This window comes from Crenobacter oryzisoli, from assembly GCF_030385785.1.
Lineage (GTDB): Bacteria > Pseudomonadota > Gammaproteobacteria > Burkholderiales > Chromobacteriaceae > Crenobacter_A > Crenobacter_A oryzisoli.
Genome location: NZ_JAUEDK010000027.1, coordinates 1 through 56,472 on the forward strand (window position 1 = coordinate 1; position 56,472 = coordinate 56,472).

Below are 56,472 nucleotides of genomic sequence, written 5' to 3' on the forward strand. Positions count from 1 at the left end.
CTTATATGGACGCCTCCCGGCTTGGCAAGCGATGTTCGATGCGGGCTTCGAGATCTGGCTGCAGACTTATATCCGGCCTTTATTGCAGACTCGGAGTCTGCTGGCCCTGATGGAATTCGCAGGGGAAGGCCTCATCTCCTTGGAGTCCTCGAAGGACTGGCCATCATTCAGGCTTACTTCCCCACGGTCCGACCTGTTCTGCCATCAAGCGCACATCAACCTGCGCAACCTTTCAGCGATCCACCTCCTAAAGGGTTCGTTAATCTTTTACGCGGCCTTGGCCACGTAGTCCGTTTGATACGTCCGGCCATGGGCCAACAGCGCCCAGATCGTTCGTGCCATCTTGTTGGCCAGCGCTACCACCGCCGCATTGAACGGTCGTCGCGCCAGCAACTGGTCCAGCCAGGGATCGCGCACCTTCTGATGCGTCGCCACTGCCCTGGCGCCATGAATCAGCAGCGTGCGCAGATACACATCACCGCGCTTGCTGATCCCCAGCAACTTCACTCGCCCGCCGGTGCCGCTCTGGCGTGGCACCAGGCCGAGGAAGGCGGCAAACTCGCGCCCAGACTTGAATGTCTTGGCATCCCCAATCATTGCTACCGCCGCTGTTGCGGTGAGCAAGCCGACACCCGGAATGGCCATCAGTCGTTTGGCTGCTTCATCTTCCTTCTTCCACACCGCCAGCTTGTGCTCAAGCTCGGCGATGTCTTGGCCCAATGTCTCAATTCGCTGTAGTTGGCTACGGATCGCTTCGATCACCATCACTGGCAACGTGTCTTCCAGCCGCGCAAGCTCATCAGGAATCCGCTCCAGCGCCTTGTGTCGCCCCTTTGGCAGCTCGGCTCCGAACTCGTACAACAGCCCGTGTAGCTGGTTAGTCTGCATCGTCCGCATCTTCACCAACTGCTCGCGCATCCGGTGCAACATCAGCACGCTTTGCTGGCCTTCGCTCTTGAGCGCGACGAACTTCATCCCTGGCCGCTGCGCCGCTTCCCAGATCGCCTGCGCATCGGCTGCGTCGGTCTTGTTGCTCTTCACGAACGGACGGACGAACTGCCCGGGAATCAGCCTGACCTCATGCCCAAGCTCCTGGAACAGCCGGCCCCAGTAGTGCGCACTGCCGCAGGCCTCCATCGCGATCACCGACGTTTCCCGGTTGGCGAAGAACTCGTTCAGTTGCGCCCGTTTCACTTGCCGGCGGCAGATTTCACCGGTAGCGGTATCCACCCAATGCAGTTGGAAAACCCGCTTTGCCAGGTCCAGACCGAATGTCGTAATCTTCATATCGAGCCCTCCTTACCGTTTGTGGTTGTTGCTACACCACCACTTTGGCACTTTAGATGCCGTCAGGTATTGCGAGGGCTCCTGTCGTTCTGCAGACCGCCGTCGTCACCTTCGGGCAGGAGGGAGGCGTCCATTACATCTCCATGATGGCGACTACCATTCGTAAGTAGCCGGGGGGACACGTTTTGCCAGTCAGGTCCCACACCGGCTGACTATCATGCTTAGAGTAGCTAACAAAAACGGTGGCGGTTCATTTTTCCTCAATAGCTCCCGGTGTGGCGATCCAGGCGGACTTGTGCCGACAGTGCCACGATACCGGAAAGGTTACAGTGCCACAGCCCGGCGTTTTGTTGGCAACTCCCAGCCCGCGAGTAGTCGGGCTGTGCTTTCTGTGTGGAGCAATGCACATGTCCATCAGGCTGTTTTCCCGGCCCGGTCTGGCGCTACGCTGGGGCGGTGTCGTCGCAGGCGTGATGGCCTTGTCGGTGTGGAGCCTGGCTGGGTGGGGTGAAGCCAAGCAGGCGGCCAGCACCAAGCCGCCGCCGGCTGCGGTCGTCACGGTGCGGGTCGCTCGTCAGAACGTGCCGATTTTCCTCGGTGGCGTCGGCACGGTGCTGGCGGAACGGAGCGTCACCGTCAAAGTCCGGGTCGATGGCCAGCTCGACAAGGTGCTGTTCGTCGAGGGCCAGGACGTCAAGGCAGGCCAGCTGCTCGCGCAGATCGACCCGCAGGCACTGCAGGCCCAACTGGCGCAGGCCCTGGCTCAACAGGCACGCGATGAGGCACAACTCTTGAACGCGCGCATCGATCTGCAACGCTACAGTCAGCTGCTCAGTCAGGATTCTGTGTCCCGTCAGACGTACGACACTCAGAAGGCGCTGGTCAATCAGCTTGCCGCCGCGGTCAAGAGCGACGCCGCTCAAGTCAGCTTCGCCCGGGTCCAGCTTGGTTACACCACCATCCGCTCGCCGCTATCCGGCCGCACCGGCGCACGCCTGATCGATCCCGGCAATATCGTTCATGCCACCGACAATACCGGTCTCGTGGTGATCAACCAGATCGATCCGATCATGGTGCAGTTCACCGTGCCCGAGGACTACTTCGGCGCGATCAACCGCGCAATAAGCCCCGGCTTGCCGCCGTTGCCGGTATTCGTTTACTCCCGCACCGATGCTGCCACCCCGCTGGGGCGTGGCGTGCTGACGCTGGTCAACAACCAGATCGACAGCTCGACCGGCACGCTGACGCTCAAGGCCCGCTTCGCCAATCCGGGGCACGAGTTGTGGCCGGGGCAATACGTCAATGTGCGGCTGCGGGTCGGCACCCGCACCCAGGCGCTGACCGTGCCGACCGCAGCGATCCAGCGCGGTCCCGATGGCACCTATGTGTATAAGGTCGACGCGGACGGCAGGGCCCGGTTGCAGCTGGTGCGACTCGGTCCGGTCCAGGCCGGCATGGCCATCGTCGAGCAGGGCCTGGCGGGAGGCGAGCGGGTGGTGCTCGAGGGACAGTACAAGCTCAGGCCCGGCAGCAGCGTGGTCGAAGCGCGTAGCGCCGGCGCAGGGGCAGTGCGGTGAACCTGTCGGCGATCTTCATCCGCCGGCCGATCGGCACTTCGCTGCTGGCGATGGCGATTCTGCTGGTCGGCCTGGCGGTGTGGCCGCTCTTGCCGGTGGCGCCGCTGCCGCAGGTGGACTTCCCGACCATCCAGGTGACGGCCAACCTGCCCGGCGCCAGCCCCGAAACGATGGCGTCCAACGTGGCGACGCCGCTGGAGCGCCAGTTTGCGCTGATCGCCGGACTCTCCCAGATGACCTCGACCAGTGCGCTTGGCTCGACCAGCATCACGCTGCAGTTTGACCTCGACCGCAATATCGATGCCGCTGCGGTGGACATCCAGGCGGCGATCAACGCCGCCGCCGGCCAGCTGCCGACCAATCTGCCCAGCCCTCCGACCTACCGCAAGATCAACCCTGCCGACTCGCCGATTCTGGTGATGTCGGTGTCGTCCCACTCCCATCCGCTGACCGTGGTGAACGACTACGCCGACAACATCCTGGCGCAGCAGATCTCGCAGATCGAGGGGATAGGTCTGGTCACCATCGGCGGCCAGCAAAAGCCCGCGATCCGGGTGCAGATCGACCCGGTCAAGATTGCGGCGCTGGGTCTGAGCCTGGAGGATATCCGCAACCAGATGGTCAATGTGACGGTGAATGCCCCCAAGGGCACCTTCAACGGCATCAAGCAAAGCTACACCGTCTACGATAACGACCAGCTGCTTAGTGCCGCTCCGTGGAATGAGGTGATCCTGGCCTACAGGAACGGTGCGCCGATCCGGGTGCGCGACATCGGCGTGGCGATCGACGGGGCGGAGAACACCACGTTCTCCGGCTATGCGTTCGCCGGCAAGGCAATGACGGTTGAGAACGACGTGCCTAACGGCCGCTCGATTATCCTCGCCGTGCGCAAGCAACCGGGCGCCAACGTGATCGACACGGTGGCGCGCGTGAAAGCGGCCATGCCCAAGCTGCGTGCGGCCATTCCGCCGTCGATCCACGTCAACATCCTTACCGACCGCACCCAGACCATTCGTGCCTCGGTAGAGGATGTTGAGTTCACCTTGGTGCTGACCATCATCCTGGTGGTGCTGGTGATTTTCATCTTCCTGCGTAACCTGCCGGCCACGCTGATCCCGAGCGTCACCGTGCCGCTGGCGCTGTTCGGTACTGCAGCGATCATGTACCTGCTCGGCTTCAGCCTGGACAACCTGTCGCTGATGGCACTGACCATCTCAGTCGGCTTCGTGGTCGACGATGCGATCGTGGTGTTGGAGAACATCTACCGCCACGTCGAGGACGGCATGGAGCCGATGGATGCAGCGCTGCAGGGGGCGGGCGAGATCGGCTTCACCATCGTGTCGATCTCGGTGTCGCTGGTGGCGGTGTTCATTCCCTTACTGTTGATGGGCGGCATCGTCGGCAGGCTATTCCGCGAATTCGCTATCACGGTGACGCTGACCATCGCAGTGTCGGTGTTCGTGTCCCTGACGCTGACGCCGATGATGTGCTCACGCTACCTGAAGCACGACCATACCCGCCGGCACGGCCGACTCTACAACCTGTTCGAACGCGGCTTCGACGCGATGCTCGCCGGCTACAAGCGCGTATTGGAGAAGGTGCTGAAACACCAGCTCACCACGCTGCTGGTGTTTATCGCCACGGTGACGGTCTCGGTGCTGCTCTATGTGGTGATCCCCAAAGGCTTCTTCCCGCAGCAGGACACCGGCTTCGTGTTCGGCTTTGCCGAAACCGGCCAGGACGCCTCGTTCCAGGCCATGGACAAGTACATGCTGCAGATCGCCGACGTGGTGCGGCAGGACCCGGCTGTGCTGAGCTTCGCCGCGGTGGCCGGCAGCACCACCTTCAACACCGGCAATTTCTACATCAACCTTAAGCCCAAGGCCGAGGGCCGCAAGCTCAACGCCGACCAGGTGATCGCGCGACTCAGGCCCAAGCTCGCCAAGCTGCAGGGGGTGAACCTGTTCCTGCAGGCCGGCCAGGACATCAACGTGGGAGGGCGGCTGTCGCGCACCCAGTACCAGTACACGCTAACCGACGCCGACCTTGGCGAGCTGAACGTGTGGGCGCCTCGCGTGCTCGAGCGGCTGCGCAAGCTGCCACAGCTGACCGACCTTGCCACCGACCAGCAGAACACCGCGCCCAGCGCCACGCTGACCATCGATCGCGACCGCGCCGCGAGCTTCGGTATCCAGCCGGCGCTGATCGACGCCACCATCTACGACGCGATCGGTCAGCGCCAGGTCACCCAGTACTTTACCCAGATCAACAGCTACCACGTGGTGATGGAGGTGACGCCAGCGCTGCAGGAAGACCCGGCGTTGTTCGACAAGCTCTATCTGACCTCGCCGTCGAGCGGTCAGCAGATCCCGCTGTCGACCTTCGTCAAGGTGGACACCAGCCAGACCGGCTACCTGTCGATCAACCACCAGAGCCAGTTCCCGGCGGTGACCATCTCGTTCAACCTCGCGCCCGGCGTGTCGCTGGGCGAGGCGGTGGACGCGATCAACCGCGCCCAGGAGCAGATGGGGGTGCCGGTGACGCTGCGAGGCGCCTTTCAGGGCACTGCCCAGGCCTTCCAGGACTCGCTGGCTACCCAGCCCTACCTGATTGCGGCGGCGCTGATCGCGGTGTACATCGTGCTGGGGCTTTTGTACGAGAGCTACATCCACCCGCTGACCATCCTGTCGACGCTGCCGTCGGCCGGGGTCGGCGCATTGCTGATCCTGATGGCGGGTGGCTACGACCTGTCGGTGATCGCGCTGATCGGCATCATCCTCTTGATCGGCATCGTCAAGAAGAACGGCATCATGATGATCGACTTTGCGCTCACTGCCGAGCGCGAGCAGAGCCTGACGCCGGAGCAGTCGATCTACCAGGCCTGCCTGCTGCGTTTCAGGCCGATCATGATGACGACGATGTGCGCCTTGCTCGCCGGCCTGCCGCTGATGCTCGGTACCGGTGCCGGTTCGGAACTGCGCCGGCCGCTCGGCTTCGCGATGGTCGGCGGCCTGTTGCTGTCGCAGGCGCTGACGCTGTTTTCCACGCCGGTGATCTATCTGTATCTCGACCGTCTCAATAACCGGCTGATGCGCTGGCGTCAGCGCGGGACGGTGGAGGCCAACCGCGCCGATTGAGGTGTAACGGGCCGGTTAATAATTAGTGAACCAGCTTGCCTGTTTAGAGCTGCTGACAAAACTCGACGAAGCGGCCTTGGCTAGGCGTGTAGCCGTAGACAGTACCTGTTGTACAGCAAGGCCGCATAACAACGCCAACAGGGTTTTGTTGGCGCTGCTAAATGAATGTCATACTGACAGGCAGGACCTGAGTCGAGCTCGCCATCATGAATGTAGCCGTCGCCCACCCCCGCCTGATCCTCGCCACCGTCTGTGCCATTGCGCTGATGAGCACCGCCGGGGTCGCGATGCCATACCCCATCCTCGCGCCGATCTTCGTCGAACGTGCACCGGACGGCTTCAACCACTTCCTCGCCCTGCCGGCCAAGCTGCTGCTGGGCATTGCGCTGGCTGCCAACCCACTCGGCGTACTGGTTGGCAGCAGCTTCGTCGGTGCGCTGTCCGACCGGCTTGGGCGCCGCCGCGTGCTTCTCGGCACCCTGACGCTGACCTTCATCGGCTACGGCCTGACCGCAGTGGCGCTGTCGTCCAAGTTTTACGTGCTGTTCGTGCTGACCCGCTTCCTGACCGGTCTGACCGAGGGCAATGTGCCGGTGGCACGGGCGATCCTCGCCGATCTGCACCCGGTGGTCGATCGCAGCCGCTCATTCGCGCTGCTCAACGCCATGCTTTATATGGGCTGGCTGGTCGGGCCGATGATCGGGGGCTTTACGCTGCCGCTGGGCGAGTCGGTACCGTTCTGGCTGGCATCGCTCGCGATGCTGCCCTGCCTCGCGATCCTTGCCTGGCTGCTGCCGGAGACCGGGATGGTCGCTGGCGGCGAGCATCGGCCGCTGTGGCAACTGGTGCGGGAGCAGCACTCGTTCCGGCTGCTCGGCCGCGACCCGCTGCTGGCCGCGCTGTTCTGGATGCAGCTCGCGTTCGCGCTCGGGGTCAATGCCTTCTACGACTTCTACCCGGTGTGGTTAGTCGAGTTTGCCGGTTTTAGCAGCGCCGGTATCGCTTTGGTCACCGCCGGGTTGTGCTTGGTGATGAGTAGCGCGGCTGGGCTGGTCGGGCAGGGGCGCGCCGGTGACGCGCTGCAGCGCGCACGCCGTCACGCTGCACTGTTCGCCGGCGGCCTACTGCTGCTGTCACTGACGTCGGGCTGGCCCGGCATCGTGCTGATCGTGGTGATCGGCCTGCCACTGTCGCTGTACAACACGCTGCTGCCAGTGTGGTGCTCGGAGCGCTTCGATGCGTTCGGGCAGGGCAGCGTGATGGGCTTGCTATCGACGATTTTCTGCTGCGCCGCAGTGCTGATATCGCTGTTCGGCAGCGTGCTTGCGCTGTTCGACACCCGGCTGGTGATGCTGCTGGGCGGTACAACCTGCTTGTTGGCGACGTTGCGGCTGGGCAGCCTGCTGCAGCGCGCCCGCCTGGCGGGAGACCCGACATGAGAGCCCGGCCGAACGGCTGGCCCAGTTAGCGGGGGCGCAACGAGGAAGGCGATAGGTCGAGCTGATCGAGGAAGAGGGCGGTTGGAGGCTGGCTGAGAGCCACTGCCCGATCTGTGCAGCGGCGAACCGCTGCCAGAGGCTCTACCGTAGCGAGCTGGTGCTGTTCCGCTGCCGCTTCGGCGAAGAGGCAAACGCAGGATCATCCGAGTGTAGCGGATCGTACACCGGCACTCAGGCGTCGGCGGTCATCGCTTGGCAGACATCCACCCAGCGCCCACCGGTGATCTCGGCGAGCCGAGCTGGGGTCAGCCGTACTGCACTGTGTACTGCGCCGGCCGCCGGCAGCACGTCGTCGAATCCCTGCAACGAGCTGTCCAGGCAGATCGGCAACGCGGTGGCCAGGCCGAACGGGCACACCCCGCCGACCGGGTGGCCAGTCAGTTCGACCACTTCATCGGCCGGCAGCATCTTGGCCTTGCCGCCGAAGGTGTCCTTCATCTTGCGGTTGTCGATGCGCGCATCGCCGCGCGCCACCACCAGCACCACACCCTCACCGATGCGAAACGCCAGCGTCTTGGCGATGCGCCCCGGCTCCACGCCATGCGCTTCGGCGGCAAGGCTGACGGTGGCGGTGCTGGTTTCCAGCTCGATGATGGCGATGTCGGGCGCGGCCACGGCGAGGTGGGCGCGTACGGATTCCAGGCTCATGCTAGGACTCTCTGTCTTGTGATTGTGGCGACATGATAACCCGAGTGAGCGTCTGCGCTGCAGTCTGAGCCTGTCGCCGCACCGCTCCTCCGCAACCTACAAGCGTTCGGCCCCTGGAGGCGAATGACCGGGCGGAGCAGTAGGATGTCGCGGCTCAATCGTACACAGGCAGTGTCAGCGTTTCCTTCACTTCCTCCATCACCACATAGCTGCGCGACTCGTTGGCCGAAGGCAGCTTCAGGAGGATCTCGCCCAGCAGCTTGCGGTACATCGACATGTCGGTGATACGCGCCTTGATCAGGTAGTCGTACTCGCCTGACACAAGATGGCATTCCTGCACCTCGGGCAACTTCTGAATCTCGCGGCGGAACGCGTCGAAGATGTCGCCCGACTTGGCCGACAGCTTGATCTCGACGAACACCAACAAGGTGGCACCGAGCGCTTGCGGGTTCAGTCGCGCGTAATAGCCCTCGATCACACCATCACGCTCCAGTCGGCGCACCCGCTCGGTGCACGGCGTGGTCGACAGGCCGACCTTTTCGGCCAGCTCGGTCATCGACATGCGGCCGTTGCTTTGCAGGTGGCGCAGGATCTTCAGGTCGATCTTGTCGAAGGGGCGGTCAGCGCTGGTTTTGGATTTCATGTTTTCACTGAAATAAGTGTAATTGGCGTGAGATAACAATACTTTACCAGCAAAATTTGGTGAAAAAAACTACTATTTGCTCAATATACTGTTGGAAATCACTGCAGTACATTGCGGTGGCGCAAACATCGGTCAAAACCGGGGTGCGCTAGCCGTCGGCCAAGGGGTCGACAGGCGGGGAAAACAAGGCAATTAGGAGAGCAGGCATGAAGGTAATCGTACTGGGCGGTGGTGTCGTGGGTGTGTCGACCGCATGGTATCTCGCCAAGGCGGGCTGTGAAGTCACCGTGATCGAGCGTCAGGATGGCGTCGCACTGGAAACCAGCTTTGGCAATGCCGGCCAGATCTCTCCGGGCTACGCCGCGCCGTGGGCCGCACCCGGCATCCCGATGAAGGCGGCCAAGTGGCTGTTCCAGAAGCACGCCCCGCTGGCGATACGTCCGGACGGTTCGCTGTACCAGCTGCAGTGGATCGCCAAGATGTTCGCCAACTGCAATCCGAAGGCTTACAACCTCAACAAGGGCCGCATGATGCGCCTTGCCGAGTACAGCCGCGACAAGATTAAAGAACTGCGTGCCGAGACCGGCATCCAGTATGAAGGCCGCCAGGGCGGTACGCTGCAGCTGTTCCGTACCCAGGCCCAGGTAGACAGCATGGGCAAGGACATCGAAGTGCTGCGCGAGTGCGGCGTGGACTTCAATGTGCTCGATCCCGACGGTTGCGCCCGCGTCGAGCCGGCGCTGGCCAAGACCAAGCACAAGCTCACCGGCGGCCTGCAACTGCCGAACGACGAGACCGGCGACTGCAACCTGTTCACCAAGAGCTTGGCCGAGCTGTGCCAGGCCCAGGGGGTGAAGTTCCTATTCGGCCAACGCATCGAGAAGCTGCTCGACGATGGCAAGCGCCTGACCGGCATCATCGCCAACGGTGTCACCTACACCGCCGACCACTACGTGCTGGCGCTGGGCAGCTACTCGCGCGACCTGCTCAAGACCATCGGCATCGACGTGCCGGTATACCCGGTGAAGGGCTACTCGCTGACCGTGCCTATCGTCAACGCCGCCGGCGCCCCGACCTCGACCATCCTCGACGAGACCTACAAGATCGCCATCACCCGCTTCGACGACCGCATCCGCGTCGGCGGCATGGCCGAGCTGTCCGGCTACGACCTGTCGCTGAACCCGCAGCGCCGGGCTACGCTGGAAATGGTGGTGAACGACCTGTACCCGGAAGGCGGCGACGTGAAGGCCGCCAGCTTCTGGACCGGCCTGCGTCCGATGACGCCGGACGGCACGCCGATCATCGGCGGCACCCGCTACAGCAACCTGTCGCTCAACACCGGTCACGGCACGCTGGGCTGGACCATGAGCGCCGGCTCCGGCAAGGTGCTGGCCGACCAGATCGTCGGCCGCAAACCGGAAATCAGCGTCGACGGCCTGTCGATCCAGCGTTACGCTCGTGACGGTGAGAAGCTGGTGGTGCCGTTCGGCCGCCCGGCTTCGGCCAACGCCTAAGGAGTCGTCATGCGTCCGCTCGTTGCCGAAATCCGGCTCGACAATCTGATCCACAACTACAAGCTGTCGCGCAGCCGCCATGGCGGCCGTGCGCTGGCGGTCGTGAAGGCCAATGCCTACGGCCACGGCGCGGCCAAATGCGCACAAGCGCTCGCCGACGTCGCCGACGGCTTCGCGGTGGCCTGCCTCGAAGAGGCGCTGGAATTGCGCGAGGCCGGCATCAAGCGGCCTATCGTGCTGCTCGAGGGCGTGTTTGAAGCGAGCGAACTCGACGAGGTTGCCCGCCATGGCCTGTGGCCGGTGGTGCAGAGCGAGGAACAGCTGCAGATGCTGCTGGCTGCCCGTCCTGCCGCGCCGTTCAATGTCTGGCTGAAGATGGACTCCGGCATGCATCGTGCCGGCTTCTACCCGCACGACTACGCGCGAGCCTACCAGCGCTTGGCCGACAGCGCGAACGTCGGCGACATCGTCAAGATGACCCACTTCGCCCGTGCCGACGAGCCGGAACTGTCGACCACGCAGGCGCAGATCGAGACCTTCGATGCCGCTACCGCCGGCCTGCCCGGCGCGGTCAGCATCGCCAACTCGGCCGGCATCCTGTCGCACCCGCGCGCGCGCCGCGACTGGGGCCGCCCTGGCATCGTGCTGTACGGTGCGTCGCCGCTGCCGGAAGGCAACCACGACGGCGACGGCCTGAAGCCGGTCATGCGCCTCGCGACCAAGGTCTTCTCGGTGCGCGAGCTGCCCGCTGGCGAGACGATCGGTTACGGCGGCACCTGGACTAGCGACCGCCCGACCCGCATTGGCCTGATCGCTTGCGGTTACGCCGACGGCTATCCTCGCCTGGCTTCTACTGGCAGTCCGGTCGCGATCGACGGCCAACGCAGCCGGATCATTGGCCGGGTATCGATGGACATGATCATGGTCGACCTGACCGATCTGCCGGGTGCCGGCATCGGCAGCGAGGTGGAACTGTGGGGCGATGTGGTCAGTGTCAACGAGGTGGCCGCTGCCGCCGGGACGATTTCGTACGAATTGCTGTGCAACGTGAAACGTGCGCACAAGCGGTATGTGTAAGACGTGGTGATGTGAGGAGCTTCATCCCTGTTCGGCCCGACGTGTGACGTCGGGCTTTTTTTCGTTCGGCGACAGCCGAACCAGCAAGGGGGCTCAAAGTGGCGTGGCGATCTCGCCTAGCCGCTGCTTCTCGACCAACTCCAGGAACGCGTCGCCCAGGCGCTGGCTCTCGGCGGTGCTCTGCCGCCACGCAAGGATTCGCTCGGTGTCTCGTCCAGCGAAGCGCTTGAAATCGCCGCGGTCCGGCAGCCTGCCCAGCGGCAGTTTCGCCAGGTATTCGCGCGACGGGAAGACCAGCACGGTGTGGCGCTGATTGGCGGCATCATGCCGGCGCCACGGCAGGAACTTGTCGAACCAGCCCGGCACAATGCGGTCGGTGAAGTGTGGGTATAGCGTGATGCCGTCGCGGCGCGCGAACGGGTAGTCGATGTGATAGTCGGCGAGGCCGCCATCGCGGAACCGCCCCTCGGCTACGCCGGGAAGCGTGACGCCCGCCAGCACCAACGGGATGGCCACCGTGCCCATCAGCGCGGCACGAAGGTTGCCCGAATCAAGGGCCACGCGTTCGGTCGGCAGGCCGTCGTCGGGGACGAAAGCGAGCGTACTCGCCGGATGGTGGCACAGCACCCGGCTGAACGCGAAGCGGGTCAGCCGACGGCTCGCGGCGTTCAGCGAGGCGGCAAGCACCAGACCGCCGAGTTGGGGCAGCCGGCCCTCGCTCGCGAGCAGACCACGGGCGCGCACCAACAGCAGTGTCAGCCGATAATGAGAGTGATCGAGCAGGCGTGCGAAGCCGCCGTCGCCCAATACATCCATCAGCATCGTCTCCGTCTGGCGGGTAATACTGTGCACCGTCGAGCCGGGCGGGTAGGTCTCTACCGTATAGCGCTCGGCCAACCTGGCGAGCGCCGCCGCCGGATCATCCTGCAGTGCACAGGCGAAGCGCCAGGCGCCGATCGACGCCCCAACCAATTCGCGCTCGCGCGGCGCCCCGGCCAGCCAGCCGAAAACCGCTTGGTCGAGCCCGGTGAGGCCGATCGCTTTTGGGCCGCCTGCCGCGCCGGGCAGTGTGGATACCATCGCCGGACTCAGGCCATCGCGGCGCAACGTGGCAAGGGCACCGGGGCCGGCGCGCACGCTCAACACGGGGTGGGGGAGATGGATGGCAGTCATGCTATATGCCAGCAGGGACAAGGGCTGCCGATGGGCGGCCGGAATCCGGTATCATGGCGAAAATCTATCGAGGAGCTGAAAATGATACCTGCAAGCCAATTGGCCGACTATCTTTCCGTACAAGGGTTGGATATCGAACGCGTCGAAGTACAGATTGCCGCGTTGACGCTGTCGGCGGTGCTTGAGGTGCCCAAACCGAACCCGCCGCGCGACCTGTTCCGCTACCGTGTGCCAAAACTGTCCGAGGACGGCGCCTGCTCGCTGATCGAGGAACTGGCCGACGAGCCGTACGACCTGACCCCTCTGTTCGAAGAACACGAAGAAGCGCATGCCCACCTCGTCAATCTGAATGCGCTGATCGACTCGGTCAACCAGCGCATCGGCGCGGACTGGCTGGGTATCTATCGTGCAGTCGGCCATATGGACGACGCGCGTCTGATCAAGCTCGCCTACACCGGCCGTGAGAGCCGTGCCGAGTTTCCGCTGACGCACGCCTTTGCCGAGAAGAGCAACAATAGCCGCGTCGGCCTGACCGGCTGGGGGGTGGTCATCGACGACATTGCCAAATGGCAGGAAATGGGCGGCAGCTACTACGAGTGCGACGACAAGGTGAAGAGCGAGGTCTGCCTGCCGATCTGCACCTCGACCGGCGCGGTGCTCGGCGTCATTGACGCCGAGTCGTCCGAGGTCGGCTTCTTTACGCCGGAAAGACAGGCGTGGCTGGTGGCGCTGGCACTGGTGCTGGCCGAGCCGATGCTGAATCTGCCGCTTGTTGAAGGTCTTTGAATAAGCTTATCGAAAAGTTGAGCTTTTCACTCGGGTAAAAGCCCCTTACCATTTTGTATTCGCTCACCGAACAGAATTCCCATGAACTCACCCGTAGCATCCGACCTGTCCGATTCCACCCACGCCGTCACCTTTGTCGCCAAGTGCAAGCTGCCGACCGAGTGGGGCGAGTTCACCATGCACGGCTTCGAAGAAGTCGCCACCGGCCGTGAACACGTGGCGCTGACGATGGGTGAGGTCGACGACGGCTTGCCGGTGCTCGCGCGCCTGCATTCCGAATGTCTGACCGGTGACGCGCTGTTCTCGCGTCGCTGTGACTGTGGCCCACAGCTGGCCGCGGCGCTTGAAGCAATCTCGCGCGAAGGCCGTGGCGCCTTGCTGTATCTGCGCCAGGAAGGGCGCGGCATCGGTCTGATCAACAAGATTCGCGCCTATCAGCTGCAGGACGGGGGCGCCGACACCGTCGAGGCCAACGAGCAGCTCGGTTTCCCGGCCGATATGCGCGACTTCCGCATCGCCCGCGACATGCTGGCCGAACTGGGCATCGCCCGCGTCCGCCTCTTGACCAACAACCCGCGCAAGATCGCCACCTTGCGTGAGATCGGCATCGAGGTGGTCGAGCGGGTGCGCTTGGTCGTGGGCAAGAACGTCCACAACGAGCGCTATCTCGCCACCAAGGCCGCCAAGCTCGGCCATCTGTTCGGCGACGAGTAAGCGCTATTGCAGGTTTGAGCACGGCCCGGCTGCTAGGCAGCTTGGGCCGTTTTGCTTTTTGGTCGATAACAAGGAAAAGGTCGGTTGAAACCGGCTTGGAGATGCCGACAGAATTAAATATTAATTTAATTCTGTTGTTAGTGTTTTTGGCGAAAACGTGCCCTATACCGAAAGTAAAGGAGCTTCGTCATGAACATCAGTCCTTTGGCGTGGAAGTGGGGGTTGAGCGCCGGCCGCCGGGTTCGCCCGGCGACGCGCGACAGAGCCGCGAGTGGTTACACCGACGCGATCTCGCGGGTGGAGATGACTCCGCATCTGGAGCTGCCACTCGGCTACTATCCGGAAAGCATCCGGCGCGAGATGATGGTTGCCGAGCGCCTGCAGATGCGCCAGCGTCAGCTGGCGCGCGAGCGCTTGCCGCGCCTGCTCGACGAGCTGAACGAGCTTTATGCTGGGGCGGTGGTGATCAGCGAGCGCAAGGTGGTGATCGGTGAGTGCAACCGGCTCAGCACCTATCTGGACGATCTCACGGCGCTGACCGAAGCGTTGCTGATGCACCCGCTCGACCGGCCGCTCGATACGCTCGACGAGGACGAGCCGGCGTGGCGCTACTATCCGTCCGACGACGAGTACTGGTTGCTGGGCCGGGCGATCGAGCTCGGCCGCGAAGTGCAGGGGGTGTTGATGCTGAAATTGCGTGGGCGCGCAGAGATCGAAGCGGTGCTGAAGCTGCCGCTGGCGCAGCTGGCCAATGCGGTAGAGCAGGACCGCCGGCTGCATGGCGCGGAATAAGAGCCGCTAACAAACCCTCCCGGCGTTGTTGCGCTGCCTTGCCGTACTACTTGTACTGTCTGCGGCAGCACGCCTAGCCGGGGCCGCTGCGCTAGGCTCTGTTAGCGGCTCTGAAGCCTGACCGAAAGGCCGGCCGAAAAGCAAAAAACCTCAAGTCGAAGCTTGAGGTTTTTCGTTTTTGGTGGAGGTAAACGGGATCGAACCGATGACCTCTTGCATGCCATGCAAGCGCTCTCCCAGCTGAGCTATACCCCCGAAAACTGGTGTGCGGTGCAGTGCACCGACAGGAAGCGAACTATACCGGCTCCCACGGGTGTCGTCAACAGCGGCAGCATAAATAGTCTCAGCCGGGGTTGTCAGCCTATCGCCTGCTTGTGCATCGGGACCAGCCCTCTCGGTACTGTCCGGTCGGGGGAGGGGCGGGACAGCCGGCAGTCGCAGTACAGCGTGCCGGCGACAAGGTAGACCCGGCTCAACCGGGCGCCGCTGACGAATGTGTTGCCGCATGCTGCGCACACCCACCTGTAGGGGGGCGGTGCTGGTTCTTGTTCGCGTCGTTCCAGCTCGGCGTACAGCTGCTCCAGCGTGGCTTTGCTCAGATTCATGAGCCTCTCCAGCATCGGTGATGAGGCGTCGGACCGCCCCAAAAAAACCGCCCGGCGAGCCGGGCGGAAAGGAGGAATGCTCGATATCACTGGTGAACGTGCGGCGGCGTCAGCGGGGACGTTTGGGCGACGAATTCATAACCCTGCTTGCGCCCCAGGACATTGCGGGCACGCTCCAGATCGATGTCTTTTTCCCAGCGGGCCACCACCACGGTGGCAACGCAGTTGCCGATCAGGTTGGTCAGCGCACGGGCGATGCCCATGAACCAGTCGACCGACAGCACCAGCACCAGGCCGATCACAGGGATAGCCGGGATTGCCGACAGGGTTGCCGCCAGGATCACGATTGCCGAACCAGGGATGCCGTGCGCACCCTTCGAGGTGACCAGCGACACCGCCAGAATGGTCAGCAGGTTGGCCATTGACAGCGGGGTGTTGGTGGCGTGGGCAATAAACACTGCGGCCAGTGTCAGGTAAATCGAGAAACCGTCCAGATTGAACGAGTAGCCGGTCGGGATCACCAGGCCGACGGTCGAGTCCTTGATGCCCAAGTGTTCGAGCTTGCGCATTACCTGCGGCAACACGGCGTCGGACGAGGCGGTGCCGACCACGATGGACAGCTCTTCACGCAGATAGCGCAGGAACTGCACGATGTTGAGGCCCGCCAGCTTCATGATCGAGCCGAGCACGCCCAGAATGAACAGCGCACAGGTCACGTAGAACATCACGACCAGGCCGCCGAGCTGCTGCAGCGAATTCACGCCGTACTTGGCGGTGGTGAACGCGATCGAGCCGAACACGCCGATCGGCGCCAGACGCACGATGATCCCGATCAACTTGAAGAGCACGTGACCGCTCTCGTGGATCAGGCGGATCACCCCGCCTGCCGATTCACGCATCAGGCTCAGTGCGCAGCCGAACAGGATGGCGAAGACCAGTACCTGCAGGATGTCACCGTTGGCGAATGCGCCGAACACCGTGCTCGGAATCAGGTTCATCACGAACGACACGCCGCTTGCATGCTGCAGAGTGTGAGCACGTTCGGTATACGCCGTGAGGGAGCTGGCGTCGAGCGCTTTCGGATCGACGTTCATGCCCACGCCCATGCTGCTGTGAAATGCCAGGACCAGGCCGAGTACCAGCGCCAGCGTGGTGACGATCTCGAAATAGACGACCGCCTTCACACCGACCCGCCCGACCTTCTTCAGGTCGCCGGCGCCGGTGATGCCGCTGACCACCACGCAGAACACGATGGGCGCGATCAGCATCTGGATCAGCTTGATGAAGCCGTCGCCCAGGGGTTTGAGGCTGACGGCCTGCTCGGGCATCAGTACGCCGACGGCGATACCGAGCACGAGGCCGATCATCACCTGCATGAACAACGACTTCTTGGTGAGTTGCAACATGGTTTCTCTTCTCCTGTCGTAGATAGGTATGTTGTTGTTATGAAATGCGGCTCAGGCTTGGCCGGTTGGGGCGTGTTCCCGCCCCTTGACCGGCTGCGACCTAGGCGCCGCGTATCGGAATACCCAGCCTTTCGCCGGCATTAATGATGTGCTGCTGCATCGCGGCACTGGCCGCCGCACTGTCGTGCGCCTTGATCGCACGCAGAATTGTTTCCTTTTCGGCGAGGGCGGCACGCATCTCCTGCGGCCGTGCCAGCATGATGTCGCGTGCGTGGCCGATCGCCTCGCTCGCCTGTTCCATCACTTGCTTGAATACCGGATTGCGCGAAAAGCCGACCAGCTGGCGGTGGAACAGGATGTCGGCCTCGACTGCGGCCGACGTATCGTTCGCATCGAGCGCCTCACGCATGTCGAGCACCGTCAGGCGCAGCTGCATCAGCTCCTCGGCATCGATCGACTGCGCCACCAGCCCGACGACGAAGGGCTCGAGCGCGAGACGCAGCTGGAAGACGTCTTCGGGCCGTGCCTGGGGCACTGCCGCGCTGGCAGCTTCGCCCTGAGGGGCGGCGCTGACCACGAATACCCCCTTGCCGGGGTGTGAGCGCAGAAAGCCCAGTGCTACCAGCACCGAGATTGCCTCGCGCAGCGGCGGACGGCTAATGCCGAGCTGGTCGGCTAGGTCGCGCTGCGAGGGCAGCATGTCGCCGGGCAGCCAGGTGCCCTGCTTGATCGCGTCGAGAATACTGCGGGCGGCCACGTCGCCCAGCTTCGAAGAGGTGAACATTGTTAGTGGGTCTGTGTGTTGAAGTCTGTCTGTAACTTACACCGGTCAAACTGGTATTACCAGTAAGATCGCAAGCAAAGCGATAAACGGAAAAGGGCGACCGTGGCGAAGACGGGTAGGGGCAGTAGTCGATTTGCCTTGAGATTCGCTTACTTGCCGAGGTTAGGGCAGGTACAAAATCGGACGTTACGTTTTTGCAACGGTCATGGCTCGGCACCGTGGCTAGATGATGGTGAGCCATCGTCATCTTCGACGTTAACTGGAGGGCCTCGCGGTGAAGGTGCGAGCGGAACTGGGAAGATCATTGGACGATGAACCGCAAAACGGTCCATCGCAGAGGGAGGTAAAAGTATGCCATGGGCACATGGACGCACCCGGCTTTGAGGCTAGCCCTCCGAAGGCCGGCTCCTGCCGGTGCATCGGGTTGTCGTTCGTTCCGGGCAGCGAACGACACTGGGCGGAGCGCTCTCCTGGTGCTGCACCCGGCAGGATGCCGGTCGCAGCCGCAAAAAGACTTTGAACAGGCTCTTACATGTGCTCGGGTTCCATGCTGAAGCTCACCACGCCATCGAAGCGAGACAGTTCTATGGCCAGCTGGGATAACGAGGCTCCCCGATGCTTGCGGAGGGCAATGGCGGTGAAGTGCCATTCTGGCTGTCCGTCGCGGTAACTGATGGACAGGCTGCTGCTGAGAATATCGTAGCCGCGCTCCAGCGCAACGCGCTGCAGTACCGGTTCTTCCGGCGTAAAGCCTTGCGCGAATCGCAATATCACGCCAATCGCCGGGCGCGACGGCAGCCATTCTTCCAGGCGGGAGAGCAGGAACATCGACACGGCCACGGTCAACGTCAGCATGATGGCCGCAACGTAGAAGCCGAGGCCGACCAGCACGCCGATGACCGAAGAGGTCCAGATCGATGCTGCAGTGGTCAGTCCGCTGATATTGAGGCCATCCCTCATGATGACCCCGGCTCCCAGGAAGCCGATGCCGGTGACGATGCCCTGAATCACCCGGGTGGGGTCGGCGGAGCCGCTGGCCAGATGCCCGCCGCCATACCAATAGGCGGGGTAGCCGACGATGACGGTCAGTGCCGCGGAGGCCATGCAAACCAGCCCGTAAGTTCTAATGCCGGCCGCTCGCCCCCAATAGGCACGTTCGTAGCCGACCACGATGCCGAGCAGCAGGGCACCCAATAGGTTGAGTACGATCACGGCATTGACGCCGACGAAGCTGCCGGACCAGTAATTGGTGAGTTGTGGGAAGGGTAGGGTGCTCATCACGAAGGAATAAAAACGCCAGGAAAAAGAATCGAATCGTCACTGTAACAAGCCGGGTTTGGCATCGTCACGCCTAGTCGGCATGGCAGGGGCTGTGGCGCATCCCGCCCTAAAGCCATTATCAAAACCTTTCCGGCATTGCTCGCTGCCTTGCCGTTCCCCTTGTGCTGTCTGTGGCAGCGCGCCTAGCCGGGAACGCTTCGCTGGGCTTTGTTCGCGGCTCTTGCAAATCAGTCTGTGCTTGGCCGAACTGGGCGGTCGAGAGGGGCTTCGGCAGGGGGCAGTGACTTGGCTGGCGGCTCGTCAAGAGCGGGAGGGGCGTTCGGCCTTGCCGTAGTCCTTGCGACAGGGGCTGCGCCACGCATCATAATTCTGTATACGTTAGACGATAGAAAACAGGGAGCCGTGATGGCATATCTTGACGTGGCGGGCATCACGAGCTGGCATGCCCATGTGTATTTCAATACGAACAGCCGCGATGTTGCATGGGCGTTGCGTGAAGAGGTGATTGCACGTTTCGGCAGTATCGCAGAGGTAGGCCGCTTTCATGAGCGACCGGTTGGCCCTCATCCGGTATGGAGCTACCAGATCGCGTTCAAGCGAGCGCATTTTGCCGACATCGTGGAGTGGCTGGCGCTCAACCGCGGCATCCTCGACGTTCTGGTGCATCCCAACACCGATAACGAGCTGCGCGACCATCGGGACCACGCGATCTGGCTCGGACTGCCTCATCGGCTTGACCTGCGGGTCGTCGGCGGCTGAAAGGGGGCGAGCGGCCGTCAGGCATATCGCCGACTTCCGCCGCCGTATCGGTTCCTCTTTAATGGCGACTGCTAGACCCGGAACTGCGCAATCTCTCCGTTGAGGTGTGACGCCAGCGCCGCCAAGCGTTCCGAAGCGGCGGCAATGTCGCCAATCGCGCGGGCATTCTGATGGCTCATCTGCGAGATGGACTCGACATTGCGGGCAATGTCCTGGCTCGCCTTGGATTGCTCGCCGGAGGCGGTGGCGATGTCGCTGAGGATGCCCGACACCTCGCGGGTGCGCTCGTCGATGCTCGATACCTTGGCGCTGGCCTCGCCAGTCAGTGAGACCCCTTGCAGTGCCTGCTCGCTGACGCCCTGGATGCGCTGCACTGCCTGTTCGGTATCGTGTTGGATGGCGTCGGTCATTGTGGTGATCTGCTTGGTCGCCTCGCTGGTGCGTTCGGCCAACTTGCGCACCTCGTCCGCCACCACCGCAAAGCCGCGACCCTGCTCGCCGGCGCGCGCCGCTTCGATCGCCGCGTTCAGCGCTAAGAGATTGGTCTGGTCGGCGATGTCGCGGATGGTGGAAACGATGGTGGAAATCTGCTGCGAGCGCTCGCCCAGTGTCTGCACCTCGCGGCTAGACTCGCCCACCGAGGCGGCGATGCGTCCCATCTCGTCGGTGGCGCGATCCACGGCGGAGCGGCCGTCCTGGGTCAGATTGCGCGCCTGCCCCGACAGGGCGGCCACTTCGCTCAGGTGGCTGGTGATCTGGGTGATGCTGGTGCTGATCTCTTCCACCGTGGCGGCGGTGGCCATTGCCGATTGGTTCTGGGTGGTCGAGCTGTCTTCGATCAGTTGCAGGTTATGCGACAGTTGGGCGAGTTCGTCGGACACGGTACGCGAACTCTGCGCCACCTCCCGCAGGATCGAGCGGAAGCGATCGATCAGCGAGAAGAATGCCACGGCGATCTGGCCGACCTCGCCGCCGCCTTGTGGCGGCCGGTTGCCGGTCAGGTCTCCGCTTTGGGCGATCTCGGTCATCCAGTCGCGCAGCGCCTCCAGTGGCTGGCTGATACTGTGAGCAATGCGCCATGCCAGCAAGAGCAGCAGCAATAGGCCAGCGCCGATCCAGCCACCCAGCAGCCAGGCCTTGTGCCGGAACTCGGCCTCGACGTCGTCCACATAGACGCCGGTGGCCACCACCCAATTCCAGGGAGCGTAGAGCCGGCTGGTGCTGATCTTGTCGACCGGTTCGTCGTGGCCGGGCTTGGCCCACTGGTAGTTGACGAATTCCCCCTTGTCGCGCATGGCGGCGTCTACCAGCAATACCACCGGGCGGGCGCCGTTCGGGTCTTTCAGGTTGCTTTGGTCCTTGCCGTTCATTTCTGGCTTGAGAGGGTGGCGCACCATGCGGTAGCTGGTGTCGTAGAGCGCAAAGTAGTTGCCGTTTTCGTAGCGCAGGCTGGCGATCGCATCGGCGGCGGCGCTCTTGGCCTCGGTCAGCGGCAGTTTGCCTTGCTCGGCCAAGCGGCCGTAGTGCTGCAGGATCGAATAGCTGGCGTCGACCAGGTGGCGCGTGCTGGTGCGGCGTGCATCCAGCAGCCCCTCGCGCTCATTGAACAGCACCCAGCCGGCCACGGCTGATACGAACAGGAATACCAGCAGTGTCAAAAGCCACAGTTTGTGGCGAATCGTTGTTTCCGGAACCATCCCCACGCCTCCGAAGGAAAGCAATATACTAACCTTTCAGCTTGTAGCGTCATTTTGACCAGCTTTACAACGTGTACAAAATCAGCATGTTACAAAACACTGGAAGTGACATTACTAGTGAAAACCTTAGTAAAACGGGGAGCACCCGATGGCGGCTCCCTGTATCACTGCTTTTCAGTCTATCTTGCGAAATATTCAATAAGAACGAACAAATAGTCGTCTTTATATGTAAATTAATTATCAACTTAGTGCCGAGATAGCCTAGTTAAGCCTGTTGTTTGTCTGGCTATACCGGCCTATTTCACCTCTCAGTAGACAAATTATCTACTTAGAATGAATTATTTTTTATGAATTTTGGATTTATTTGACGCTAGGTGTGCTGGATGTGCAGGGCGGAAAGCGGATCGTCGTGGCTTAGGATGAAGTGAGGGTGGGATGCTGTGCTGCTGCATAGGGGAAAAAGGGGTGTGGCATGTCAGTACTATTAGTTTGCCAACTAATAGTAACTAAGGTAACATTAATCATGGAAAACATAGATGTGTTGCGCCTGCAGTTGACCGGGTCGCTGCTGCAAGTGGGGCGGCGCTGGCGCCAAGTTACCCACGACGCGGTCACCGTCTACGGCGTCTCTGCCGCCTGCGCGACCGCGCTGGTGTTTATTGGCCGGCTCGGCGAGGGCGTGAACCAGGTGGCGTTGGCCGAACAGATCGGCATCGAGGGCGCCTCGCTGGTGCGCCAGATCGACCAGCTGAGCGAGCTGGGTCTGGTGCGGCGCGAGCGCGGCGCCACCGACCGGCGCGCCAACACGCTCTGGTTCACCGATGCGGGCAGGGAAGCGGCCGCGAAGATCGAGGCCGAGCTGGTCAAATTGCGGGCATCCGTATTTAAAGAAATCAGTCAGCAGGATCTGGAGGCGACGCTGCGCGTCTTTCATGCGCTGGAGCAGGCGGCTTCTCCCACTCATTCAATGACGTCTTGACCCTAGAGTCTCAACAACATTTTCATCATGATTTCCTTGCCCTCCTGGCGAGATTGGCTGTTTTCAGCCAAGGCCTTCACCGCTGCCATGCTGGCGCTCTATATCGCGCTGATGCTCGGCCTGCCGCGTCCGTACTGGGCGATGGCGACCGTCTATATCGTGTCGCATCCGCTGACCGGTGCCACCCGCTCCAAGGCGCTGTACCGCGCCTTGGGTACGTTGCTCGGTGCCGCCGCCTCCGTGGCGTTTGTGCCGCTGTTCGTCAATGCACCGGTGCTGCTCAGTCTGGTGGTGTCCCTCTGGATGGGGACGCTGCTCTATCTGTCACTGCTCGATCGCACCCCGCGCAACTATGTGTTCATGCTGGCCGCCTATTCGCTGTTGATCATTGGCCTGCCGTCGGTGTTCCACCCCGACATGGTGTTCGACATCGCGGTGGCGCGCAGCGAGGAGATTCTGCTCGGCATCGTCTGCGCCAGCGTGGTGGCCGGCTTGATCTTCCCGAGCAAGGTGACGCCGGTATTCAGTGCGCGCATTGCCGCCTGGATACGCGATGCGTCGACCTGGGCGGCTGAGACGCTGGCGCCGGAGAAGGCCGCCGATCTCGGCCCGGCCAGTCGCCATCGCCTCGCTGCCGACATCCTGGCGCTCGACCAGCTGATCACCCAGCTGTCCTACGATGCGGGCAGCGCCCGGCTGGTGCGCCATGCCCGCGAGCTGCGCGGCCGCATGAGTATGCTGCTGCCTATCCTGTCATCGCTGTCGGCCAACGTCGCCACGCTGCGCCGCCAGACTTTGGGCATGCCGGCCGAGCTGACCCGCCAAATGGCCGAGATCGCCGCTTGGATGTGCCGGCGTGATGCGGACGGCGCTCGCGCCGAGGCCGAGCGGCTGCTGGCCGAGCTGGCGTCGCCGGCCGAGGTGACGGGCCTTGGCTGGTCCGAGCTGGTCGTTGCCCACGCCCGGGCGCGGCTGCGCTCGCTGGTTTACCTGTGGCAGGACTGCCTGTCGCTGCAGCGGATGATCGCCGAGGGCGAGAGCGGCGAGGGCTGGCGGCCGGCTTACCGGCGCTGGGAGGTCGGCGGCAAGAACCGTCACTACGACTTCGGCATCATGCTGTTCTCGGCCGGCGTGGCTTCGCTCGGCACCTTCATCGCCAGCCTGGTCTGGATCAACCTGGGCTGGGACGACGGCGTCAGCGGCGTGATCCTCTGCGGGGTGGCGTGCTGCTTCTTCGCTTCGCTGGACGAGCCGGCGCCGTTGATCAAGACCTTCTTCGTCTGGACCTGCGCCAGCGTGGCGCTGTCGGCGGTGCTGCTGTTTCTGGTCATCCCCGCCTCGCATGAGTTCGAGACGCTGGTGGCGATGCTGGCGCTACCGTTCCTCGCCATTGGTACACTGATCGCCCAGCCGAAGTTCAACATGATGGCGATGTTGCTGACGGTGAACACCGCCAACTTCCTCGGCTTGCAGGGCGCCTATGAAGCCGACTTCCCGAACTTCTTCAACAGCAACATCGCCGGTGTGGTGGGGGTGCTGTTCGCGTTGATCTGGACGCTGGTCACCCGGCCGTTCGGGGCCGAGCTGGCGCTGCGCCGGCTGGTGCACTCCAGCTGGAAGGCGCTGGCGCGGATGGCCGCCGGTCGCCACACCGAAGACTATTCCACGCTGACCGCGCTGATGCTCGATCGCCTGTCGCTCTTGATGCCGCGTCTGGCCGCCAGCGGCCACGACAAGCTCACCGACGGTTTTGCCGAGTTGCGCGTCGGCTTCAGTACGCTTGACCTGCAGCGCGACGAGCACCGGTTGGCTGAACCGGCGCAGGGCCTGATCCAGCAGGTACTGCAAGCTGTGGCCGCCCATTACCAGCATTGCGCCGATGAGCGCCGCGCTTTCGCCGCACCGGCTCAGTTGGCGGTGGACATTGACGCGGCGATTCACGCGACGGCAGCCTGCGAGTACACCGCGGCATCCCGCGAGGCGCTCAATGCATTGGTGGAACTGCGCGTGACTTTGTTCCCGACCGACTCCGTGCCGGCTGTCGAACCGACTCCTCTCGATCCCGCCCCTAGCCTTGGAGCAAGCCAATGATCGGCGAAATCGATATTTACGGGGTATTCATCCCCAGTCTGCTGGTGCTGATGCTGATCGCTTTCGCGCTGACCGGCTGCCTGCGCTTCGTGCTGGCTCGCCTCGGGCTCTACAAGGTGATCTGGCATCGCTCCCTGTTCAACTTTGCCCTTTATGTGATCGTGCTCGGCGGCACGGTCGCGCTGACTCATCACTGGTTGCAATCATGAAAAATCTCACCCGAAAACTGGGGTCGGTGCTGCTGACCCTGATCGTTGTCGTTGCCGCGGTGCTGGTCGGCCAGCATCTGTGGGAGTACTACACTGCTGCCCCATGGACCCGCGATGGCCATATCCGCGCCGACGTGGTGCAGGTGGCGCCTGACGTCTCCGGGCTGATCACCGAGGTGAAGGTCCGCGACAACCAGCTGGTGAAGAAGGGCCAGGTCTTGTTCGTGGTCGACCGTGCACGCTTCGAGCTGGCACTGCGCCAGGCCGAGGCCGCGCTCGCCTCGCAACGTGCGACGCTGGCGCAGGCCAAGCGCGAGGCAGCGCGCAACCGTACGCTGGCCGACCTGGTCGCCAAGGAAAGCCAGGAGGAGAGCGACGCCAAGGTACAGCAGGGTGAAGCCGCCCTGGCCGCCGCGAGCGCGGCGGTGGACGTGGCGCGCCTCAACCTGGAGCGCACTGAGGTGAGGAGCCCGGTGGACGGCTACCTGAATGACCGCACCCCGCGCCAGGGCGATTACGTGGCCACCGGCCATCCGGTGCTGTCGATCGTCGACGCGCACTCCTTCCACGTCGACGGCTACTTCGAGGAAACCAAGATGAACGGCGTGCAGCTGAACCAGCCGGTCGAGATCCGCATCATGGGCGAGTCGCGCACGCTGCGCGGCCATGTGCAGAGCATCGCCGCCGGCATCGAGGACCGCGACCGCAGCAACGGCGCCTCGCTGCTGCCGAACGTCAACCCGACCTTCAACTGGGTGCGGCTGGCGCAGCGCATCCCGGTGCGCATCGCGCTCGACGAAGTGCCGGCCGACTTCCGCCTGATCGCCGGCCGCACCGCCACCGTGTCGGTGCAGCAGGACAAGGGTCAAGCCAAGTCGCAGGGGGCGCGGTCATGAAGTTGCTGCAATCGGCTATCGGCCTGACGCTGATTGGCGCGCTGGCCGCGTGTACTACGGTGGGGCCCGACTATAAGGTACCTGACCAGGCGGCGGTGAAGGCCCCGTCCGCCAACGGCCCGTTCATCGGTGCGCAGGGCGCCGCGGTGTCGCAGGCGCCGCTGCCGGAGGGCTGGTGGAAGCTCTACAAGGACCCGGTGTTGAACGACCTGGTGCAGCAGGCGCTGACCGCCAACACCAATCTGCGCATCGCTTCGGCCAACCTGCGTCGTGCGATGGCGGTGGTGACCGAGGTCGATGCCGAGCGCAATATCCACGCCGGCATGGCAGCCGGCGCCCAGCGTGCCCAGTTGTCCGGCGAGCAGTTCCTGGTCGAGGAGAAGCTGCCGGTGGTGAACCTGGGTGACGTCGGCATCAACTTCGCCTACCAGCTCGACCTGTTCGGCAAGCTGGCCCGCGGCGAGGAAGCTGCACACGCCAGTGCCGAGGCGAGCCTTGCCGCCGTCGACCTGGCCCGCGTCACTGTGGCAGCCGAGACGGTGCGCGCCTATGTGCAAAACTGTTCGGCGGGTCGAGAGCTGGAGGTGGCTCAGCACGAGCTCGACCTGCAGAACCGTAGCGTCGACGTGGCACGTCGCCTGTCCGACGCCGGCCGTGGCCGGATCACGGATGTGACTCGCGCCCAGTCGCAGGCGGACAGCCTGCGTGCCAACCTGCCACGCTTCCAGGCCGAGAAGGATGCGACGCTGTTCCGACTGGCGGTGCTGGTCGGCAAGACCCCGCAACAGCTGATGGCGGCCAAGGTTGACTGCCGCGAGGAGCCCAAGTTGACCCAGCCGATCCCGGTCGGCGATGGCGCGGCAATGCTCAAGCGTCGCCCGGACGTGCGCGAAGCCGAGCGCCAGCTCGCCGCCGCCACCGCCAAGATCGGCGTAGCCACCGCCGAGCTGTATCCGAGCATCACCCTCGGCGCCTCGGCCGGCTTCACCGGCATCTTCGACCATCTTGGTCAGGGGCGCACCGAACACTGGGGGTTCGGCCCCCTGATCACGTGGACCATCCCTGACAGCGGCGCACGTGCGCGGGTCAAGGCGGCCGAGGCCGACAGCGACGCGGCGCTCGCCCGCTTCGACGGGGTGGTGCTCAACGCGCTACGCGAAACCGAGACGGCGCTGACCTTCTACGCCAAGGACCTGGAACGCAACGCTGCCCTGCGCTCGGCGCGTGACAATGCGAAACAGGCCGCGCAGGACAACCGTCGCCTGTATACGGCGGGACGGGCGCCATACTTGTCCAGCCTGGACGCCGACCGCACCCAGGCCAGCACCGAGGCGGCGCTGGCGGCATCGGACAGCCAGCTGGCGCTCGACCAGGTCAACCTGTTCCTGGCGCTGGGTGGCGGCTGGGAGCATGCGCCGGCGATCGCCAAGTAAGGCGGAGCCCACACAAAAAAAGCCGGCGTGATGCCGGCTTTTTCATTGGGGGAGGGCGTTCGGCCCATCTTGAGCTTGGCCGAAAGGCTGTTCAGCCCTTCCAGCTGCGTTTGCCGTTCACCGGTTTGCGCGGTTTTCCGGCCGGGCCGCGGCGGCGGTCGTGGCGCTGTCGTGTGTTCTGCGCTTGTAGCAGCGCATCGATCTCCTCCGAGGTCGACTGCATCAGCCGCTGAGCCATCTCGCCATCCGGGAAGGTCTCCGGCATGCGATAGCCGAGCCAGGCGTAGGCAGCATAGAGCTTGCAGGTATCTTCCTGGTATTGCAGCTCGTTGCGGCCACCGCGGCCCTCCATGCGCAACAGCGGCGCGGTGCGCTGCTTGGCGCGGCACCCGGCCCAGTCCTGTAGCGCGCGCTCCAGCATCGGAATCTTGGTCGACACCGGGCACAGGCTGAAGGTGAAACGGTCGGCCAGCGTCAGCGGCAGGGTATCCAGCCAGCGCGCCTTCTCCATCTGGTCGGTCAGGTTGGCCGGCAAGAAGAATTCGTCGTGCACATTGATGTGCTTGGTGAACAGTTCCAGGAGTGGCTGCAGCTGGGTCTGGCCGGTGGCGGCCGAGATCTGCTGCAGGTAGTCGAGGTTGGGGGCGACGAAGAAGCCGGTGTTCGGCAGCGGCTCGAGCTTCTCGTGCAGCAGCGCTGCGATGGTGCGGTGGGTCTTGGCATCGAAGCCGGCCACGAAGCCCGTCTCGTGCGCGCCGAAGCGGCCGGCGCGGCCGGCGATCTGCTTGGCCAGTGCGGCGGCGATGGTGCCTTCGCTATAGCCGTCCCACTTGCTGGAGGTGGTGAAGATCACCCGGCGCGCCGGGGTGTTCAGCCCCATGCCGATCGCGTCGGTGCCGACCACGATCTTGGTTTCGCCCTCGATGAAGCGCTCGGCCTGCGCCTGGCGCACCTCGGGCGACAGGTTGCCGTAGATCGCCGATACCGCGAAGCCCTGTTCGATGGCCTGGTCGCGCCAGCTCAGCACCTCGCGGCGCGAGAAGGCGATCAGCACGTCGCCCGCCTGTAGGTTCTTCAGTGTGCCGAGCGGCTGTTTCTCCATCTGCAGCGGCGACTTGCGCTGCAGTTCGCGCACTTCCAGCGTGCCGCCGACCCGCTTCACCAGCGACTCGATTGCCTCGCGCGCCTCCAGCGCGCCGAGCAGATACACGGTGCTGGCTGGCACGCCGCACACCGCCGCGGTCCAGGCAGCGCCGCGGTCCGGGTCGTCGAGCAGTTGGATCTCGTCGATCACCGCCACCTCGATCGGCTTGTTGGGGTTGAGCATCTCCACTGTGCTGGCGACGTGGGTGGCATCCGGGTGCAGCTTGCGCTGCTCACCAGTGATCAGGCTCACCGCTACGCCAGCGTCTAGCAGGCGCTGGTAGTTCTCCAGCGCCAACAGGCGCAGCGGCGCGAGGTAGGCACCGGACTTGGCCTCGGCCAGGTGTTCCATCGCCGCGTGAGTCTTGCCCGAGTTGGTCGGGCCGAGCACCGCGATGAAGTGGCGCTGCATGCGCTGCGCTACGGTGAACGACTCGGGGTAGAGCGACAGATTGATCGCGTCACGGGTCTTTTCGGCCTGGCGCGTGGCGGCGTGGCTGCCCTGCAGCGCAGCGATCCGGTCGAGCGCCAGCGTGCAGCGGGTCTGGGCGCGTTCGTACTTGGCCTGGAAGGCGGCCAGTGCGCTGCCCGGGTCAAGCTCGTACTCGTGCGCGATGGCGACGATGTGCTCCGCGCATTGGAGCAGTTGCGCCTCCAGGCGCGCGCGTGCGGCGGTGTTCCAGCGCTCCGTCAGCAGCGCGTAGCGGGATGCTTCGTCGAGCTTGCGCCACTTGTTGGTCTTGCCGAGAAAGCCTTCATCGGGCACCAGGTGATACGGCACTACCCGCTTGCCGACCAAGATCTCGCCGTGCACCGACAGTGCATAGCTGCCGTCGGTGGTGACCAGAGTAGCCTGGTAGGCTTGCAGGTAGTCGGAGAGCGACAGGGCGTCGGGAGCGGGGGTGAGGGTGTCGGTCATGAAGCATTGGCCGAAAGTCGGCGAGGGTCAGAGTCGGTGGGATGATAGGGCAGGATGGCGTCACGCGGTAGCGGGCCGCCGGATGGTCAGTCGTTAAGGCCTGACTCGGCCGGCTCGGCGGTGCTGCGCCGACGCGGCTTGGCCAGGGCTGGGTCGATGCCGAAGTGCTCGAGCACGCACTGGGCAACTTGGTCTCGGTCATTGTCGACACAGACCATGTGGTAGCTGTTTTCCAGTACCACCAGCTTCTTGTCGCGGGTGCCGAGCTGGGCGTCGAGGAAGCGTGCCGAATGCAGGCTGGTCAGTTCGTCCTCGCGGGCGTGCACGACCAGCGTCGGGCAGTGCACGTCGGCCAGATTCTGTTTCACCCAGCCGCGCAGTCGGTCGACTTGCTGGATGCAATACAGCGGCACCCAGCGGTAGTGGAAATTGTCGTTGCGCTCGAACTTGGCCTTCACGATCGAACGCACCAGTTCGTTCTTGATGCCATAGGGTTCGGCTTCCTCGACCTTCATGCGCCGTGCCAATGCCGGCAGTCGGTACACCAGGTAACGCAGCGCGCGGTACCACGGCGTCGACCAGCCATCGATGAAAACGGGTGAGGCGAGCGCCACCAGGGTGCCGTCGCGGTGGCGCTCGCGTTTGGCCACCTCGATCGCCAGCAGCGAGCCCATGCACATGCCCATCACGTGCAGGGTGGGGTAGAGCGGGCGCAGCTCGCGGTACTTGCGCTGTACCGCGTCGAGCCAGTCCTCGGCAGTGACGTTGAGCAGGTCTTCCGGCGCGCTGCCATGGCCCGGCAGCGTCAGCGCATGGGTATCGACGCCGGCACGGCGCAGTACCTTGTGCATCAGCCCCAGGTCGTACTGGGTGCCGCCCAGGCCGTGGATCAGTAGCGCACCGACGGCGCTGCGCGGAGAGTCAGTCATCGAGCTCAGACCCGCTGCACCATAGTCAGTTCGGATTCAAGGTGAAGCAGGCCGTCCACCCGGTACACCTCGCCATCGAAGTCGACGATGGGCGCACCGGTGACCACTGCATCGCGATACTCGCCGTCAGCGCAGCGGAAGCGAAAGCGATAGCTCTGGGTCAGAATCTCGTCGCTTCCCTTGTCGTTGAACTGGGCATGGTCGATGAACGGCTGACGGTCGTCCGGATGGACGCGGGCCAGGAAATCGTCCAGCGTGGCAAGCGAGGCTGCCGACAGGCCAAGTAGTGCCTGTACCTCCCCCCCCCAGCTGATCTTGCCGCTGTGAGGGTCGAACTCATACATCAGGTGGCGGCTGGAGAGCAGTGCGCCCTCGAAGCGCACCTTCCAGGCAGCGGCGAGTTGCAGAGCCTGTTGGCGGCTGGCGTTGATCGCCGACATGGTCAGTCCCATCAGTGCGGCGGCGCCGACATAGCCTTGCACCTCGATCAGCGCCAGGCTGCGCTGCTGCGCCTCGAACACGAACGGGCCCTCCCCCTGCAGGGTGTTGACTCCTGCAACCAGTGCCAGCGTCACCAGCGCCAAGGTGGTGCCGCGCTCTTCCCATACCATCGCCACCAGCACCACGAACAGCAGCGGCAGGTAGGTGAGCTCGTAATTGGTGTCACCGAACACCCAGGTGGAGGTGGGGCCGTCGAAGGCGATCTCGGCGGTCACCAGCAGGGCGGTGAACCACAACAGGCCGATCAACAGGTTCTGCCGGTTGGGCCCGCCGATCAGACGCACCCGGAAGTTGCCCCAGGCCATCACTAGCGGGGCGCCGGTCAGACAGCCGATGCCGACGGAAATGGCCCAGGTGCTCCAACCGTAGTGGGCGGTGGGGTGGTGCAGCCACTCGAGCGCCTCATCGGTGACTAGGCCGCCGGCGATGCAGCCGACCAACACCAGGCCGATGAACCAGAACAGGCTGCGCGGTTGGGTGAGGGTGCATGCTTCACCGACCCGGTAGCGCCACAGTGCAGCGATCGCTGCCATGGTGGCGAGGTCGGCGGTAGTGAACAACAGCGCCATGCTCGGCGGACGGCTGTTGGTCAGGCTGGCGGTAGTGTGCAGCACTCCGGCGATCAGCATCCACATGGGCCATTGGCGAGCCGGCGACAGCATCAGTGCGCCGAGCAGAATGCCGGCCGACGGCCAGATCAGCGTCGACAGGTTGGCGCTGTCCTGCGCATCGATGCTGAAAAACGCCAACAGGCCGTAGATGATCGCGAACAGGAGCGGCTGAAGCCACGATGAAGCTTTCATGGTCGGTATGGGGCTAGCGGGTGAATGACACGAAGAATAGGGCAAGGCCGGGCAGCGGCAAAGCACACGGACGTTTTTGCCCTTGGCGGCTTGTACTGGCTGGATGCGATTTCGACAGTGGAAAGGAGGGCGAGTTGCCTAGTGCCGGATGGCGTCCCCACGGGGATTCGAACCCCGGTCGCCGCCGTGAAAGGGCAGTGTCCTAGGCCTCTAGACGATGGGGACTAAAGGACTTTGTACTACGAGATAGGGTGGTGGAGCTAAGCGGGATCGAACCGCTGACCTCTTGCATGCCATGCAAGCGCTCTCCCAGCTGAGCTATAGCCCCACAGTAAAACTGTGGCGTCCCCACGGGGATTCGAACCCCGGTTGCCGCCGTGAAAGGGCAGTGTCCTAGGCCTCTAGACGATAGGGACGTAACCGTTAAAAAATCTCAGGCGTTAGCCTGAGATTTCAGTATTCGGTGGTGGAGGTAAACGGGATCGAACCGATGACCTCTTGCATGCCATGCAAGCGCTCTCCCAGCTGAGCTATACCCCCACGAATCACGCGGCTGATTCGTTGAACCAGTCGAGTGGGCAGCAGTATAGGTGCCCCTTTTTGTCTTGTAAACCCCCTTGGAAAAAAATCCGAAAAAATCCTGAAACAGGGCGCTCCGGTATAATGCCCGCTTTGATTTACAGGCATTTGGCATGGCGGTCGACCATTACGAAAACTTCCCTGTGGGTTCCGTGCTGCTTCCGCGTCGCTTACGTGCGGCGGTGCATGTGATCTACCGCTTCGCGCGTACCGCCGACGACATTGCCGACGAGGGTGATGCGCCGGCCCAAACGCGTTTGGCCGAACTGGGAAAGCTGCGCGAGGAGTTGAACCGGATCGATGACGGCCAGCCGCCCCAGACGGCGATGATGCAACAGCTCGCGGCGGTGATCGCCAAGCACAACCTGCCGATCACGCCATTTCAAGATCTCTTGTCCGCGTTCTCTCAGGACGTGGTGAAGACCCGCTACGACACCTTTGGCGAGCTCGTCGACTATTGCCGCCGCTCGGCCAATCCAGTCGGCCGACTGATGCTGGCACTGTACGGCGAGACCGATGCGCGCAGCCTCGCCATGTCTGACGGCATCTGCACCGCGTTGCAGTTGATCAACTTCTGGCAGGACGTGGCGATAGATTGGCAGAAGGGGCGCGTCTATCTGCCGCAGGAGGATCTGCAACGCTTCCGCATCGCCGAGTCGCAGATTGCCGCCGGCGATGCGGGCGGCTTGTGGAGCGCGCTGATGCGCCACGAGATAGATCGCACCCGCAAGATGCTGCAGGCTGGTGCGCCGTTGGGCAAGGTGCTCAAGGGGCGGCTCGGGCTGGAGCTGCGACTGATCATCATGGGGGGCGAGCGTATCCTGAAGAAACTGCACGACAGCAACGGCGACATGTTCGGCCACCGCCCTGTGCTCACCTGGCGCGACTGGCTCTATATGCTGTGGCGGGCATTGCGCGCCAAGTAAGCATCGCTCACCCTTGCCGTAACACTTTAGTATTGCCGGCGACCTGATCGCCAAGCGACCCCAGTTCGTCGCAACCCGATTACCTGTTAAGGAGAGGCGCGTGACGCCCGACCAGTATTGCGAAGACAAGGCCGCGCAGAGCGGCTCCAGTTTCTACTACAGCTTCCGCTTCCTGAAAGAAGAACAGCGCCGCGCGATCACTGCGCTCTATGCGTTCTGTCGCGAGGTCGACGACGTGGTCGATGAGTGCCACGACCCGAATGTCGCTGCCGCAAAGCTTGAATGGTGGCGAGGCGAGGTAGACAAGCTCTATTTCGGCACGCCGGAGCACCCGGTGACCCGTGCGCTCAAGCCGCATGTCGCCGCCTTCGACCTGCCCCAAGCCTGGTTCGCCGAGATCATCGACGGCATGGCGATGGATCTGGAGTTCGCCCGTTACGAGCGCTATGCCGACCTGCAGCTCTACTGCCACCGCGTCGCCGGCGTGGTCGGTCAGTTGTCGGCGCAGATCTTCGGCTACACCGACCGCGCCACGCTGAAGTACGCCCACGAGCTCGGTATCGCTTTCCAGCTTACCAACATCATTCGCGACGTTGGCGAGGACGCGCGGCGCGGTCGTATCTATCTGCCGGTCGAGGACCTGCAACGCTTCAACGTGCCCGCCGCCGACATCCAGGCCTACAAGGAAACCGAGGCATTTGGCCAGATGATGGCGTTCCAGATCGAGCGTGCCGAACAGCACTACCGCCAAGCCTGGGAGCTGCTGCCGGCGGCCGATCGCAAGGCGCAGCGGGTCGGGCTGGCGATGGCGGCGATCTATCGGGCCACCCTCGCCGAGATCAAGCGTGACGGTGCGGCCAAGGTGCTCAACCAGCGGCTGTCGCTGACGCCGGTGCGCAAGCTTTGGCTGGCGTGGAAGACCTGGACCTTCGGTTACGTGCCGTGAAGCCGCGCGTCGCCATCGTCGGTGCCGGCTGGGCGGGCCTTGCGGCGGCAGTCACCCTGGCCGAACAGGCCGAGCTGACCGTGTTCGAAGCCGGGCGCGAGCCGGGGGGGCGGGCACGGCGGGTCGTACTCGATGATGCCTTGCTCGACAATGGCCAGCACATTCTGATCGGCGCCTATAACGAGTGTCTGGCGCTGATGCGCACCGTCGGGGTCGACCCGCGCAAGGCCTTCCTGCGCTTGCCGCTCACCTGGCAGATGGTCGGCGGCGTGCGCATGCGTTGCCCGCGCTTGCCGGCACCGTTGCATGTGGCAGTCGGTCTCCTGACTGCGCGGGGCCTGAGTCTGGCCGAAAAGCGCCGCCTGGCCGCGGCACTGGATGGCCTGAAACGAGCCAATTGGCGCGTGCAGCCCGACCGACCGGTGGCCACATGGTTGCGTGAGACGGGGCAGAACGGAGCGCTGACCGACAGTTTCTGGAAGCCGTTGGTCTTGTCGGCAATGAACACGCCGCTACACCTGGCTTCGACCGCAACGCTGGCCCGGGTGCTGGCCGACAGCCTCGGGGGACGCCGGGCCGCCAGCGACCTGTTGCTGCCGCGCATCGACCTGTCCGAACTGTTTCCGCTGCCGGCCTGGCGCTGGTTGGCCAAACGCGGTGCCACGCTCTACGAAGGGTGCCGGGTGCGCAGCATCGTGCCGGACGGTGTCGGCGTGCGCGTCGATGGTCGGCCGTTCGACGCGGTGATTGTCGCTACAGCACCGTATCACGCCGAACCGCTGCTCGAATTCGCCCCTGATGCGCAGCGCGCCATTCAGACCTTGCGATTCGAGCCGATATACACCGTATACCTGCGTTATGCACGTGCGCCTCGATTGCCATCGGTGATGACTGGCTTGGCTGGCGGCATGGCTCACTGGCTATTCGAACGGGGGGCGTTGACCGGTGAAGAGGGCTTGGTCGCCGCGGTGATTAGCGCTGCGTCGAATCTGGCCGATTGGCCACGCCAGTCGGTGATCGACAAGGTGGCGGCCGATATCGCCAAGCTCGATCCCAGCCTCGGCGCACCGCTGTGGAGCCGCATGGTTGTCGAGAAACGGGCGACGTTTGCCGCCAGTGTTGATCGACAACAGATAAAGCCCCGGTTAAACGGCATACAATATGGATATTTGGCCGGCGACTGGCTCGACCCCAGCTACCCCGCCACTTTGGAAGGGGCGGCCAAGAGCGGTTTGGCCGCGGCCCGAGCGTTAATGCAGGAATGGACACGACAACGATGAAACTCGACGATTTTTCTTCGGATTGCCTGGCCGAACGCGTGATTCTGATCAGCGGGGCCACCCAGGGGATCGGGCGGCAGATGGCGCTGGAGTTCTCCAGGCGTGGTGCCACCGTGGTTCTGCTGGCTCGTGGCGTGAAACGGCTGGAGTCGGTGTATGACGAAGTCGTGGCTCAGGGTGGCCCGGAGCCGGCGGCTATTCCGTTGGACCTCTTGAAGGCCGGCGACAACGAGTTCAACTCGCTGGCCTACCAGATCAAGCAGACGCTCGGCCGACTGGACGGCATCGTGCACTGCGCTTCGCATTTCTATGCGTTGTCGCCGCTGGTCAACCAGGGCATTGACGAGTGGATGGAGCAGTACCGCATCAACACGGTGGCGCCATTCGCTCTGACCCGGGCGTGTCTGCCATTGTTGACCGCGTCACCGGATGCGTCGGTGCTGTTTGTCGGCGAGACCCATGGTCTGAAAGCTGGCCCGTTCTGGGGGGCGTTCGGCGCGTCGAAGGCCGGTCTGACCTACCTGACCCAGGTGGCAGCTAACGAATGGGACAACTGGCCGAACCTACGCGTCAACCTACTGGTGCCGGGAGCGGTAAATTCGCCGCTTCGGATGCGCACCCATCCGGGCGAGGACCGCAGCGAGCGTGCCGAGATTGCAGAACTGGTACCGTATTTCCTCTACTGGATGAGCGCCGCCAGCCGGGGTAGGACCGGAGAAATCATCAAGCCCGAGATCGGGCCAGGACGAAGATAATGAATAAACGCGTTTATTTCTGCCTGCCGCTGGTGGTCGCGTTAGGCGGCTGCAACTGGATTGGCAGCATGACCGGCTTGTCGGCTGGCTCCAACAAGGCGCTCGGTGCCGCCTGCCGTCAGACGGGGCGTTCGCTGGAAGAGTGTTTTATGCGGAATGAGGACGCGGACAAGGCGCAGCTCTACGCTGGTTGGCGCGAAATGAACGAGTATATGGCGAAGAATCGCCTCGCCACCATGGCCCCGCCGCCGCAAGCGGCCGACAGCAAGACCGCCAACGGCACCAGTAACGGCGCGCTGGCCCCGGTCGGTGCCCGTGCGGTTGCCGCGCTCGAGCCGCAAGCGCTGACCAACGACGCGGCTGACAAGGCAGCGCAGAACGATCCGGAAGTGCGCGCGGTGCTGCAGGCAATCGGCAAGGGGGAGGCGCGGCCAGCGAATAAGCCGGGAGCCAGCAAGATGGATCCAGCAGCGCAGGCCCCGGCCGTGCCCCCGGCTACCGTCGGCGAGGCCGACCAGCGCCGCCTGCTCAACATCATCGATGAGATCAATAAGAAGCCGGGCGGGGCCAACGCCAAGGGTTGACGACCTTCCTGACCTGATCCACCGGCCAGTGCCGCGAAATGCGGCACTGGCCGTTCTTTATTGGGGGCTCACCGCGCAGCGCTTCGTTGCACTCAGGTTTGTCGGCTACACTTGGCCGCATGGCGAAAATCAAGACCCAATACAGTTGCAACGAGTGCGGTGGCGTAACACCGAAATGGCAGGGCCAGTGCCCGCATTGCGGAGCCTGGAACAGCTTGCAGGAAACGGCGGTGGCGCCGGCCTCGAGTAGCCCGCGTTTCCAGGCTTGGGCCGCCGACACGGTGGCGGTGCAGACCCTGTCCGACGTGCAGGCGGTGGAGGTGCCGCGCCAGCCGTCGGGCATCGACGAGCTCGACCGGGTTCTGGGCGGCGGCATCGTGCGTGGTGCGGTGATCCTGCTCGGCGGCGACCCGGGCATCGGCAAGTCGACCCTGCTGCTGCAGGCCCTGGCCGAACTGGGCCAGCGCCATAAGGTGCTGTACGTGTCGGGCGAGGAGTCGCCGCAGCAGATCGCGCTGCGCGCCAGCCGCCTGGCGGTGGACGCGGGCAAGGTACGGCTGCTAGCTGAAATCCGCCTGGAAACGGTGCTGGCCACGCTGAAGACCGAGGCGCCCGAGGTGGCGGTGATCGACTCGATCCAGACATTGTATTCCGACCAGGTGACCTCGGCGCCGGGTTCGGTGAGTCAGGTGCGCGAGTGCGCCGCCCAGCTCACCCGCATGGCCAAGCAGACCGGCACCACCATCCTGCTGGTCGGCCATGTGACCAAGGAAGGCTCGATCGCCGGCCCGCGCGTGCTCGAGCACATCGTCGACACGGTGCTGTATTTCGAGGGCGACTCGCACTCCAGCTACCGGATGATCCGCGCGATCAAGAACCGCTTCGGCGCCGCCAATGAGCTGGGCGTGTTTGCGATGACCGACCGCGGCCTGAAGGGGGTGTCCAATCCGTCGGCGATCTTCCTGTCCTCCTACCGCGACGACGTATCCGGATCCTGCGTGCTGGTGACGCAGGAAGGCAGCCGGCCACTGCTGGTCGAGGTGCAGGCGCTGGTCGACGACGCCCACGGCTTTCAGCCCAAGCGGCTGGCGGTGGGGCTGGAGCAGAACCGTCTGTCGCTGTTGATGGCGGTGCTGCACCGCCATGCTGGTGTGGCGGTGTTCGACCAGGACGTATTCCTCAATGCCGTGGGCGGAGTGAAGATCATGGAACCGGCCGCCGACCTGGCAGTGATCCTGGCCATGGTGTCCTCGCTGCGCAACCAGCCGCTGCCGGACAAGCTGGTGGTGTTCGGCGAGGTGGGCCTGTCGGGCGAGGTGCGCCCGGTGACGCGTGGCCAGGAGCGGTTGCGCGAGGCGGCCAAGCTCGGTTTCACCCGTGCCATCGTGCCGGCCGCCAATCGGCCACGCCAACCCATCGAGGGGCTGGAGGTGATCGCGGTCGAAAGGTTGTCCGAGGCAGTCGACTATTGCCGCTGAGCGTCTCTACTGCCATACTGATAACAATGGGCCGTCTGTCCTGCGGCCTGAGCATTTCTTCAGGCTTGCCAGAGCGAGCGCGCATGCTGACACCCGAACTGATCGAGGCCGAACGTCCCTATCTGATGCGCTATGCGCTGGCCCAGCTGCGCGACAAGGGTGCCGCCGACGAGGCGGTGCAGGAGACGCTTCTGGCGGCGCTGGAGTCGGCCACCTCGTTTTCCGGCAAGTCGAGCGTGCGTACCTGGCTGACCTCAATCCTGCGCTTCAAGCTGATCGACACGATCCGTCGCGAGAGGAAAGTGGTGCTGGTCGAGAGCTTCGAGGACGAGGCGAGCGATGATGAGTTCGCCGACCTGTTCTTCGCTCCGGACGGCCATTGGCGCGAGCCGGTCCGCGCCTGGGGGGGGCCGGAGGCAACGCTGATTGCCCGCGAGTTCTGGGACGTGTTCGAGCGCTGTTCGCAGGCGATGCCGCGCCGCACGGCGATGGCTTTCGTGCTGCGCGAGCTGCAGGGCATGGAAATCGCCGAGATCTGTAAGGCGCTGGAGATTACCGCGACCAACTGTTCAGTGATGTTGTACCGGGCCAGGATGAGCCTGCGCGAATGTTTCGAAATCAGCTGGCTGGGAGGGGCGAAGGCATGATGATCAAGTGCAAGGAGGCCAGCTGGCTGATTTCCGCCTCGCTCGATCGGCCACTCACCTTGGCCGAGCAGGTACGGCTGTCGATGCATCTGTTGATGTGCGGTAACTGCAAGAACTTCTCTCAGCAGATGGCGCAGTTGCGCGCCATTGCACGCCAGGTCGGCAACGGAGAGTAGCCATCGGTACGACTCGGCCGAGGCTGTTGCTACGGTGAAAAGCCAGCTGCAGCCAAGCAATTCCTGATGACGTAAAACGGGCCAGCGTTTCGGCTCGTTCTAAGGCGTCGGTATGACCAGGTGCGGCATGTCGGAAGGGCGCTGGCGGTCTATTGTGCCTTCCTTGAGTAAAGCGGGTTAAGAGCACCCATGTGTCCCTAATTCCCTCAGCAATCGCGCTATTTCATGCTTTTCGCAAGGGTGCAGCAAATGCCTTCTGACTGGACGAGGGCATCTAGGTGCGTCTTGTCCATTCGGTGCGTTGGCTTGCCCGGGCCGGTTCCGTCATCGCTGTGAAGCCCTCCTGTAACGAACGCCCCCCCACCTGTTGATCATCCAGATCTCGCGGCCTTGCTGTCGTTTGCCAGTCATAGTGACCGCTACGTCTGGTGTATTCTCAAATGTACTTTCCAAAAGAATTAAAAATGTTATTTGGTTAAAATGTTAATGGCATTCATAGTGGGAGGATGCTGCCTTTTTTTTAGATCAGGGGATTTGAATGCCTTCCACTCGCTTGACTCTGCGCCAGCTGTTCATTGGGCTGACATTGCTGTGCGCCTTGTTGATGATCACGTTGGGCTGGGCCGCACTGCGGTTGAAGAACGCGTCGACGGCGGTTCAGGCAGCTGAGGAGTCGCGTTATGAGAGCTATCTGTATGCTGAAGAATTACGCCGTAGCTCCGACGAACTGACCCGGTTGGTGCGTACTTACGTGGTCACCGGCGATCCGCGTTTCGAGCAGGCCTACCGCGACGTGATCTCGATCCGCAACGGTACCAAGCCGCGCCCGCAAGGGTATCAGCGTATCTACTGGGACTTCGTGCTGGCGAATGAGGCGTCGCTACAGCCTGACGGCGAGAAGGTGCCGCTACGCACATTGATGCAGCGCGCCGGTTTCACCGCCGCCGAATTTGCCAAGCTCGACGAGGCGCAACATCGCTCTGACCAGCTGGTCGGTAAGGAGGAAAGGGCAATAAAGCTGGTCCAGCAGCGCCTTGTCTCAGGGCAGCCTCCAGGCCACGAGGACGAGGAGGCCAGGGCGCTGATTCACGATGCTGACTATCACAAGCAGAAGGCCGAGATTATGCGTCCTATCGACGACTTCTTCGGCTTGCTGATGCAGCGTACTGGCCAGGCAGTCGATCAGGCCAAAGCGGAAGAGCGTTTCTGGATCGAGGTGGTGCTGTCGCTGGTGGTCGCGACGCTGGTGGTGATCGCCGCCAGTCTGTTGTTTTCCTACTGCTACTTGTCGCGCATTCTTGGCGGCGAACCGGTAAGGGTCGCGGCGGAGTTGGGAGAGATTGCCGATGGTAAGCTGACCAGTCGCATCGGCCATGTCAGCCCTGACAGCGTGCTCGGCATTCTCGACCATATGCGTCAACAGCTCTCGGGAATGATTCGTGGCATCCGTGACGGCAGTCAGAGCATCAAGGAAAGTGGCGGAGAGTTGAAAGACTATTCGGCTAGTGTCAGCGCCGACAGTCAGCGTCAAACTGAATCCGCCACCCAGATTGCTGCAGCCGTGGAGGAGCTGGCGGTCAGCATCTCGCAAATGGCCAGTGCCGCAGAAAACGTCGAGGCGTTGACTCAGGGGGCGGAGCAGTCGGTGCAGGAAGGGGCCGAGCAGGTAGGCAGGGTGGCGGAAAAAATTCATGCCTTGCGCGACAGCGTGACCGGCTCGGCCGAGGCGATCCGCGAGTTGGGCGTCCAATCGCAAAAGATTTCATCCATCGTCAATGTGATCCGCGATATCGCCGACCAAACCAACCTGTTGGCGCTGAATGCCGCGATTGAGGCGGCGCGCGCCGGTGAAAACGGTCGTGGCTTCGCGGTGGTGGCTGACGAGGTGCGCAAGCTGGCTGAACGTACTGCCGTGTCGACCCAGGAAATTAACTCAATGGTCCTGGCTATCCAACGGGGCGTGGAGATGTCGGAGGGTAATATGCAGTACGCGGTGACCGAGGTTGAGCAAGGCGCTCAGTTGTCCGACGAGGTTCAGCAGCGTTTGCAAGTGATCAAGCAGCGCAGTGCCGAAGTGCTGCTCGTGGTGCGGGACATCTCTGGGGCGCTGGCCGAACAGCGTGCCGCCGGCAACGAGATAGCCCTCAACGTCGAGCGCATTGTAGAGCTGTCGGCGCAAAACAACCGCGATGTGCAGTCGATTCATCACAACGCCGGCGAACTCGACGAAGTCGCCGGGCAACTGCAGGCCTCGGTGGCGCGATTCCAGCTAGCCTAGGGGGCGTGCAAGCTTCTGGTCGCAGCATGGTCTAAACAAGGCACTCTGATGGTGCAGGCAATAAACAACCGGCCTAACGGCCGGTTGTTTATTTGGGTTCGCTTAACGGTGCTTACGCCGCGAGGTGGGGGCGGCGACCACGGCCGCTTTTGGGCTCTGCTGCGGACAGTGTGCACAGTGGCCGCCTTGCGCATCAATGCCTGCGCAGGAAAGAGACTGCTTCAGCGAGCATACCGAGCGGCGGCAGGCAATGAAGCGGACGTTCTCCTCCGATGCCAGTTCGCGGAAGTGGCGCATTACATTGTGGCCTAGGAAGTCGGTGAACAGAATCAGCAGGTCGGTACCGGCCGGCAGCCGGTCGATCTTGCGCTGATGCGAGCTGTTGCGGCCGGTGATATGGCGGTGAATGGAAATCCCGAGGCTTTTCAGCACATCGGGAATGTTGCCGAGGGTGTCGGCGCCTACCAGCATGGCGTTCATCGGGGCTCCTTGGGCGAGTGTGACATTTAATGATAATGCTAATTATTATCATTTATTGAGTCAATAGTCGGCACCTCTTGGCTCAAGGGCTACCGTTGCGAAAACACCAATGCCGGTCCCGACAGGCTGCTGTGAGGCGGAGAAGAAAGTGCTGAGTCGGCCGAGCCGACGGCACGGTCAGCGCGAAGAGTCGCTGCCAAAAGCCTGAGAGGCGCTTGGAGTCAGGGAGTTGTCACGGGCTGCCATGGTTTACGATAAGGGCGGTACAAATGCCGGGTGAGGTTGGCGAACGACTCAAAACTCCTTACTGGAGCGCCAGATCGACCACATGATCCAGATGCTGTTGAAAAACGCCACCATGAAGCCGAGAAAGCCGAAGAAGGGTAGTCCAAAGAGCTTAGGCCCGGCGTTTACCGTCATCACGATCGCTGAACCGATGATCAGGCAGCCGGTGACGATGCCCATCGTCAAGCGATTGGCACTCTTGTCGAGCTGGCGGCCGAAGTTGTCCAGCCGCTTCAGATCGAGGTTGACGCGGAACTTGCCGTGGCGAATATCCTTGCCGATGCGGATCAGGTCGCGCGGCAACCCTGCCAGTATGCCGATGGCTTCGCTTAGCGTGTGCTTGCCGCGCTTGAGCAGTGAAGCGGGGTGGAAACGCTCCATCATCAGCTCGCGCACGAACGGGGTGATGTGCTCGATCAGCTGAAAGTCTGGGTCGAGCTGGCGGCCGAGCCCTTCGAGGGTAATTAGTGCCTTGAACAGCAGTGTCAGCTCCGGTGGCAGCAAGATCGAGTGTTCGCGTATCAACCCCATGATGTCGTTAATCAACTGGGTGATATTGATGTTCTTAAGCGGTACATGGTCGTATGTAAACATCAGCTCGCCGATGTCATAGGCGAACTTGTGTTCGTCGACCGGGTGGCTACCGGTCCATTCGATCAAGACGTCGAGGACCGCCCGTTCGTCACGTTCGGCCAGCGCTGCTAACAGATCAATAATCTCATCGCGGCGGGCGTGGCTGAGCCGGCCGACCATACCGAAGTCCACCAAACCGACCCGCTCTCCTTCGAGAAAGAACACATTGCCCGGATGTGGGTCGGCGTGGAAGAAGCCATTAATCAGAATCATTCGCAGCACTGCGTCAGCACCGTGTCTCGCCAGCACTCGTGGGTCCAGCCCGCTGCCGGCTAGCAAGTCGATCCGGGTGGCCGGAATGCCGTCGACGAAGCTTTGTACATTGACCTGTGGATTGGTGTACTGCCAGTAGATGCGCGGTACATGGATGATCGGGTCGTCGGCAAAGTCTCGGCCGAAGCGTTCCATATTGCGAGCCTCGACCGCCAGGTCGAGTTCACGCCTTAGCGATCGGGTGAACTGCTTGACGATCTCGATCGGTTGGTAACGTCGAGTCTCCGGAAACTCCGTTTCGATTAGATGCGCAATGTACGACAGAATGCGTAAATCGGCTTCGACCTTGTCGACGATACCTGGGCGGCGCAATTTCACTGCTACCTCGCTGCCATCGGGCAGTCGGGCTCGATGTACCTGAGCAATCGATGCGGCCCCTATTGGGGTAGGGTCGAATTCGGCAAACAGGGTGGCCGGTGGGGCTCCAAGTGCCTTGGTGACCAGCGCCTCGAGTGCTTCGGGCGGAACTGGTGGTACATGAGCCTGCAGTTTCTCGAATTCGGCAATCCAATCCGGCGAGAATACGTCGACACGGGTCGACAGGATCTGGCCGAGCTTGATGAAGGTCGGGCCGAGCTCCTCAAACGCCAGTCTGACCCGCACCGGCGTCGGCTGGCCTGCACCCGATTCGGGCAGTGAAAGGTTCAGCCATTCTCCGGCTTTTTCCACCGCACGCGGTAATTTCAGCCGCTGTGTGAACTCCCCCAGCCCATGGCGGATCAGAATGCCACTAATTTCCTTCAGACGAGGTAAGTCGCGCATGGCGACAAGTGTTTCTCTGAGCATGTTTTACCCGCTAGGAGGCCGGCTTTACACTGCCGGTCGCGTTGGTTAGAGTGCAGTCTATGAAATTGCAACTACGGTTACTAGCTCTGGTGTTGGTCGCGTTCATGTCAAGCGCGTACGCGGCGCCGGAGAAAGCGTCTGCCGAGGGACGTGCAGCGGTCGAGGCCTCGGACGACCCCATCGGAAAATTCGCTTCCAATCCAAATAAAAGCTCGGCCAGCGAGGAAGTTGCTGGCGACCTCATCCTGCAAGCCATGAGTTTGCTGGGGGTAGCTTACCGCTTTGGTGGTACTTCGCCGACCTCTGGGCTCGATTGCAGTGGCTTCATCCAGTACATCTTCAAGAAATCGCTGCGCGTCAGTCTGCCGCGTACTGCCGCCGAAATGGCGCATACCGGCAGGGGTGTCGACCGGAGTGAACTGGCGCCGGGCGATTTGGTCTTCTTCAATACCCGTGGCTTTGCCAACTCGCATGTCGGCATGTACATGGGCAACAATAAGTTCATCCATGCGCCACGGACTGGCAAGAGCGTGGAAGTGGTGAGCATGAGTAGTGCGTACTGGGCCGCACGCTATAACGGTGCGCGGCGGGTATCGAGAGGCGGGGCGAATGTTGCCGACTACACCGACAAGGGCGGCAGCGACGAGTCGAGCGTTCGTTCTAGCCGGCCGGTGGCTGCGAAGAAAGCAGATGTCGCAGAGCCTGCAACTGCCGTGAAGTGCCGCAGGGGCAAGCATTGCAAGGCTGTGCCTGAAGCCGAGCCTAAGGGGAAGGGTAAGAAGGGCAAGGCGGCTGAGGTAGAGAAGGGCAGTAAGGGCCGCGCGGGCAAGGGTAAGAAGGAGGCGACCAAGTCGAGTGCGGGCAGGTCGTCAAAAGCCGGCAAGTCGTCCGAAAAGCAGCCGATCAAGAAAAAGCACAAGAAGAAAGCCGCATCCTGAAGCAGGCGGCCCGACAATATGAACAGGATGCCCGCCACGGCGGGCATCGCTTTTTTCCTTTACTGCGCTGTGGTTGATTGAATATGCAATTAGAATTCCCTGTGTGGCACGACAGCGAAGGCAATGTGCTCGCCTGTGTCGAGAAGATCAAGGTGATGCGCGAGAACCTGGAGGAACTCCAGCAGATGGCGCAAGACGCGTTCGAGGATGCGTTGCTGATGGGCTGCGACGAGCAGCAGATCCGCGATTTTCTGGTGACGATGATGCGTCAACTGGACAACCCCTACCAGAGCTAAGCCGGATATATGAAAACCTCGTTTGAAGTCCTGATCGGCCTGCGTTACTTGCGTGCTCGCCGGCGCAATGGCTTCATCTCTTTCATTTCGCTGATTTCGATTGTCGGCATCTGTCTGGGGGTAGCCGCCCTGATCATCGTGCTGTCGGTGATGAACGGCTTCCAGAAGGAGATCCGTGGTCGCATCCTCGGTGTTGCCTCGCATGTCGAGATCAGCAGTTACGATGGCCGGCTGAGCAACTGGCCGGCTATCGCCAGCATTGCCGCCAAACAACCTCATGTGAAGGAGACCGCGCCGTTCGTGTCGGCGCAGGGGCTGATGTCGTACGGGGGGAATGTCCGCGGCGTGATGGTACGCGGTGTCGACCCTACGCAGGAAAACAGGGTCGTCGAGATTGGCCACGACATGGTGGCCGGCAAGCTGTCGGGTCTGAAACCGGGCGGCTTCGGCATTTTGCTCGGCGTTGAGCTGGCGCGTCAGCTTGGCGTCAATGTCGGCGACAAGGTCACGTTGATTACCCCGCAGGGCAATATCACCCCGGCCGGGATGATGCCGCGTCTGAAGCAGTTTACGGTGGTCGGCGTATTCAAGGTCGACATGTACGAGTACGACGCGACCCTGGCGATGATCGATCTGCATGACGCGCAAGTGTTGTTCCGGATGGGCGATAAGGTGTCGGGCGTGCGCCTCAAGCTCGACGATGCGATGCAGGCGCCGCTGGTGAAGGAGCAAGTAGCCAGCCAACTGCCGCAGGACACACTGACCACCGACTGGACCGATACCAACGCCAACTACTTCCGTGCGGTGCAGGTCGAAAAGCGCATGATGTTTATCATCCTGACCTTGATCGTGGCCGTCGCGACGTTCAACCTGGTTTCGACGCTAGTGATGGTGGTAACCGACAAGCAAGCCGACATCGCCATTCTACGCACCCTGGGAGCCAGCCCTGCCAGCATCATGAAGATCTTCGTGATCCAGGGCTCGGTAGCTGGGGTGGCCGGCACGTTGGCTGGGGTCGGTTTCGGCCTGCTGATCGCTAGCAACCTCAACGTGATCGTGCCGGTGATCGAGAAGATCGTTGGTACCAAGCTGATTCCGAGCCAGGTCTACCTGATCGACTACCTGCCATCCGACATCCAGTCGGGCGACGTGACCGCCATCACGTTGATTTCCCTGGTGCTGGCGCTGCTTGCCACGCTTTATCCGAGCTGGCGTGCCGCCCGCACTCAACCGGCTGAGGCGCTGCGTTATGAGTAATCCGGTATTGAGCTGCCGTAGCCTGTCCAAGGTCTACGATGAAGGTAATTTGAATGTGTCGGTACTTAAGGGTATCGATTTCTCGATTGCGGCAGGCGAGCGTGTCGCGGTGGTTGGCGCTTCCGGTTCGGGCAAGAGCACCTTGCTGCACCTGCTCGGGGGCCTGGATGTCGCCAGCGGCGGCGAGGTGACGGTGCTGGGCGAAACGCTGTCCGCGCTGTCGGAGCGTGCCCGCGGCGCGCTGCGCAACAGGGCTCTCGGCTTCGTCTACCAGTTCCATCACCTGCTGCCGGAGTTTTCCGCACTAGAAAACGTGATGATGCCGCTGCTGATTCGCCGTGCCGACCCCAAGTTGGCCGAGCGCCAGGCCTCCGAGATGTTGGGAAGGGTGGGACTGGGCAATCGGCTGGCGCACAAACCGGGCGAATTGTCCGGCGGCGAGCGCCAGCGCGCGGCTATTGCCCGGGCGCTGGTGACGCACCCGGCCTGCCTGCTCGCCGACGAGCCCACCGGCAACCTAGACCGCGGCAATGCCAACGCCGTGTTCGACCTGATGCTGGAATTGAACGAGAGTCTTGGCACGAGCCTCGTGATTGTCACCCATGATCCGGACATCGCCGAAAGGGTCGGCCGGGTCTATCACATGAAGGATGGTCTGCTGGTATAAGCCCTCGGCAATGATGGGGGCTGCAGACATAGGACGCGTATGCTGATTTATCACCGTGACACCCTGACGCTGAATATCCTGTTGGGAGCGCTAGAGACCAAAGCAGGCTTGGTTGAGCTGGCCATCGGCCTGTTCTGCGTGTTTGTCGGTTGGCACGTTGCGCGTTACGTCTATCGCCGCTGGTTCGCGACCCACCCAGGTCGTTTCGATCTGTTTTTGCCCTATCTGTTGTTCCGGCTGGTATTGCCGATGTCCTCGCAGGTACTGGTGATCTTGTCTACGGTCGTCTGGGTCCTGCTGTTGGGGCGGTCTGGCATTGTGTTGCCGATCATGTCGGCAATGCTGTTCTGGTTTGGTGCAATCCGGGTGCTGACCGCGGTGGTGCGTCAGGTGTTGCCTCAGGGCAAGCTGGAGCGCCATTCCGAACACGTGCTGGCAACGACGCTGTGGATCGGCTTCATCAGCTGGGCAATCGGATTCGACCATTTCGTACTGGATTGGTTGGACTCGGTGGCCTTCACCGTCGGCAAGACCCGGTTGAGCCTGCTGACAATGATCTCCACGCTGATGTGGGTGTCGGTGATCATGATCTGCTCCTTGTGGGTATCGAAGTTGGCCGAAGCCCGGGTGATGAAGCTGCAGCAGGTCGACCTCAATCTACGCATCGTCATCACCAAGCTGCTGCGCACCGTGCTGGTGGTGGTGGGGGTGTTGGTGGCATTGCCGGTGCTTGGTGTTGACCTATCCGTGCTATCGGTATTCGGTGGGGCTTTGGGCGTCGGCCTGGGTTTCGGTTTACAGAAAATCGCCAGCAACTATGTGTCGGGCTTCATTATCTTGCTCGATCGCTCGATCCGGGTCGGCGACCGACTGATGGTGGATAATCGTGTTGGCTACGTCAGTAAGCTGACTTCGCGTTATGTGGTGTTGAAGGGGTTGGATGGCTCTGAAGCGCTGGTGCCGAACGACACGCTGATTTCCAATACGGTGCTCAACCAGTCGTATTCGGACAAGGCGATGTGGGCCAGCATATCGATTCAGGTGGGGTACAGCACCGATCTGGATGTGGCTCTCGGTATTTTGGCGGAAGCGGCCAAGGCGCATCCGCGAGTGATGAAGAACCCTGGGCCTGGGGCGTATGTGACGGCTTTTGCCGAGTCCGGCATCAGTCTCGATCTTGGCTTCTGGGTTGCCGATCCCGAAAATGGTTTCATGGGTTTGAAGTCGGATCTGTATCTGGCGATTTGGCGTCGTTTCAAGCAAGAGGGGATTGAGATTCCGTTCCCTCAACGCGAGGTACGGATACTGGCTGATGGTTTGCAACCCGACCCTTCCATGGTAGCGTCGGCGATTGCTTTGCAAGCGGCGGCGGCGGCCTCCCGTGAGGTGAGAACATGAAGCCACTTAAGCAACCTGTATCGGTACTGGTGGTGATCTACACCGCTGATCTGCGGGTCTTGCTGATCGAACGCGCCGACAAGCCGGGTTATTGGCAGTCGGTGACCGGAAGCAGGGAAGGTGAAGAAAGCCTGGCGGCTACCGCCGGCCGTGAAGTGTTGGAGGAAACCGGTCTTGATGTCGCCTGCTATGCCTTGAGCGACTGGCAGCAGCAGAACCACTATGAAATCTACGAGCACTGGCGGCATCGTTACCCACCTGGAACGACACACAATACGGAGCATGTGTTCGGCCTGATGCTGCCGGCGCCTTTGCCGGTGGTGCTCGCCCCTGACGAGCACCTTGCCTCATGCTGGCTGCCGTGGGAGGAGGCGGCGGCTAAGGTGTTTTCCCCCTCTAACGCCGAGGCGATCCGGCAACTGCCGGACCGTGTAGCCGCATGCGTCCGCTGAATATCACAACGTTCAATATGCACAAGGGCATGTCGCCGTTGAATCGGCGCTTGCAATTGCCGAACATTGCCTCAGGGCTCGCGAACTTGTCGTCCGACGTGCTGTTTCTTCAGGAAGTCCAAGGGCGTCATGCGCTTCGCGAAATGAGGGTCGGTAACTGGCCGAGCGAAGCCCAGCACCACTATCTCGCCCGGTTGTTATCATACAAGGCTGCCTATGGCCTGAATGCTTCTTATGATCATGGCCACCATGGCAATGCCATTTTGTCGCGGTTCCCGCTACGAAATCATGGCAATCTCGATATCTCAGTCAACCGACTTGAACAGCGCGGCTTGCTGCATTGCGACCTACAGTTGGCTGGCTGGCCAATCCGTGTCGCCGCGTTGTGCATTCACTTGAACCTGCTGGCTCATGATCGGCGCAAGCAGCTGTCGCGCCTGCGTCATTACATCGACAATGCGATTCCAGCCGATACTGCCCTGATCATCGCCGGGGACTTCAACGACTGGCGAGGAGAAGCGAGTGCTATTCTGGCTGGCGAGCTTGGCCTGACCGAAGTGTTCGAAACCATTTACGGGCGGCATGCAAAGAGCTTCCCTGCTCGTTTACCGATGCTGTCGCTTGATCGTATCTATGTGCGCGGCCTGAAGCCGGTCAGCGCCGAGGTGCATCATGGACAGCCATGGTCGACGCTGTCTGATCATCTCCCCTTGTCGGCTCGTCTGCTGCCGCTTGAAGCAAGTTGATACGCCCCATTTTCTTGAAGATCTGGCGGAATGACAGGCCCGCTTGATTAATGGCCATAATCCATCAAAAGTAAAGCTGAAAGCATTGCTCCGTGTTGATGGGTATCTCTGTCATCCCTAGTCATTTTCCCCGAAATTTCAAGCCAGTAACGCTAGTTTGATCTCCTTGATTTTGCTGCTGGCATGAACCATGCTGCTGTTAGGTCAGGTTTGGGGCGAAACAAGCCGTGAGTAGGTTTAAGCGATACCCTCATCTGGAGCACTTAAATCCCATCTTGTTGGATTGATTCGCCCAAAACCCGGGTAACCGTTGCAGTGTCCATCACTACCATGCGGGCTTGAGCATCAGTTGCTCTTGCTGGGCACTTGGAAAAGGTTCTGAGTGTCGGATCTTCGCATTCTGTCGAAGATGGCATGAACGACGGATAAGCCAGGGGTATGAAAGTGAGCCAGCGTGAGGTCTTGCTGTTCGGCCAACAGAGTGCAGTGCTAGCTGAGGAGCTAGGGCGGTTATTGCCCGGCTGGCGAGTGGTCATGGCGCGCAATGTTGCAGAGGCTCTCACCTGTTTGGGCCACACGATCCGGCCCATGATTGGACTCGTTCATATTGGCCGCCTTGTCACTGAACTGCAGGATGCTCTGGAGGACATCTGTGCTGTTGTCGGAGTGATGGAGTGGATTGCGCTGGTCGAGCGTGACCTGCTTGGGACCGTGCCCGTCTGTAAATTCATTTCGGATCATTGTTACGATTTTCACACACTGCCCCTCGATGCACCGAGACTGGCAATGACGCTTGGTCACGCCCATGGCCGAGCCGAGCTTCGAATCAGGAACAGTTACCAGCATATCCATCCCAACCAGTTCAACATGGTCGGCTCTAGTCCGGCCATGCAGAAGCTGTTTGCCAGCATCGACAAGATTCGCGGCAGTGAGGCTCCTGTGCTGGTCCATGGCGAGAGCGGTACAGGCAAGGAATTGGTTGCAAGAGCGCTGCATCAGAACTCTCATCGCGCCGATGGTCCGTTTGTCGCGGTGAATTGCGGGGCGATTCCTGCCCATCTTGTACAGACCGAGTTGTTTGGTCATGAGAAGGGGGCATTTACAGGTGCGCATCAACGAAAAATCGGCCTTATCGAAGCGGCTGATGGCGGCACGATTTTCCTCGATGAAATCGGTGATTTACCGCACGATATGCAGGTAAACCTGCTGCGTTTTCTGCAGGAAAAAATCATTGAAAGAGTCGGCTCTGTACAGCGCATCAGAGTGGACGTGAGAGTCATCGCGGCAACGCACGTTGATCTAGAACGGGCCATCAGTGAGAAACGCTTCCGCGAGGACCTCTATTACCGGCTCAATGTATTACGTTTAAATGTTCCACCCTTGCGCGAGCGATGCGAAGATATAGAATTATTGGCGCGCTGGTGTTTTGAAGAATTTTCATTAGAGAAAAGCAGCAAAGTATACGGATTCAGTAATAAAGCATTGCAAGCAATGCGAGCTTATTCTTGGCCTGGTAATGTCCGGGAGTTGATCAATCTGGTTCGCAGTGCCATGGTGATGAGCGAGCATAGACTGATCCGTCCGGAAGACTTAGGGCTTGCTATGACCGGCATACGGGATGACCGATGGATTGAGGTTGGCACTCTCGATACGGTAGTAGGAAGAATGGAACGGGACTATATCCAGCAGGTACTGGAGATGAACAAGAAGAATGTATCTGCCACGGCAAAACAATTGGGGTTGTCCCGCTCGACTCTCTACAGAATGATGATGAAGTTAAAGATGAATTACTGATGACGTGATTTATTTTATGTGGTCGATATAGGTTCTGTATTGAAAAGCCTGCGATTCCGCTTAATCCCATTAGGGAAACAAAATAGATCACGCTCGCCGGGCGACTGGCATTGGAAAATAATTTATATCCAGAGCTTTTATGTGGCGATTTTGGTAGTCGGCGGGGCCGGCTAAGTTCAACAGAAGTCGCATCAAGAGGGGGTAATAATGAAACGCAATTTTCCATTTGCCTTGAAGCCCCGCTGGGAAGTGCTGGCTGCCAGCATGTTGTTATGCTCCTCAGCCGGTGTATACGCCGATACTATGCCTCCAGTGGATCAGACTGAGAGCGCTGCTCAAAGTTCGCCTCAGCCGTCTGCGCAATCTGCAGATTCAACCGAGCCTGCAGAGTCGAAACCGATATCGACGGATCCTAGCCCTCAGGAGGCACAATCGGCACAACCGGCCGAGTCGCAGCCTGCAGCGACGAGTTCCGAATCCCAGGCAACGGCTCCAGCTCAGTCAAGTGACCCAGCAAAGACCGCAGAATCACAGCCGACATCTACCAGTCCAGATTCCGCTTCCCAGCTTCAGCAATCGCCTTCGCAGACTGATGCCCCGGCAACGACAGTAGCGGCTCAACCTGCGCCAGCAGCTACCGATCCTGCTCCGGCTACAGCCGCTGCCGAAGCGGCTGGCAATGCTTCTCAGGCTGGTCAAACTCCGGCGACAGCGGCAGCAAATGGTGTCGACACCCCCACTCAACCGACTAATGACAAAGTCAGCGACATTGTCGGCACATTCGACCCGCAAGGGGTATTAACCCCGAAGGGGCACTTCGTTATTGATCCGTCCTTGCAATTTTCGACCTCGTCTTCGAATCGGGTTGCTCTGGTTGGTTACACCATTATCCCAGCTATTACGATTGGCCTGATTAATATTAACAAAGTAACCCGAGATAGCTATGTAGCCGCTTTGGATGGCCGATATGGATTGACAAACCGGTTAGAGTTTGCCATTCATGTCCCCTTTGTCTACCAGGAAGAAAATACACAGGAGCAACCGATAAACACGCCTTCTACTGCTTCGGATATCCAAAATTTCACGGCAAATGGTGGTGGGATCGGCGATGTTCAGTTTGGCTTCCGTTATCAGTTTAATCAGCCGGATGCTGGCATGCCATATTATGTTGGTAGTTTAAAGGTGAGTGCGCCAACAGGGAAGGGGCCGTTTGACGTTCCCTATTCATCTCAGACCGGTCTTGAAACTAAGACTCCAACAGGGGCGGGTTTCTGGGGGGTTCAACCTGGTTTGACATTTATTATGCCAACGGATCCTGCAGTGTTCTATGGTGGCATCAGCTATCAATATAATTTCAGTAAAAATGTCGATAAAACGTTGTTTATTTCATCTGGTGGACTTGCGTCTACTCAAGTTATTGGTGACGTGAAGCCAGGGGATGTTGTTGAGGTCAACTTTGGCATGGGCTTTGGTATTAATGATAAGGCTTCGTTTAGCATTGGTTACGATCATAACGTGATTGGAAGAACAAAAGTTAATGGTCAATTCGGGGAGGGGACTACGACGGTACAGGTTGGGCAACTGCTGATAGGTTATTCTTATCGAATTACTCCAAAGCAGACCATCAACTTGACTTTGGGGGTGGGGGTGACACCAGACTCGCCTAATGCACAAATTACGCTACATGCTCCTTTTGATTTGTGATGTTTATAAAAAATGGGCTGGATAACCTCCAGCCCATTTTTATATGAAACTATAGGTGGTTAATGTAGTCCGCGAATCAAAGCCTGTGTGATGGCTTGATTACTCAGTAGTTGCCTGTACATGGCTAGGTTGGTTACGTTGGCGTTGATGGCGGTTTGTACCTGTACCATTTGGCCGTTGATTGTATTGCTGATTACGATTGGGTTCAAATTTGAAAAGGCTGCGGCTTGATTGTTGCTGTTCCACTGCAACTGACTGACGGACTGCACAGCACCATTTATCATAACAGTGCGCTGTAGGCCGATATCAACGTTAAGACCATTTATTTCCATGCCGCCTCTTGCCGCCTCCATGAGTTTTTCGTCTACCTGGCGGTCCGCCAAGAGTTGCTTCAAATTCATCTCACCGGCAGTAGAAAGGCAAGAAAAGCAAGACAGTCCGCCTGCCAAGATAAAATACCAAACAGAGGTTTGGGTCTTTGTAATGGCTGTCAACATGGCTATGTCCTAGAAGTCAGCTGGTCCACGCATCATGAAAGACCAATTGGAAAAACTGGATTCGAGAATGCCATCGCGCAAAGGTGCGCGTGCCACAGAGTTCCAGTCGACTTTGCGATTGAAATACTGCGAACCCACTTCGGCCTGGTCCGTGATGAAGAAAGCAATTTTTCCCCACATGTTTTCGAATTGTTGGCGTCCATAGATCCTGGCACCAATCGCCGGATCGCTGACTAGGACGGCTTTGTCCTGTATGCCGGAAATAACAACAAAATGATTGTAGCCACCTATTTTGATTAGGACGATGGCCGGCACCCCAATTTTTTGCAGTTCGTCGAGGCTCACATTGTAGCCGTCAGATTTGATTTGCATGGAGGCCAGATATCGCTTCATGTCTAGCATGGAGAACCCTACCTGGCGTATTTTTTCCGGGTCGCCATGTTGGTACATCTCTTTGAATATTTGCCGTTCACCAACGGGCACTTCATAATGGTAATGAAGCAGCGTAGCCAAGGCGGCAGACCCACAGCTGAAATCATATTGTTGACGTATCGTATTACGGAAGGCCAGTTGTTTATAGCTATGCACACTTAGCGTGTAAGAGCTATTGGGGCCTGTTAGCACGGTTACAGCTTCACTATGGGCCAACATGGGAAGGAGCAATAGGGCCAAGCAGCAAGCCGCCGATTTCTTACGCATGGTTGGCTCCTTTCAAAAAATGGCAATGGGGCAGGTCGCGTAGCGACCTGCCGACATTTTAATGCATGGTCACGTTGAAGATGGTTTGATCTTGAATCAATACATTGTTGCCAGTGTTTTGAATGACCGTGCCAATCCCAGACATGCCATTGAAAGCCCCAGCCCCGATCAGGGCGCTGCCGGTGTTTACCATAGCGTCGCTGATAGTGGTAGAGCCAACCTGCCCCCCCATTGTTGCGCTGCTGGTATTATTGATCAGCGTGATATCTTTCTGGCCTGTCTGTGCATCTAGATTGGCTGCCTTGGGGAGGGCAGAAAAAAGTGCACTAGAGGGGCCGACTGCTGTTGCCTGACTCAATTGATCCTGAGCTTGAGCTGTGCCGATCAAAGCGACTACCCCTAATAGGCCGGCTAGCAAGGGGTTATAGAACCTGGTCATGGCTTTACTCCAAATACATCGCCGGTAAAAGGGAAGAAGCGGGGAGGCGATCTGTCACTTTCGCCTCCCGCTTGATCAAAGCGGCTTTAGGACTTGGTTACTTGCCGCCAACCTGAGCATTGACGCTCACGTTGTTTTGTTGCTGGATGAGGGAGCTGTAGCCGGTGCTTTGAGCGATAGCGCCTACACCATTGATGTTATTGCCGCTAAGGTTCGCATCACCGGAACCGACGACGGTCCAAGAATAAGCAGAGGATCCACCATTGCTAGCGCGTGCGCCAGCATCGGCGTCCGCAGCTGCCAAGGCGGCATCGCCAGCCCGGCCTTCATGAAGTTTTTCAACTTCAGCATTGGCTCGTGCACCTGCACCACTCAATGCGGCTGCGCCGGAGAACGAGGAGGCACGGGCATCTCCGCCTTCAACCTTAGTCCCGGTTGTGCTGCCGTGCATATGAGCATCAATCTTCGATTCCTGCTTGTTGATGCTGGTAAAACGGTAGCGATTGAAGCTGTCCTTGATGTTTACATCAACATCGGTTTTATTGAACGAGTTTTGTACATCTACATCGGTTTTGTTGCCTCCATGGCGGTCGCCGCCAGCCATAGCTACTGTGGAACCAAGGGCCAAGGCGACTGCAACGGCAAGTGCGAGCTTTTTCATGGTCGTTACTCCTGAGGTTCTAGTCCGAAGTCGGGTGATCCACATTGGCGCTTTGCTTTTGCGCACTCACCTAAGAGCAAGTCATGTGCCAGGTTATGGCTGGATGTATAAAAGGCTGATTTTCTTGGGAATGTATGGATTTCTCATGGGCGCATGGCATTTTTTCGCTGAGATAGCTGTGTCAGTTCTGAAACAGTTTTGGCGGGCTGTAGCTAAGGCTTCGAATAAAATCCTTGTCTGGCCAAGATGAGGCAGAGCTAGGTGTGATCTTTGAAAAGTGTTTCAACAATGAAACAGGTGAGCGAGTGTGTCACACACTACACATAAGCATGCGGCTCCCATGCCAAGGGCAACCCCGTTGGTCTAGCGATCGGCAGGGATTGGCTGACAGAGGGAGCTGCATTCGGGATGGATGGTGTCTCTGCACGGCTGGTTACCGTGGCCCAAACAGGGATGGCGGGGGAGGTTTCTATTCGGTTGGCACCATGACCAAAATGCTGAGGCCACGGAGGGGCTAGGATGTGGGCGCCATGGGTGGAGCTGACCGCGAAGATACGGGGGATGGCCTGGTTGTTACGGGTTGTCGCGCTGATTAGGTTTCCCTTTCTCAGGGACGTCACTTAGCGGGCTTCGGTTTGCTGGTGCTGCCCTGCTAATCCCTCCGCGTGCTTCTGAGCATCATGTCCAAGCTGTTGCGATGGCTCTGGTTAGCAGGGCCTAGCTGTATGCTTTCGAGCTTGGCCGAGTGGGGGCTTTGCATAACAAGGCATCACGAGATGTCAATATTGTGGGCGTGCTCACCGTGCGGTGGAGTGTGCGCATCTGCAGCCCTTGCCCTCCCTGGACCAGCCTATTCAGGAGCAGCGAAGAGCCGCTGAAACCCTCCCCGGCATTGTTGCTCCGCCCTGCCGGGGCACTGGGCTAGTTTTGTCAGCGGCTACAAGCTGAGGCGAAGGCTTTCGTACTACCACATCACCTTGACGGCCTCGTTCCCTAGCCAATCACGCAATCCCAGCAGCAGACCATCGTCCAGGCGTACCCCCCAGTCGCGTGGAAACTCTAGCTCTCCCCGAGCCTGGTGGTTCTGGTAGTCGATACGCACTACACAGCCCATGTCTTCGCTGCGGAATGGGGCCAGCAATGTCTTGAGCCGCGCCACGTCGCTATTGCCGTTCATCTGTAGCTTGAGGCCACGGGCGAATCGGCTGCGCGCTTCGCCTAGGTCGTAAATCTTGTCGGCGATGATACGCACGCCGCCTGAGAAGCTGTCCTCGCTGACCTTACCCTCGATCACCAGGACCGTGTCTTCCTTCAGCTTGGTGCGATTGGCATCGAATGCCTCGGCGAACACCGACACCTCGAGCTTGGTGCTGGCATCGTCGAGCTGGATGAACGCCATCTTGCCGCGGTTGCCGACTTTGGTTCGAATGCCGGTGACGAAACCAGCGATGAGCTGCGGCTCCTTGCGTGGCGTGACGCGGCTCAGTGGCGTCTTGATGAAGCTGCGCACCTCGCGCTCGTAGGCGGTGAAGGGGT

Annotated in this window: 52 protein-coding genes and 5 tRNA genes (1 of these 57 only partly in view); 33 read left to right on the forward strand and 24 right to left on the reverse strand. The window is 61.2% G+C overall.

Features of this window, described 5'->3' with window-relative positions:
• Positions 1-289: hypothetical protein (locus QU481_RS14725; RefSeq protein WP_289828580.1), on the forward strand; the 289-nt coding region annotated here is incomplete at its 5' end.
• On the opposite strand, the gene QU481_RS14730 is transcribed toward QU481_RS14725, so the two are convergent.
• On the reverse strand, positions 268-1,287 hold the full coding sequence (locus tag QU481_RS14730; protein WP_289828201.1) for an IS110 family RNA-guided transposase: 1,020 nt from the start codon (positions 1,285-1,287) through the stop codon (positions 268-270). The two genes, QU481_RS14725 and QU481_RS14730, sit on opposite strands and share 22 nt — an antisense overlap.
• A 407-nt stretch (positions 1,288-1,694) precedes the next feature.
• On the opposite strand from QU481_RS14730, the gene QU481_RS14735 reads away from it, so the two are divergent.
• The 3 genes from QU481_RS14735 (at position 1,695) to QU481_RS14745 (ending at position 7,440) form a co-directional block, all read left to right on the forward strand.
• Positions 1,695-2,864 carry an efflux RND transporter periplasmic adaptor subunit gene (locus tag QU481_RS14735; protein WP_289830798.1) on the forward strand — a complete coding sequence of 390 codons (1,170 nt, stop codon included), beginning with the start codon at positions 1,695-1,697 and terminating at the stop codon, positions 2,862-2,864.
• Positions 2,861-6,001: an efflux RND transporter permease subunit gene (locus tag QU481_RS14740; RefSeq protein ID WP_289830799.1), complete on the forward strand. Its 3,141-nt coding sequence runs from the start codon at positions 2,861-2,863 to the stop codon at positions 5,999-6,001. The genes QU481_RS14735 and QU481_RS14740 overlap by 4 nt, the downstream gene beginning before the upstream one ends.
• Before the next feature lie 206 nt (positions 6,002-6,207).
• The gene (locus QU481_RS14745; protein ID WP_289830800.1) at positions 6,208-7,440 is read left to right on the forward strand and encodes an MFS transporter; all 1,233 of its coding nucleotides are present in this window, start codon (positions 6,208-6,210) and stop codon (positions 7,438-7,440) included.
• Positions 7,441-7,671: 231 nt separating this feature from the next.
• Here the strand turns inward: QU481_RS14745 and QU481_RS14750 are convergent, their stop codons facing one another.
• Together QU481_RS14750 and QU481_RS14755 are read right to left on the reverse strand one after the other, a co-directional pair.
• Positions 7,672-8,148: a YbaK/EbsC family protein gene (locus QU481_RS14750; RefSeq protein ID WP_289830801.1), complete on the reverse strand. Its 477-nt coding sequence runs from the start codon at positions 8,146-8,148 to the stop codon at positions 7,672-7,674.
• Positions 8,149-8,302: 154 nt separating this feature from the next.
• Positions 8,303-8,791: an Lrp/AsnC ligand binding domain-containing protein gene (locus tag QU481_RS14755; protein WP_289830802.1), complete on the reverse strand. Its 489-nt coding sequence runs from the start codon at positions 8,789-8,791 to the stop codon at positions 8,303-8,305.
• A gap of 191 nt (positions 8,792-8,982) precedes the next feature.
• Here QU481_RS14755 and QU481_RS14760 point away from each other — a divergent pair, with 191 nt between their 5' ends.
• Entirely contained in the window at positions 8,983-10,305 is a 1,323-nt protein-coding gene (locus QU481_RS14760) for a D-amino acid dehydrogenase (RefSeq protein ID WP_289830865.1), read from the forward strand.
• Between the two features lie 9 nt (positions 10,306-10,314).
• The gene (alr, locus tag QU481_RS14765) at positions 10,315-11,382 is read left to right on the forward strand and encodes an alanine racemase (RefSeq protein WP_289830803.1); all 1,068 of its coding nucleotides are present in this window, start codon (positions 10,315-10,317) and stop codon (positions 11,380-11,382) included.
• Positions 11,383-11,475: 93 nt separating this feature from the next.
• On the opposite strand, the gene QU481_RS14770 is transcribed toward alr, so the two are convergent.
• Positions 11,476-12,555, reverse strand: coding sequence for a hypothetical protein (locus QU481_RS14770; RefSeq protein WP_289830804.1), 1,080 nt, complete (start codon positions 12,553-12,555; stop codon positions 11,476-11,478).
• An 81-nt stretch (positions 12,556-12,636) separates the two neighbouring features.
• Here QU481_RS14770 and QU481_RS14775 point away from each other — a divergent pair, with 81 nt between their 5' ends.
• The 3 genes from QU481_RS14775 (at position 12,637) to QU481_RS14785 (ending at position 14,847) form a co-directional block, all read left to right on the forward strand.
• Positions 12,637-13,341 carry a GAF domain-containing protein gene (locus tag QU481_RS14775; RefSeq protein WP_289830805.1) on the forward strand — a complete coding sequence of 235 codons (705 nt, stop codon included), beginning with the start codon at positions 12,637-12,639 and terminating at the stop codon, positions 13,339-13,341.
• Between the two features lie 81 nt (positions 13,342-13,422).
• Positions 13,423-14,055: a GTP cyclohydrolase II gene (gene ribA / locus QU481_RS14780; RefSeq protein ID WP_289830807.1), complete on the forward strand. Its 633-nt coding sequence runs from the start codon at positions 13,423-13,425 to the stop codon at positions 14,053-14,055.
• Positions 14,056-14,244: 189 nt separating this feature from the next.
• Positions 14,245-14,847 (forward strand): hypothetical protein, encoded by a 603-nt coding sequence (locus tag QU481_RS14785; protein ID WP_289830808.1) that lies wholly within the window; start codon positions 14,245-14,247, stop codon positions 14,845-14,847.
• A 179-nt stretch (positions 14,848-15,026) separates the two neighbouring features.
• On the opposite strand, the gene QU481_RS14790 is transcribed toward QU481_RS14785, so the two are convergent.
• From QU481_RS14790 to QU481_RS14810, 5 genes are all read right to left on the reverse strand, one after another.
• Positions 15,027-15,102 (reverse strand) — tRNA-Ala (locus QU481_RS14790).
• A gap of 101 nt (positions 15,103-15,203) precedes the next feature.
• Positions 15,204-15,452: a hypothetical protein gene (locus tag QU481_RS14795; RefSeq protein WP_289830810.1), complete on the reverse strand. Its 249-nt coding sequence runs from the start codon at positions 15,450-15,452 to the stop codon at positions 15,204-15,206.
• An 86-nt stretch (positions 15,453-15,538) separates the two neighbouring features.
• Positions 15,539-16,858: a C4-dicarboxylate transporter DctA gene (locus QU481_RS14800; protein ID WP_289830811.1), complete on the reverse strand. Its 1,320-nt coding sequence runs from the start codon at positions 16,856-16,858 to the stop codon at positions 15,539-15,541.
• A 100-nt stretch (positions 16,859-16,958) separates the two neighbouring features.
• Positions 16,959-17,642 carry a FadR/GntR family transcriptional regulator gene (locus QU481_RS14805; RefSeq protein ID WP_289830813.1) on the reverse strand — a complete coding sequence of 228 codons (684 nt, stop codon included), beginning with the start codon at positions 17,640-17,642 and terminating at the stop codon, positions 16,959-16,961.
• A gap of 528 nt (positions 17,643-18,170) precedes the next feature.
• On the reverse strand, positions 18,171-18,920 hold the full coding sequence (locus QU481_RS14810; RefSeq protein ID WP_289830814.1) for an MgtC/SapB family protein: 750 nt from the start codon (positions 18,918-18,920) through the stop codon (positions 18,171-18,173).
• Positions 18,921-19,328: 408 nt separating this feature from the next.
• Between QU481_RS14810 and QU481_RS14815 the strand changes: the two genes are divergently transcribed.
• Positions 19,329-19,682, forward strand: coding sequence for a DOPA 4,5-dioxygenase family protein (locus QU481_RS14815; protein WP_289830815.1), 354 nt, complete (start codon positions 19,329-19,331; stop codon positions 19,680-19,682).
• 71 nt (positions 19,683-19,753) lie between these two features.
• Here QU481_RS14815 and QU481_RS14820 read toward each other — a convergent pair whose 3' ends face one another.
• Positions 19,754-21,379 carry a methyl-accepting chemotaxis protein gene (locus tag QU481_RS14820; RefSeq protein WP_289830816.1) on the reverse strand — a complete coding sequence of 542 codons (1,626 nt, stop codon included), beginning with the start codon at positions 21,377-21,379 and terminating at the stop codon, positions 19,754-19,756.
• A gap of 523 nt (positions 21,380-21,902) precedes the next feature.
• On the opposite strand from QU481_RS14820, the gene QU481_RS14825 reads away from it, so the two are divergent.
• The 5 genes from QU481_RS14825 to QU481_RS14845 are packed head-to-tail and all read left to right on the forward strand — an operon-like array spanning position 21,903 to position 26,987.
• Positions 21,903-22,358, forward strand: a complete 456-nt coding sequence (locus QU481_RS14825; RefSeq protein WP_289830818.1) for a MarR family winged helix-turn-helix transcriptional regulator — start codon at positions 21,903-21,905, stop codon at positions 22,356-22,358.
• 27 nt (positions 22,359-22,385) lie between these two features.
• Entirely contained in the window at positions 22,386-24,449 is a 2,064-nt protein-coding gene (locus QU481_RS14830) for an FUSC family protein (RefSeq protein ID WP_289830819.1), read from the forward strand.
• On the forward strand, positions 24,446-24,658 hold the full coding sequence (locus tag QU481_RS14835) for a DUF1656 domain-containing protein (protein ID WP_289830820.1): 213 nt from the start codon (positions 24,446-24,448) through the stop codon (positions 24,656-24,658). The genes QU481_RS14830 and QU481_RS14835 overlap by 4 nt, the downstream gene beginning before the upstream one ends.
• Complete coding sequence (locus QU481_RS14840; RefSeq protein ID WP_289830821.1) at positions 24,655-25,554, forward strand: efflux RND transporter periplasmic adaptor subunit; 900 nt, start codon at positions 24,655-24,657, stop codon at positions 25,552-25,554. Before QU481_RS14835 ends, QU481_RS14840 begins: the two co-directional genes overlap by 4 nt.
• A complete protein-coding gene (locus QU481_RS14845; RefSeq protein WP_289830822.1) occupies positions 25,551-26,987 on the forward strand; it encodes an efflux transporter outer membrane subunit in 1,437 nt (478 codons plus the stop codon). The genes QU481_RS14840 and QU481_RS14845 overlap by 4 nt, the downstream gene beginning before the upstream one ends.
• A 91-nt stretch (positions 26,988-27,078) precedes the next feature.
• Here QU481_RS14845 and QU481_RS14850 read toward each other — a convergent pair whose 3' ends face one another.
• The 7 genes from QU481_RS14850 to QU481_RS14880 form a co-directional block, all read right to left on the reverse strand.
• Positions 27,079-29,049 (reverse strand): helicase-related protein, encoded by a 1,971-nt coding sequence (locus QU481_RS14850; RefSeq protein ID WP_289830823.1) that lies wholly within the window; start codon positions 29,047-29,049, stop codon positions 27,079-27,081.
• Between the two features lie 86 nt (positions 29,050-29,135).
• Positions 29,136-29,978 carry an alpha/beta hydrolase gene (locus QU481_RS14855; RefSeq protein WP_289830824.1) on the reverse strand — a complete coding sequence of 281 codons (843 nt, stop codon included), beginning with the start codon at positions 29,976-29,978 and terminating at the stop codon, positions 29,136-29,138.
• Positions 29,979-29,983: 5 nt separating this feature from the next.
• The gene (locus tag QU481_RS14860; RefSeq protein ID WP_289830825.1) at positions 29,984-31,282 is read right to left on the reverse strand and encodes an MASE1 domain-containing protein; all 1,299 of its coding nucleotides are present in this window, start codon (positions 31,280-31,282) and stop codon (positions 29,984-29,986) included.
• A 149-nt stretch (positions 31,283-31,431) separates the two neighbouring features.
• A tRNA-Glu gene (locus QU481_RS14865) sits at positions 31,432-31,507 on the reverse strand.
• A gap of 27 nt (positions 31,508-31,534) precedes the next feature.
• Positions 31,535-31,610: transfer RNA gene (locus QU481_RS14870), tRNA-Ala, on the reverse strand.
• A gap of 12 nt (positions 31,611-31,622) precedes the next feature.
• Positions 31,623-31,698, reverse strand: a tRNA-Glu gene (locus QU481_RS14875).
• A gap of 48 nt (positions 31,699-31,746) precedes the next feature.
• A tRNA-Ala gene (locus QU481_RS14880) sits at positions 31,747-31,822 on the reverse strand.
• A 152-nt stretch (positions 31,823-31,974) separates the two neighbouring features.
• On the opposite strand from QU481_RS14880, the gene hpnC reads away from it, so the two are divergent.
• From hpnC to QU481_RS14925, 9 genes are all read left to right on the forward strand, one after another.
• Positions 31,975-32,787 carry a squalene synthase HpnC gene (gene hpnC, locus QU481_RS14885; RefSeq protein ID WP_289830827.1) on the forward strand — a complete coding sequence of 271 codons (813 nt, stop codon included), beginning with the start codon at positions 31,975-31,977 and terminating at the stop codon, positions 32,785-32,787.
• 100 nt (positions 32,788-32,887) lie between these two features.
• Entirely contained in the window at positions 32,888-33,733 is an 846-nt protein-coding gene (gene hpnD, locus QU481_RS14890) for a presqualene diphosphate synthase HpnD (protein WP_289830828.1), read from the forward strand.
• Entirely contained in the window at positions 33,700-35,013 is a 1,314-nt protein-coding gene (hpnE, locus tag QU481_RS14895; RefSeq protein ID WP_289830829.1) for a hydroxysqualene dehydroxylase HpnE, read from the forward strand. The genes hpnD and hpnE overlap by 34 nt, the downstream gene beginning before the upstream one ends.
• Positions 35,010-35,768 (forward strand): SDR family oxidoreductase, encoded by a 759-nt coding sequence (locus QU481_RS14900; protein ID WP_289830830.1) that lies wholly within the window; start codon positions 35,010-35,012, stop codon positions 35,766-35,768. The genes hpnE and QU481_RS14900 overlap by 4 nt, the downstream gene beginning before the upstream one ends.
• The gene (locus QU481_RS14905; protein WP_289830833.1) at positions 35,768-36,352 is read left to right on the forward strand and encodes a type 2 periplasmic-binding domain-containing protein; all 585 of its coding nucleotides are present in this window, start codon (positions 35,768-35,770) and stop codon (positions 36,350-36,352) included. The genes QU481_RS14900 and QU481_RS14905 overlap by 1 nt, the downstream gene beginning before the upstream one ends.
• A 119-nt stretch (positions 36,353-36,471) precedes the next feature.
• Positions 36,472-37,830, forward strand: coding sequence for a DNA repair protein RadA (gene radA / locus QU481_RS14910; RefSeq protein ID WP_289830835.1), 1,359 nt, complete (start codon positions 36,472-36,474; stop codon positions 37,828-37,830).
• An 83-nt stretch (positions 37,831-37,913) separates the two neighbouring features.
• The gene (locus QU481_RS14915) at positions 37,914-38,477 is read left to right on the forward strand and encodes a sigma-70 family RNA polymerase sigma factor (protein WP_289830836.1); all 564 of its coding nucleotides are present in this window, start codon (positions 37,914-37,916) and stop codon (positions 38,475-38,477) included.
• Entirely contained in the window at positions 38,474-38,653 is a 180-nt protein-coding gene (locus QU481_RS14920; protein WP_289830837.1) for a zf-HC2 domain-containing protein, read from the forward strand. The genes QU481_RS14915 and QU481_RS14920 overlap by 4 nt, the downstream gene beginning before the upstream one ends.
• 538 nt (positions 38,654-39,191) lie before the next feature.
• Entirely contained in the window at positions 39,192-40,931 is a 1,740-nt protein-coding gene (locus QU481_RS14925; RefSeq protein ID WP_289830838.1) for a methyl-accepting chemotaxis protein, read from the forward strand.
• A gap of 102 nt (positions 40,932-41,033) precedes the next feature.
• Here QU481_RS14925 and QU481_RS14930 read toward each other — a convergent pair whose 3' ends face one another.
• Complete coding sequence (locus tag QU481_RS14930; protein WP_289830839.1) at positions 41,034-41,411, reverse strand: DUF2325 domain-containing protein; 378 nt, start codon at positions 41,409-41,411, stop codon at positions 41,034-41,036.
• Positions 41,412-41,705: 294 nt separating this feature from the next.
• Entirely contained in the window at positions 41,706-43,388 is a 1,683-nt protein-coding gene (locus QU481_RS14935; protein WP_289830841.1) for an ABC1 kinase family protein, read from the reverse strand.
• A gap of 59 nt (positions 43,389-43,447) precedes the next feature.
• On the opposite strand from QU481_RS14935, the gene QU481_RS14940 reads away from it, so the two are divergent.
• The 9 genes from QU481_RS14940 (at position 43,448) to QU481_RS14980 (ending at position 52,640) form a co-directional block, all read left to right on the forward strand.
• The gene (locus QU481_RS14940; RefSeq protein WP_289830842.1) at positions 43,448-44,326 is read left to right on the forward strand and encodes a C40 family peptidase; all 879 of its coding nucleotides are present in this window, start codon (positions 43,448-43,450) and stop codon (positions 44,324-44,326) included.
• An 83-nt stretch (positions 44,327-44,409) separates the two neighbouring features.
• Positions 44,410-44,622, forward strand: a complete 213-nt coding sequence (locus QU481_RS14945) for a hypothetical protein (protein WP_289830843.1) — start codon at positions 44,410-44,412, stop codon at positions 44,620-44,622.
• Between the two features lie 9 nt (positions 44,623-44,631).
• The gene (locus QU481_RS14950; protein WP_289830844.1) at positions 44,632-45,879 is read left to right on the forward strand and encodes a lipoprotein-releasing ABC transporter permease subunit; all 1,248 of its coding nucleotides are present in this window, start codon (positions 44,632-44,634) and stop codon (positions 45,877-45,879) included.
• Positions 45,872-46,546, forward strand: coding sequence for a lipoprotein-releasing ABC transporter ATP-binding protein LolD (gene lolD / locus QU481_RS14955; RefSeq protein WP_289830846.1), 675 nt, complete (start codon positions 45,872-45,874; stop codon positions 46,544-46,546). The genes QU481_RS14950 and lolD overlap by 8 nt, the downstream gene beginning before the upstream one ends.
• A 39-nt stretch (positions 46,547-46,585) precedes the next feature.
• The gene (locus tag QU481_RS14960; RefSeq protein WP_289830847.1) at positions 46,586-47,944 is read left to right on the forward strand and encodes a mechanosensitive ion channel family protein; all 1,359 of its coding nucleotides are present in this window, start codon (positions 46,586-46,588) and stop codon (positions 47,942-47,944) included.
• Positions 47,941-48,396 (forward strand): dihydroneopterin triphosphate diphosphatase, encoded by a 456-nt coding sequence (gene nudB / locus QU481_RS14965; protein ID WP_289830849.1) that lies wholly within the window; start codon positions 47,941-47,943, stop codon positions 48,394-48,396. Before QU481_RS14960 ends, nudB begins: the two co-directional genes overlap by 4 nt.
• On the forward strand, positions 48,384-49,142 hold the full coding sequence (locus QU481_RS14970; protein ID WP_289830850.1) for an endonuclease/exonuclease/phosphatase family protein: 759 nt from the start codon (positions 48,384-48,386) through the stop codon (positions 49,140-49,142). Before nudB ends, QU481_RS14970 begins: the two co-directional genes overlap by 13 nt.
• Positions 49,143-49,580: 438 nt before the next feature.
• On the forward strand, positions 49,581-50,936 hold the full coding sequence (locus QU481_RS14975; protein ID WP_289830852.1) for a sigma-54 dependent transcriptional regulator: 1,356 nt from the start codon (positions 49,581-49,583) through the stop codon (positions 50,934-50,936).
• Between the two features lie 207 nt (positions 50,937-51,143).
• Positions 51,144-52,640 (forward strand): transporter, encoded by a 1,497-nt coding sequence (locus tag QU481_RS14980; RefSeq protein ID WP_289830853.1) that lies wholly within the window; start codon positions 51,144-51,146, stop codon positions 52,638-52,640.
• 59 nt (positions 52,641-52,699) lie between these two features.
• On the opposite strand, the gene QU481_RS14985 is transcribed toward QU481_RS14980, so the two are convergent.
• From QU481_RS14985 to dnaE, 5 genes are all read right to left on the reverse strand, one after another.
• The gene (locus QU481_RS14985) at positions 52,700-53,137 is read right to left on the reverse strand and encodes a hypothetical protein (RefSeq protein ID WP_289830855.1); all 438 of its coding nucleotides are present in this window, start codon (positions 53,135-53,137) and stop codon (positions 52,700-52,702) included.
• A gap of 9 nt (positions 53,138-53,146) precedes the next feature.
• On the reverse strand, positions 53,147-53,836 hold the full coding sequence (locus tag QU481_RS14990) for a C39 family peptidase (RefSeq protein ID WP_289830857.1): 690 nt from the start codon (positions 53,834-53,836) through the stop codon (positions 53,147-53,149).
• Between the two features lie 58 nt (positions 53,837-53,894).
• Positions 53,895-54,275 carry a hypothetical protein gene (locus tag QU481_RS14995; protein ID WP_289830858.1) on the reverse strand — a complete coding sequence of 127 codons (381 nt, stop codon included), beginning with the start codon at positions 54,273-54,275 and terminating at the stop codon, positions 53,895-53,897.
• A 97-nt stretch (positions 54,276-54,372) separates the two neighbouring features.
• Positions 54,373-54,936 carry a hypothetical protein gene (locus QU481_RS15000; RefSeq protein WP_289830859.1) on the reverse strand — a complete coding sequence of 188 codons (564 nt, stop codon included), beginning with the start codon at positions 54,934-54,936 and terminating at the stop codon, positions 54,373-54,375.
• Positions 54,937-55,900: 964 nt separating this feature from the next.
• Positions 55,901-56,472, reverse strand: partial view of a DNA polymerase III subunit alpha gene (dnaE, locus tag QU481_RS15005; protein ID WP_289830860.1) — the 3' end only. The gene runs 2,872 nt beyond the window's last position; 572 of the gene's 3,444 nt are visible here — the last part of the coding sequence; its start codon lies off the right edge, out of view — the gene reads right to left on this strand; the stop codon is at positions 55,901-55,903.

Bases quoted from the DNA above. Each gene is read 5' to 3' on its own strand.
- QU481_RS14730 (WP_289828201.1), bottom strand. From the start codon at position 1,287: ATGAAGATTACGACATTCGGTCTGGACCTGGCAAAGCGGGTTTTCCAA.
- QU481_RS14735 (WP_289830798.1), top strand. From the start codon at position 1,695: ATGTCCATCAGGCTGTTTTCCCGGCCCGGTCTGGCGCTACGCTGGGGC.
- QU481_RS14745 (WP_289830800.1), top strand. From the start codon at position 6,208: ATGAATGTAGCCGTCGCCCACCCCCGCCTGATCCTCGCCACCGTCTGT.
- QU481_RS14750 (WP_289830801.1), bottom strand. From the start codon at position 8,148: ATGAGCCTGGAATCCGTACGCGCCCACCTCGCCGTGGCCGCGCCCGAC.
- QU481_RS14755 (WP_289830802.1), bottom strand. From the start codon at position 8,791: ATGAAATCCAAAACCAGCGCTGACCGCCCCTTCGACAAGATCGACCTG.
- alr (WP_289830803.1), top strand. From the start codon at position 10,315: ATGCGTCCGCTCGTTGCCGAAATCCGGCTCGACAATCTGATCCACAAC.
- QU481_RS14770 (WP_289830804.1), bottom strand. From the start codon at position 12,555: ATGACTGCCATCCATCTCCCCCACCCCGTGTTGAGCGTGCGCGCCGGC.
- QU481_RS14775 (WP_289830805.1), top strand. From the start codon at position 12,637: ATGATACCTGCAAGCCAATTGGCCGACTATCTTTCCGTACAAGGGTTG.
- ribA (WP_289830807.1), top strand. From the start codon at position 13,423: ATGAACTCACCCGTAGCATCCGACCTGTCCGATTCCACCCACGCCGTC.
- QU481_RS14785 (WP_289830808.1), top strand. From the start codon at position 14,245: ATGAACATCAGTCCTTTGGCGTGGAAGTGGGGGTTGAGCGCCGGCCGC.
- QU481_RS14795 (WP_289830810.1), bottom strand. From the start codon at position 15,452: ATGAATCTGAGCAAAGCCACGCTGGAGCAGCTGTACGCCGAGCTGGAA.
- QU481_RS14800 (WP_289830811.1), bottom strand. From the start codon at position 16,858: ATGTTGCAACTCACCAAGAAGTCGTTGTTCATGCAGGTGATGATCGGC.
- QU481_RS14805 (WP_289830813.1), bottom strand. From the start codon at position 17,642: ATGTTCACCTCTTCGAAGCTGGGCGACGTGGCCGCCCGCAGTATTCTC.
- QU481_RS14810 (WP_289830814.1), bottom strand. From the start codon at position 18,920: ATGAGCACCCTACCCTTCCCACAACTCACCAATTACTGGTCCGGCAGC.
- QU481_RS14815 (WP_289830815.1), top strand. From the start codon at position 19,329: ATGGCATATCTTGACGTGGCGGGCATCACGAGCTGGCATGCCCATGTG.
- QU481_RS14820 (WP_289830816.1), bottom strand. From the start codon at position 21,379: ATGGTTCCGGAAACAACGATTCGCCACAAACTGTGGCTTTTGACACTG.
- QU481_RS14825 (WP_289830818.1), top strand. From the start codon at position 21,903: ATGGAAAACATAGATGTGTTGCGCCTGCAGTTGACCGGGTCGCTGCTG.
- QU481_RS14830 (WP_289830819.1), top strand. From the start codon at position 22,386: ATGATTTCCTTGCCCTCCTGGCGAGATTGGCTGTTTTCAGCCAAGGCC.
- QU481_RS14835 (WP_289830820.1), top strand. From the start codon at position 24,446: ATGATCGGCGAAATCGATATTTACGGGGTATTCATCCCCAGTCTGCTG.
- QU481_RS14840 (WP_289830821.1), top strand. From the start codon at position 24,655: ATGAAAAATCTCACCCGAAAACTGGGGTCGGTGCTGCTGACCCTGATC.
- QU481_RS14845 (WP_289830822.1), top strand. From the start codon at position 25,551: ATGAAGTTGCTGCAATCGGCTATCGGCCTGACGCTGATTGGCGCGCTG.
- QU481_RS14850 (WP_289830823.1), bottom strand. From the start codon at position 29,049: ATGACCGACACCCTCACCCCCGCTCCCGACGCCCTGTCGCTCTCCGAC.
- QU481_RS14855 (WP_289830824.1), bottom strand. From the start codon at position 29,978: ATGACTGACTCTCCGCGCAGCGCCGTCGGTGCGCTACTGATCCACGGC.
- QU481_RS14860 (WP_289830825.1), bottom strand. From the start codon at position 31,282: ATGAAAGCTTCATCGTGGCTTCAGCCGCTCCTGTTCGCGATCATCTAC.
- hpnC (WP_289830827.1), top strand. From the start codon at position 31,975: ATGGCGGTCGACCATTACGAAAACTTCCCTGTGGGTTCCGTGCTGCTT.
- QU481_RS14900 (WP_289830830.1), top strand. From the start codon at position 35,010: ATGAAACTCGACGATTTTTCTTCGGATTGCCTGGCCGAACGCGTGATT.
- QU481_RS14905 (WP_289830833.1), top strand. From the start codon at position 35,768: ATGAATAAACGCGTTTATTTCTGCCTGCCGCTGGTGGTCGCGTTAGGC.
- radA (WP_289830835.1), top strand. From the start codon at position 36,472: ATGGCGAAAATCAAGACCCAATACAGTTGCAACGAGTGCGGTGGCGTA.
- QU481_RS14915 (WP_289830836.1), top strand. From the start codon at position 37,914: ATGCTGACACCCGAACTGATCGAGGCCGAACGTCCCTATCTGATGCGC.
- QU481_RS14920 (WP_289830837.1), top strand. From the start codon at position 38,474: ATGATGATCAAGTGCAAGGAGGCCAGCTGGCTGATTTCCGCCTCGCTC.
- QU481_RS14925 (WP_289830838.1), top strand. From the start codon at position 39,192: ATGCCTTCCACTCGCTTGACTCTGCGCCAGCTGTTCATTGGGCTGACA.
- QU481_RS14930 (WP_289830839.1), bottom strand. From the start codon at position 41,411: ATGAACGCCATGCTGGTAGGCGCCGACACCCTCGGCAACATTCCCGAT.
- QU481_RS14935 (WP_289830841.1), bottom strand. From the start codon at position 43,388: ATGCTCAGAGAAACACTTGTCGCCATGCGCGACTTACCTCGTCTGAAG.
- QU481_RS14940 (WP_289830842.1), top strand. From the start codon at position 43,448: ATGAAATTGCAACTACGGTTACTAGCTCTGGTGTTGGTCGCGTTCATG.
- QU481_RS14945 (WP_289830843.1), top strand. From the start codon at position 44,410: ATGCAATTAGAATTCCCTGTGTGGCACGACAGCGAAGGCAATGTGCTC.
- QU481_RS14950 (WP_289830844.1), top strand. From the start codon at position 44,632: ATGAAAACCTCGTTTGAAGTCCTGATCGGCCTGCGTTACTTGCGTGCT.
- lolD (WP_289830846.1), top strand. From the start codon at position 45,872: ATGAGTAATCCGGTATTGAGCTGCCGTAGCCTGTCCAAGGTCTACGAT.
- QU481_RS14960 (WP_289830847.1), top strand. From the start codon at position 46,586: ATGCTGATTTATCACCGTGACACCCTGACGCTGAATATCCTGTTGGGA.
- nudB (WP_289830849.1), top strand. From the start codon at position 47,941: ATGAAGCCACTTAAGCAACCTGTATCGGTACTGGTGGTGATCTACACC.
- QU481_RS14970 (WP_289830850.1), top strand. From the start codon at position 48,384: ATGCGTCCGCTGAATATCACAACGTTCAATATGCACAAGGGCATGTCG.
- QU481_RS14975 (WP_289830852.1), top strand. From the start codon at position 49,581: ATGAAAGTGAGCCAGCGTGAGGTCTTGCTGTTCGGCCAACAGAGTGCA.
- QU481_RS14980 (WP_289830853.1), top strand. From the start codon at position 51,144: ATGAAACGCAATTTTCCATTTGCCTTGAAGCCCCGCTGGGAAGTGCTG.
- QU481_RS14985 (WP_289830855.1), bottom strand. From the start codon at position 53,137: ATGTTGACAGCCATTACAAAGACCCAAACCTCTGTTTGGTATTTTATC.
- QU481_RS14990 (WP_289830857.1), bottom strand. From the start codon at position 53,836: ATGCGTAAGAAATCGGCGGCTTGCTGCTTGGCCCTATTGCTCCTTCCC.
- QU481_RS14995 (WP_289830858.1), bottom strand. From the start codon at position 54,275: ATGACCAGGTTCTATAACCCCTTGCTAGCCGGCCTATTAGGGGTAGTC.
- QU481_RS15000 (WP_289830859.1), bottom strand. From the start codon at position 54,936: ATGAAAAAGCTCGCACTTGCCGTTGCAGTCGCCTTGGCCCTTGGTTCC.